This window comes from Streptomyces sp. CA-106110, from assembly GCF_050936285.1.
Lineage (GTDB): Bacteria > Actinomycetota > Actinomycetes > Streptomycetales > Streptomycetaceae > Streptomyces.
In genome coordinates this window covers 115,344-172,857 of sequence record NZ_JBNJNB010000002.1, presented here as the reverse complement: position 1 = coordinate 172,857, position 57,514 = coordinate 115,344, and the positions used below count along the sequence as shown (strand labels likewise).

Sequence of the window (57,514 nt, the reverse complement as noted above, 5' to 3'; positions counted from 1 at the left end):
CCAGGGCGCGAAGGAGGTCTGCCGCCTAGAGAAAGGCCAGGTCACCTGCTGGAACTCCTGGCACCGCCGGAGCGTGGTCGCCCTGGTCGCCTGTGCACTTCCTGGCCGTCGTCGCCCTCGAACGTGCCGTCCGAATCAGCCGGAACGATCACGCCGAGGCCGGCCTCCTTCCCCTCGGCAGCCACGAACCCCTCCGCCGCTGCGCGCCTGATCCTGGGCCACCCCAACGAGACACCTCCCGCCTGCTGTGGTGGTCCGCCTGGCGCCGCCACCATCAACACCGCGCCCGCCTCTGCCGCCGGAATGGGCACACGTGCGCCGACATCACACCATGATCAGATAGCCCGGCAGCAGCTATCTGCAAACTGCCGTAAAGGGAGAGCGGCCGGAACGGCGTAACGTGGTTCACGAAGGGTATGAAGGTCGCTCGATTTCGGTATTGGACGGCATACGACGCCGCTGCTTAACCTCTCGGCAACGTGCTCTGCGTGACGACGCGACTGCTTCCCGAATCGAAGACGACCCGGAGGAAATATGCATTGCGTGATCATCGGCGGCGGAATGGGCGGCCTCTTTGCTGCCCTGGCTCTCCGCGAAGCGGGCGGCGCATTCGATTCGATCGACGTCTACGAGCAGACCCCGACGCCCACCACAGCCGGCGCCGGGCTGAACATCTCTCCGAACGGTGCCCGTTTGTGCCACTGGCTGGGCGTCGACCTCGACGGTGGTGATCCCAAGGGCCCGGATGGCGTGCCGGACGGCGGGCGCGCGGCGGTCTTGGAGGCGTCCCGAGAGATCCTGGCCGACGGATCGATGTCCCGCAAGGCGATCCCGTACAACACGCCGGAACTGCTGAGCCAGGGTGGCGGTTTCCACCACATGCACCGGCAGGACCTGCTGATGTGCCTGCACAAGCGGGTGAGCGAGCTCGGACCCGATTCCGGCGTGAAGTGCCCCATCCGCATCCACATGGGCAAGCGCCTCGTAAAGCTGTGGCAGGACGCGGACTGCGCGACGGCTGTCTTCGAGGACGGAACGACAGTCACCGCCGATGTGCTGGTCGGAGCCGACGGGATCGGCTCGAAGGTGCTGAAGGAGACTTGGCCCGGCAAGGAGAAGTCGCGCTGGACAGACGTTGTGTGCTACCGGGGGTTGATACCTCGCGAGAAGGTCGCGGCCTTGCGAAAGCCGGACGGTAGCCCGCTCGACCACAATCCGATCGACTCGTACACCATGGACACCCGTCGACACGACACCGCCTGGGTGATGACGTACTGGGTCCGGGGCGGGGAACTGCTCAACGTGTGGTACGGCGTGTACACCCCGGACTCGGCCGAGTTCCCCGAGGACTGGGCAGGCTGGAAGCCGATCGACAACTCGGACATCCTCGAGACCACCGAGCGCGCGTTCGCCGGCGACCCTCGCAAGGATGACGTTCTCGCGATGGGCGCGGCGATGGTGCAGCCGACGAAGTGGGGGCTTTATGACCGGGACGCGCTCGAACACTGGCAGGAAGGCCGGATCTGCCTGCTTGGCGACGCGGCGCACCCGATGCTCCCGACGTTCGGTCAGGGTGTCAACCAGACCCTCGAGGACGGCGCGGCGCTGAGCAGCTGCTTCAAGCTGCACGGCGACGACGTCTTCAGCGCGCTGCTGCACTACGAGCGCGTCAGGCATTACCGGGCGAGTCGCTTCCAGTTCGCGTCCAAGTTCAACTTCAAGGTCTTGGAACCCGATGACACGCCCGAGCGCCAAGCGGTGCTTGCAGCGGCCAACGAGCGCGACTTCCCGCTGTTCGCCCACGAGCAGCGTGCCGGCAACGACGACTCGTGGATCTACGACTTCGACGCGCGCAACGTCGGGGACACCCTGCCGAAGAAGAAGCTCGGACCGTGGGACTTCCGCGACCGGGAAGTGATCGCCACCGCGCGCAAGGATGTGATGCGCAATCTGTGGAAGCCGGAGAAGCCGTGGACCGGTGACCGGAAGGTGACCAAGGACGAGCTCGCGCAGCACAACACTTTCGAGGACTGTTGGATCGTCATCGGGGGCAAGGTCTACGACTTCAGCGAATGGAAAGACCACCACCCGGGCGGATCGTTCGTTGCCCGTATGTTCGCCGGGCGGGACGCGACCGCGGAATTCGCGGATTTCCACAGCAAGGCGGCGCTGAAGCACATGCAGTACTTCTGCGTGGGTGACCTGGTCGACTAGTGTCGCGTGATCGCGTCGAAGTCACCTGAGTTGGGCGTCCTCAATGAGCCTGACCGGCAGCTGTGCTCTGACCGCGAATGACACGGACAGGATCACGGACACTGGTGTCCTGCGCCTGAAGTTCGTTGGATGCGTGTTGCCTTGCCCGCACCGCGGGCATGGGACGGCCGGCGGCCGAGGTGGCTTTGACCGACGACGAGCGCGAGACACCGGTGCGCTGGTCGCGGCGGGCGGCCTCGGCTCAGGCTCCGGCTCGGCGGTGCTGGATCGTAGGGGGCTGCGCGGAGGGAGAGTCGGACCGGCACGTGGCCGCCGAACTCGGCATCTGGCCGCAGTCGGTGGGCACGTGGCGCCGCCGTTTCCTGGAGTGGCGCCTGGACGTCTGGCGGAGGAGCCTGGCACGGGTGCCCCGCGCGAATTCTCCGACGAGGCGGTGAAGGCAGTGGTGGTCGGGGCCCCTTGGATCTCACTGCGAAGGACGCCAGGCACTGCTCGCAAGCGTCCATGGCGGCGCAGAGCGGGGTGTCGAGGTCCGCCGTGGGGCGGATCCGGAGGACGTTCGGACTCAAGCCGCACCACGTAGGGCACCGTCAAGCTGTCCAACCACCCGCAGTTCAACGACAAAGTTCGCAACATCGTCGGTCTGCGCTTCGACCCGCCGCAGAAGGCACTGGTCCTGTGCGCCGATGAGTAGTCGCAGATCCAGGCGCTGAACCGCTCGGCTCCGGTGCTGCCGATGATCCCGGGCATGCCCGGGTGGTGGACCCACGACCAGGTCCGGTACGGCATCACCACCGTATGCGCGGCGCTGCACGTGGCCGCCGGCGAGGTGATCGGCACCATCCGTCGCCGCCTGCGAGCCAGTTCAAGTACATAATCGGAAGCAGGGGTTCCGCGATCGGCGGCGGCCCCGCATGGAGGGAAACTCTCATGTCTGAGGAGAACCACGCCACGGTGGCGGTCACCGGGGTGACCGGGGCGCTGGGCAGCCGGATCGCGGCCCGACTCGCCGGCCACGGCGTCCCCCAGCTCCTCGTCGGACGCAACCCCGACCGCATGCCCGAACTGCCAGGTGCCCAGCGACGCGGTCCGGCCGCCTACGCCGACGCCGCGGACATGCGCAAGGCACTCGAGGGCGCGTCGACCCTCATCCTGGTCTCCGCACACCGCACGGGGCGCCGACTGGAGGAACACGCCACCGCGGTCCAGGCCGCGGTCGCGGTCGGCGTGGACCGGGTCCTGTATGTGTCCCTCGTCGGCGCGGCGCCCACCGCCACCTACATCAACGCCCGCGACCAGTGGCTGACCGAACAGTTCCTGGCAGGGGCCGGGATCCGGCACACGGTGCTCCGGGCGGGCTTCTACACGTCCACGCCGGCCGCCCTGGCCAACGAGGACTTCCTCGTGAGCGGCCCCGCGAGCACCGGCCGGGCCGCCTTCGTCACCCACGAGGACATCGCCGACGTGATCACGGCCGTCGCCCTCGACGAAGATCGCCGCTCCGAGCACGACGGCGCGATCCTGGAGATCACCGGGCCCGAGGCCCTGACCCTCGACGAAGCGGTCACCCGGATCGCCCGGGCCACCGGTCGGCCCTACCGCTACGAGCCTGAGAGCGTTGAGGAAGCCTTCGCGCGGCGATGGCGACTGGGCATGAGCGGGGAACAGATCGAGACCTGGATCTCGTGGTACCAGACGATCGAGAGGGGCGAGGTTTCCGTGGTCACCGACGTCGTCCCCCGACTTACCGGCTCACCGGCGACCCCGATCTCAGACGCAGCATGGTGGCCCGCGCCGAACACCGCGCGCGGTGTCCGCTGAGGGGCGCGTTCGCGGACCGGGATCGGCTCCGTTAAGGGCTGCCGGCCTGCCAGGAGATGGCCGCATGGTTCGGGATGGACGCGGTACCGCCTGGATGAGTGAGTCCAAGGGTTCGCCCGCGGACAGGGCAAGAGGGTGTCCGTGGTCGGTGTCATCGACGATGTCGGCGAGCAGTGGCTCGGCGGCTTCCGCGTCGCCGGTGTCGCCCGAGGTCGCGGTGGTGGCGGTGATGATCTCGCCGTCGGGGTCCACGGCGATGTGGCCCCTGGAGCCGTCGAAGCCGCGGGCGGCGGTCTTGTGCCCGTGCCGGGTGGTGGGGTCAACGGTGGAGATCGTCCGGTCCTTGGCGACCTTGCGGGCGATCGGGAAGATGCAGCCCTCGCCTTCCTCGACGTCCTGGCCGGTGATGGTGGTCAGCAGTTCGACCCGCGGCCCGCACCGCATCCTCCGGCTCCCGGCCGTGCAGGTGGGCCGGCACCGGGGTCGCTTTCTCCAGCGCAGCGTGGGCTTCGAGTGTCACGGGTGAGCGCCCGATATCCAGTGGCGCCGCAAGCGCGGAACGAACAAGTGGTACGTCTACACCTTCATCGCCGACCGGCCTCTTCGTTCGGGGAGGCAAGGATCCCTCACCTCCCCCACAGAACGTCGCAGCAGGACCTCGCCGTGGTGCTGATCAATCTCAACGGGGTCACCCGCGGCTGGGCCCACTACATCAGGCATGCCGTCGCCACGCACGTCATCAGCAAGCTGGACGACCTCGTCTGATGGCGGGTCATCCGGCTGCTGAGGAGAGGGCATCACCTGGTTCCTCCGAGGATGCCCTGGCCTTCAGGCTGGGGAGGAATCGGACTCCTGCGGAGCAGGGCAGGCAACGGGGTTTCGCCTCCAGGGCGAAAGACCGTCCACGCGACCGGGTAAGCTGCTCGGTGTGCGGTGCGAGAACCAAGCGAGCACACCATGCTGAGCGAGAGCCAGGCTGGCACAGCAACTCCTTTGCTTGTAGTACCGAACCGGGCAGGTTCCGACCCGGCTGGTGTTGAGGGTGTAAGACCTGTAGGTCCGCTGGGCCCGCAGGCAGCCTGAGTCAGGAATCCCCCTGCTTCAGCGGAGGGAGGGTTCAATGGAGCTGGTCGGACGTCCGCAGACGGCTCACCATCGCCATCGGGCGATGGCTGCCGATCAGTGCGGACGGGATCGAATTGCGGAAGATCAGCGCGATCCCGGTCACCTGGTATCGCTGGTTTGGCACGTTGCCCCGGCCGACGCCGCCTTCATCGCTCCCGACCACCTCACCTGCACCCTGCGGCGAGGGCTCGGCCAGATCCGACACCAGCCCAACGTCATCGACAGATGTTTGACCGACTATGAAACCGGGGCTCGGTTTCATAGAGAGGTTTCATGGCATTCAGTACTCTCGGCAACGTGCTCCCAATCGATCTCCGGCAGTTCGAATGCTTCATCGCCGTCGCTGAGGAGGGGAATATCAGCCGGGCCGCGGCGCGGCTGCACATGACCCAGCCGCCGCTGACCCGGCGGATCGTGCGACTCGAGCGGAATATCGGCGCGCGCCTGTTCATTCGCACCGCTAGCGGCGTCGAGCTGACCGAGGCCGGTGCTGTCTTGCTCGACCGGGCCTATCGAATCGTGCAGCTGACCGAGCACGCCATCGACCGCGCGCGGCTTGCCGATGCGGGGCAGGCCGGCTCGCTGGTGGTCGGTTACTTCGGCTCCCCGATGTTCGACGCAGTGCCGCGCCTGCTGCGCGGGTTTCTCGAGACCCGTCCCGCGGTGAGCCTCCACCTCGAGCGGGCGGCGAAGAACGTGCAGGCCGATGCGATCCGGGACGGGCGAATGCACCTGGGGTTCAGCCGCCGGTACCCGAGCGAGCCGGGGCTTTGCGTGCGGCACGTCGCCAGCGAGCCGCTGTACCTGGCTCTTCCCGAGGCGCACCCGCTGCTGGAGGCGGGCGAGGCCGAGCTGGGGGACCTGCAGGAGCAGCAACTCGTGCTCTTTCCCGCGGCCCCCCGCCCCAGCTTCGCCGACGAGGTCGGCCAGCTGTGTGCCCAAGCCGGGTTCTCGCCACACGTTGCCAGAGAGGCGGAGGATGTGGTCACTGCCCTGGGGTACGTGGCGACGAGCGGCTTCTGCGCCGTGGTCCCCCGGTCCGCGACCGGAATCGCGCTCCCGGGCGTCGGTTTCGTGCCGCTGGCCGGCGTGCCACCCGTGAGGTTGAGCTGCCTGTATCGCGCGGACAACGTGCCCTCGCTCGTCGAGGCATTCCTTGATCACGTGTCCGCCACGTCGCTCGAGGCCGGGTGATCCCGGGGAACAGCCGGCGCGATACCCGCACAGCACGAGCACCTGTTCCGATCCGGTATTGGTCCTCGCCGTGCGGCTGTGCCTAGCGTTGCGGTGAGACCGGATCCGCCGGCCACGCGGACGTTGAATTCGCATTCCCGCGATCTCCACAGGAGAATGAGATGACTGATCAGCGCACCGTCGATTTGTTCGACAAGTTCATGGACCTGGCGAGGGATTTCATCGTTCGTCACGGTCTTCGATACGAGGATTGCGCCGCGGTCATGCAGTACATGATCCGGGTGAGCGACGCCGGCGAGTGGCCGCTGTGGATGGACACCTCTCTTGAAAATGACGTGCGTTGGTTCATGTCTCTGTGGCTCGGGCGACTTCTTCCTGCGGAGAGACGGTGACGTTCATGCCGAGGGCGGCGGGTTGGGCGACCAAGCGGCGGGCTTGGCGTTCCTTGCCAAGCCGATTCTTGAAGGCTCCCCTCCCTGAAGGACTCCGTTGGGAAATCCGCAAACTGGCTTGGCGTTGTCGTAGGCGGCGAGTTCGAGTCGGGTGAGGTGTGAGATACGGGTCTCGCCGAGCGGTGTCCCGGTCAGCCAGGCGTCGAGTCGGATGATGTTGATGGCGGTGGCGGCGAAGATGTGGCCGAGGTGGGTCTTGGGTAGGCCGGTGTAGCGGGTCCGGCGGGTGCTGGTGCGTTGGACGGCCTGGGAGATGGTCCCCTCCACCCCGGCACGGATGTTGTAGCGCTGCTGCCACTCGTCGGTCAGCTGCTCACGACGCCGGGTCTCCAGAGCTTCCTGCTGGTCCTGGGGAAGCAGGGTCAGGGTGCGGTCCCACTTGCCGTTCGCCGCCCTGGTGCACTTCTCGCGAACGGGGCAGCTCCCGCAGTCCTGGGCGGTGAAGTGCACCCGTGAGACGGGGGTGCCGCTGCTCTTGCGCTGGTCGGACCAGCTGGTGCTGGTTTTTCCCTGGGGGCAGGTGGCCTTGCGCGCCTGCCAGTCGATCGTGAAGGCGCTCTGCGCGAAGTGCTCGCCCTCATGGTTCTCGTGGCACGTGTCCAGACGGACCGGCCCCACCAGCTCGATCCCGTACTCGTTCCGGGCGGTGACGATGTGCGCGGCGGTGACGTAGCCGGCATCCACATCGTGCTCGTCGGGCAGTAACTCCCGTTGTGCCAGGCCCTGGTGGACCACCTCGGTCACCTCGGTGTCGGCGACGGTCGCGTCCGTGGTCACCACGTGGGTGATCAGGTGCGGGGCATGGGGTTCGCAGGTCTCGCTCAGGTGGGTCTTGTAGCCGCACCAGCCCGAGCCGCGCTTGAGGCCGTAGCGGGCATCGACGTCGTAGGGAGAGGACAGTCGGCGTCTGGCTGGCGGGAGGTCCTTGCCCTCCCGCCAGCGCACCCCCTTGCCGTCGCGGTGGTACTGCTCCACCCAGGCCCGGCGCAGGACCTGGACGGCGGGGATCTCCCGCAGCCAGCCCGGAGCACCGGGAGCGAAGGCGGCGTGAAGGATCGTGAAGCCGTCCCGGCCCACCTGCTCGGCCCACTCCTGGCGCACGTTGTCGCCCTTGGGGAAGCGGTAGGAGTCGATCCGGGCACCGTAGCGCTTGGCCCAGTCGGCGTTCACCGGCTTTCTCCGAGGATGCCCCGGCCTTCAGGCCGGGGAGGAATCGGACTCCTGCGGAGCAGGGCAGGGACAGCCGGATCGCCGTCAGGGCGATCCGGCGTCCACCCCGCACGGCCGTGATGCCGCCCACAACGGTCAAGAACTCTCAACTGTCAGTCCTCCCAGGTAGGTTCGGATGCATGACGACAGAAGCGACCACGAAGGACACCGGGCATGCCCGGTACACCTTCCGTGTACGCCTGTCGAAGACAGCCCGGCGCGCACTCGAAGCCGAGTGGGATCGCTGCCGCTGGATCTGGAACGAATGCGTGGCCAAGTCCCGGCAGGCCCACGCGCAGAGCAGAGCGGGCGGCGAGAAGTTGACGTGTGGTCCGGCGCAGCTGGACAGGATGCTGACCGACGCCCGCGGGGTGATGCCGTGGCTGGCTGAGGGCGCGAGCGTGCCGCAGCAGCAGGTGATCCGGGAGTTCGCCAGGTCGAGGGCGAAGGCGTTGAAGGACATCAAGGACGGGCTTGCGCAGCACCGCCGGGCGGGGATGCCCCGCTTCAAGCGCAAGCGGGACAGCCGACCGTCGCTGAACTACACCCGGCGCGGTTTCCGCCTCAAGGACGGTCGTCTGCACCTTGCGGGCCAGATCGTGCTGAGCGTGGTGTGGTCGCGGGCTCTTCCGGCCGACCCGTCGAGTGTGCGCGTGTACCAGGACACGCTCGGGCATTGGTACGCCTCCTTCGTCGCCCCGGCCCAGGTCGAGCCGCTTGTGGAGACCGGCCACGTCCTGGGCGTGGACTGGGGTGTGAAGGAGACCGCGACCACCACGGATGACGCCTACGACCTTCCGCATGCCGAACACGGCAAGCGGTCCGCTCAGCGGCTCGCGAAGTACCAGCGGATGATGGCCCGGCGCCGGCGACCGAAAGGACAGCGTGCATCCACCGGCTACCGGAAGGCGCAGGCACAGGCAGCGAGGCTGCACAGGAAGGTCGCGCGGCAGCGTGAGGACACCGGCCGCAAGTGGGCCAAGGCCGTGATGCGTGATCATGACGGGGTTGCGGTGGAGGACTTCCGCCCGAAGTTCCTCGCGAAGACCACCATGGCCCGCAAGGCGGCCGACGCGGCCATCGCGGCGACGAAGCGTGCCCTGATCGAGATGGGCCGCAAGCACGCACGGGACGTCCGTCTGGTGCACCCGGCGCACACCACGATGGACTGCGCAACGTGCGGGGCGAGAACCAAGCACGCACTCCCTCTCTCGATGAGAACGTATGCCTGCACGGTGTGCGCAGCCGTGTCCCCCAGGGACAAGAACTCCGCCCGCGTGATGCTGGTCCGGGCAGGTTGGAACCCGGACGGTGTCGAGGGTGTAAGACCACCTGGTCCGCTGGACCAAGAGGCAGTCTGAGCCGTACATCCCCGCTCAACCCTGGAAGGTGGAGAATCCCCTCCCTTCAGGGAGGGGAGCCTTCAACAGCAGGGACAGCCACTGCGGGGCGGCCGCCGCCAAGGCCTCCAAGGCGGCGCGCAGAGTCTCGCCGACGAACTCCATCCGGTTCAACGTCCGTACCGCCGCGAGGACATGGGTGGAGTCGGTCCGCTGACGGCCGCCCGCGCGCAGCAGCCCGATCCCGCAGACCCGCTCCAGGACCAGGTCCAGGACCTTCTCCTCCAGTCCGTGCTCGATCAGGCGGGCACGGAAGTCGCTCAGGACGGAGAAGTCGAACCCCGGGTCATCCAGCTCCAGGCCGTGAAGTCGGCCCGGAGCGCGGTCCCCGCCTTTCAGCCGGGCCGTTTCTCCGGGCCGCTTCCCGCACCCGCCGTGCGCCTCTCAACGCAACGGGCGCTCCACAAGTCCCGGTGATGTCCTGATGGTTGGCCTCACCTCGTGAGCGGCCATGGGGAGGGGATGACTGATCCGCGGTAGCGATAGCGCGTGGTGTGCACCTTCGCCGGGCTGAACAGTTCCCGTTCCTCGCTGGCCGGCCACCAGCCGCCGCAGAAGCGGCGGCGCAGATTCTTCCAGTTCATTCGGGGGTGCTTGCGCCGAAGCCACCAGATCACCCGGCCCCAGGCATACGAGCTCAGGTACTGGAAAACGGCACTCGACACTCCGGGCCGGAAGTAGGCGCACCAGTCCCGCAGCATCCGGTTGAGACAGATGAGCAGGGTGTCGAATGGCACGTCTGTGCCTGTTCTGCGGCACTGCGTCTTGACCTTGGCCATCACGGCCGCGAGGGCCTTGCGGGACGGGTAGGTGTAGACGTAGTGCTTGCTGGTGCCTCGCTTGCGATGGCGTTGGATGCGCCAGCCAAGGAAATCGAGGCCCTCGTCGATATGGGTGACCAGCGTCTTCTCCGGCGACAGGCGAAGGCCCATCGTGGAGAGGACCTGGGCGGCCTCTTCCTTGAGCGCCTCCGCGTCGGACTGGGTGCCCGACACGACCAGACACCAGTCGTCCGCGTAACGGATCAGCCGATAGTTCGGCAGTCCGCGACGGCGGCGTTTCTGGCGGTCGTTGAAGGTGCTCGCTGGACCTCCCGGGCCCCGGGCGATGTGCTCGTCCAGGACGGAGAGGGCCACGTTGCTCAGCAACGGGGAGAGGATTGATCCTTGCGGGGTTCCGGCGCTGGTCTCCCTGAACGCCCGGTCCTCGCCGAGGATGCCGGACTTCAGGAACGCCTTCACCAGGGTCAGGACGCGTTTGTCCCCGACGCGAGCGCGCACCCGGTCCATCAAAGCGGCATGCGAGATCTCGTCGAACGAAGCCCGGACTTACTACCCGCATCGAGGACCTCGCGGCCGCGTTGCGCGCTGGGGCCGCGGGGTTGTACTGCGCGGTGGCGGCCGTCGAGTTGCTGATTGGCCAGGAACGGTGGCTGCGCCGCGACGACTTCATCGCGGACTTCGTCGAGATCGTCCCTGCTGCGGACGGGACGCCGATGGCGTTCGTCGACTGGTCGCGGGTGGCAGCCTGTCTGAAGCGCGGGCGGCTGGCCTGCTCCACCGGCGAGGGCCAGGTGCTGCGGCTGTGCGCGAGCCTGGTCGAGGGCGTCCCCGTTGACCTGGGCACCGTGTTGACCAGCGTGGACGCACCCACCGTGGTACTGGTGGCCCGCGCCGTGCTGCGCGCCGGCGGCTGTGCGGAGGTCGCTCTGCCCTTGCGAGACGGTGGTGCGCGGTGAGGTCCGTGCAGGTGGTCAGGGACCACCACCCGCTCAAGGGCCGCAGCCTTCAGGTACTCGGCCAGATGCACTGCCGGGGACGGCTGGAGCTGCTGCTGGTCCTGCCGGACGGGAGCAAGTCGCTCATCCCGGCCGCCTGGACTGACTTCCCTCAGGACAGGGAAGAAGCCACCGGCGCCGGAGACGATCGCATCAGGCAACTTGCCTCGTCGGTCAAGCTGTTGGAGGCGCACGGGCTGGTTTCCTCGCTTCTCGCCCGGGCGATCGCTGGGCGGGAGCAGGCTGCACGGCAGTCACCGTGCAAGGAGGACGACCGTGCAGCCTGTCCAACTCAGTCTGCTCCCCGAGCAGGTATCCCCGCCGCAGAACCAAGTGATCGGCCGACTCCCGCAGCCCCAGCTGCAAGAGGCCGTCACCCAGCTGGCCCATCTCATCGCCAAGATGACCGCCGCACGCCGAACGGAGGCTGACGATGAGTGAGCACAGTAAAGTCACCGCGTCCCATCGGCAAAGAGCGGCGATCGTCTACGTGCGCCAGTCCACTCTGCTTCAGTTGGAACGCAACAGGGAGTCCACGGCCCGCCAGTACGATCTGGGCCAGCGTGCGGTGGCGCTCGGGTGGTCCCGTGCGCAGGTCAGCGTCGTCGATGAGGACCAGGGCATCTCCGGCGCCAGTGCCCTGGGGCGGTCCGGGTTCGCCGGGCTGGCCGCCCGGGTCGGCCTGGGCCAGGTCGGGATCATCCTCGCGCTCGAGGTGAGCCGGCTGGCCCGCAATAATGCGGACTGGTACCGGCTGCTCGACCTCGCGGCGATGACCGACACGCTGGTCGCCGACGCGGACGGCGTCTACCACCCGCGCCGGTTCGACGACCGCCTCGTGCTGGGCATGAAGGGGACCATGGCCGAAGCTGAGCTGCACATTCTGCGGGCCCGCCTCGACGGCGGGGTGCGCAACAAGGCCGCCCGCGGGGAACTGCGACGCGGCCTTCCCGTCGGTCTGGTCTGGGGCGAAGCCGATGGCGAGATCCTCTTCCATCCCGACGAGGCCGTGGTCGGCGTGATCCGCGCGGTCTTCGAACACTTCGCCGCCTGCGGCTCAGCGCGCGGGGTGTGGCTGTGGTTGCGCGAGCAGGGCCTGAAGTGGCCGCTGCAGCCGACCGGGTACGTCAACGGCACCGAGATCGTCTGGGTCGAGCCGACCTACCACGCGGTGCACAACACGCTCACCCACCCCGCCTACGCCGGTGCCTACGTCTACGGCCGCACCCGCTTCGAACGCCGCCTCGACACCGACGGCACCGTGCGCACCCACCGCCGCGTCCTGCCCCGCGACCAGTGGCAGGTCCTGATCGAGGACCACCACGAGGGCTTCATCACCTGGGAGGACTACCTGGCCAACCAGGAGAAAATCAGTGCAAACACCCGCCCGCGGCGTCACGAGCCCGGCACCGGCGCGGTCCGTGAGGGGTGCGCGCTGCTGCAGGGCCTGGCCGTCTGCGGCATCTGCGGGCGCAAACTCGCCGTCTTCTACCAGGGCCCTGCCAAGGCCACCCCCGGCTACTACTGCACCGGATCCGGACAGCTGGTCGACGGCCGCGGCACGCGCCACCTGCAGGTCGGCGGGCAGGCCATCGACGCCGCGGTGGCCGCCGCGTTCCTGGCCGCGCTCACCCCCGCCGCCCTGGAAGCCTGCCTCAAGGCTGCCGACCAACTCGAAGCCGACCACGACACGGCGCTTGCCCAATACCGGCGCGAGGTCGAGCGCGCCCGCTACGACGCCTTGCGCGCCGAGCGCCGCTACCGAGCCGTCGACCCGGACAACCGCCTGGTCGCCCGCGGCCTGGAGGCCGACTGGGAGAAGACGCTCACGGCCCTGGCCGCCGCCGAGGCCGAGCTCGCCCGCCGCGATCGCCGCCGGCCCACCGCCCTCACCGCGGCCGAGCGCGCCACGGTGCTCGCCCTCGCCGACGACCTCCACCCGGTCTGGACCGCCGAGACCACCACCGACAAGGACCGCAAGCAGCTGCTGCACACCCTGCTCGAGGACGTCACCCTCACCGTCCACCGCGACGACTCCGACCCGCGCGCCGAGGCAGTCATGCGCTGGAAAGGCGGCGCGATCAGCAAACTGGTGGTGCCGATCCGCCGACCGCAGCCGAAGATCCGCACCGACGAGGACACCGTCGACCTCATCCGCCGCCTGGCGGTGCACTACCCGGACGCCCAGATCGCCGGGATCCTCAACCGCCAAGGTCGGCGCACCGCCCGGGGATTGTCATACACGGCCAGTAGAGTCCAATCACTACGGCACCACTGGGGCATCCCCTGCCACACCAAGAGCGACAAGCCGCAGGAAGGAGAGCTGGTCACCGTGGCCCAGGCCGCCGACCGACTCGGTCTCGCGCCCTCCGCCCTGCATCGCTGGCTGGGCGACGGCTTCATCGCCGGCGAGCAGGACACCCCCGGCGCCCCCTGGCGCATCCGCCTCACCGACGAACTCCGTGCCCTATTCGTCGAGGACGCCCCCGACGGCTGGCTCGCCATGCTCGAGGCCACCCTCGCCTACGGCGTCTCCCGCCAGACCCTGTTGCAGCGTGTCAAGCACGGCGAACTGAAGGCCGTCCACGTCCGCACCGGACGCAGAAAAGGCCTGCGTATCGAGCCCCCGACCCCTCAGAACAGCCTGTTCTGACCCCCACAATCAGCACAAGGAGCAGTGTGACGATGCGTCAAAGCAGGCTTTGATGTCGCCTTCCACGATCCACTCGTAGGAGTGGGAAGTGAAGTGGCGGACCTCGGCCACCGCGTCATGAGCCCGGTGGTTCGGGCGGAACCCGTAAGAACACGGGAGGAAATCCGCCTCGAAAATCGGCTCTAGCACCAGCTTCAGGGACGCCTGCACCACCCGGTCGGTCACGGTCGCGATCCCCAGACGGCGCTTCTTGCCGCCCGCCTTGGGGATCATCCTTTCCCGGACCGGGAGCGGGCAGAAAGTGCGGTCCTTGATTGAGGACCGCAGCCCGTCGAGGAAGTTCTCGACGCCCCGCACGGTTTCCACGTAGTAGGCGGTCTCGCCGTCCACTCCGGCCGTGCGGGCTCCCTTGTTGCCCCGCACTCGAGCCCACGCGACCAGCAGGAACGCGGGGTCGGCAACGAGGTTGAACAGATCACTGAATCTGCGATGAGGGTCCTCGCGGGCCCATCGGTGCAGCTTCGTCTGGATCTCCAGTACCCGGCGTTCCGCCCTGGTCAGGGCGTATTCCAGCTCGTCGGTATTCACCAACGGCCTCCTGGCCTTCCAGTCCTTCGGCTGCTGACTTGCTGTCCTCCTTCGCCATGTACGCGCCTCTCGCGCGCTCGGACTACTGCGAGGACTCCGCCACAGTCCGGTGCCGTCAGCCGACGACGGGCCTGCCCTCCGCCCGGCTGGCTGCCGGGACTTGGGCGGCATCGGACCGCTTCCCACGTTCACCGCTATCCGGTTGTCGAGTGAGCCGCCCAGCTGTACCCCGGCAGCATCGCCATGTCTACGCCGCAGACCTTCAACATGGCCTCCGGACCAGCGCACTTCACCAGCCACGGAGACGCCCCCACCTCCTTCGTGGGAACGAGCACTGCACCCGGCCCAGATCCGCCAGATTCGAGCCGGTGGAAGTGTTACGAGGCTTCAGACACTGGTTCCTCTCGTACAGCTTCTCGTCTCGCTTGCCGGGCCCATACCGTCTGGCAGTTCCGGTACGTCCCGTCGTTGTCAGGGCTGCTTACCACCCTCCCGCGCGACTCCGCGATCAGGCTGCCCTCAGCTTCGCTAGCCTGCTGCGACAGGCCAGCGGCGGAGTCCTTTCACCCCCGCCCGGAAAATAGGTGAGGTCGACCCGGAGCGCGGTACTGGCCTCACGACCAGCCCGTTTCTCCGGGTCGCCTCCCGAACCCGGCGTGCACCGCTAAGCGCACCGGGCTCTCCACAAGTCCCGTGGGTCGGTGTTCACTTCATGCTGTGCTCGGCCACAGTGTGGGATGCGTGTTCCCCGGTAGTAGTAGCGCTTTGCGCTCACTCTTGCCGGATCGAACAATTCCTTCCCGCCCTCGGCGGGCCAGATGCCGTAGCGTCGGCGTAGTACCTTCCAAGGAACGCGCCGATGCTTGCGCTCCTGCCATCTGATGATCTCCTTCCAGAGATAGGCCCTCAGATAGCTGAAAGTCGCGTTCGAGCACCCGTACTTGAAGTACGCGGTCCAGCCCCGCAGCATCCGGTTGAGCTGACGCAGCAGGTCTTCGAGCGACAGGTTCGTGCTCCGCCGGCATATCGTCTTCACCTTGGCCATGACGGCCACCAGGGCCTTCTTGGCTGGATAGACGTAGACGTACTGTTTGCCGGTGCCTCGCTTCTGGTGGCGCTGGATGCGCCAGCCGAGGAAGACGAGGCCCTCGTCGATATGGGTAATCAGGGTCTTCTCCGGCGACAGGCGTAAGCCCATCGTGGACAGGACCCCGGCGATTTCTTCCCGCAGGGCTTCAGCGTGTGCCTTGGTGCCCGACACGAGCAGGCACCAGTCGTCCGCATACCGCACGAGACGGTAGTTGGGCAGACCTTGACGGCGTCGCTTGGCCCTTCCATACGGGCTGGCTCCGGGGCCGCCCGGCCCTTGGGCGATATGCTCGTCCAGGACCGAGAGAGCCACATTGCTCAGCAACGGCGAAAGAATCGACCCTTGCGGAGTCCCAGCGTTGGTATCCACCAGCGTGCCGTCCTCATCGAGGATGCCAGCCTTCAGAAATGCCTTCACCAGATCCAAGACACGTTTGTCTCCGACCCGTTCCCGCACCCGGCCCATAAGAGCGGTGTGCGAGATTTCGTCGAAGCAGGCTTTGATGTCACCTTCAACAATCCACTCATACGAGCGGGATGCGAAATGGTGCACCTCGGCCACTGCGTCGTGAGCCCGGCGATTCGGACGGAATCCGTAGGAACACGGGAGGAAATCCGCCTCGAAAATCGGCTCCAACACCAGTTTCACGGACGCCTGGACTACCCGGTCTCGGATGGTCGCGACCCCCAAGTAGCGGACCTTGCCGCCAGCCTTGGGAATCGCGCGTCGCCGAGCCGGGAGGGGCCGGAAGGTGCGGGCTTTGAGATCATCTCGCAGTTCCGAAAGGAACCCCTCCAGCCCCCGCACGGACTCGATGTAGTAGGCGGTCTCGCCGTCCACTCCCGCCGTGCGCGCGCCCTTGTTATTCCGCACCCGATCCCAGGCCACCAGCAGGAAGCCCGGGTCCGCGGCGAGGTTGTACAGATCATCGAACCTGCGATGAGGGTCATCACTGGCCCAACGGTGCAGCTTGGTCTGGATTTCCAGTACCCGGCGTTCCGCCTTGAGTAAGACGTATTCCAGTTCGTCGGTATTCACCAACGGCCTCCCGGCATTCCAGCATCCTTATTGCCGACTTGCTGGCCCCCTTCGCCATGCGCGGACCTCTCGTCCGCTCGGACTACTACGGGGCCTCCGCCCCATCCCGCGCCTTCGACAGACGACGTATCTATCCCAAGAACCCGGATGGATTCCGGGCCCGGGGAACAACGCGAGATGGTTCCCGTGTTCACGGTGAATCGATCGGTCAGTCCGGCGCCCAGCTTTGCCCCGGCAGCATCGCCACGGTTACGCCGCAGGCTTTCGCCGTGGCCTCCCCACCGACACGCCAAGTCGGCTACGGAGTCAGCCCGCTCAACGAGCGAACTGTGCGCTACAACCCGGCCCATATCCACCAGATTTGAGCCGGTGCCACGCTTACGGAGCTTTACCACTGGTTCCTCTCGTACGCCCTCTGATCTCGCTCGCCGGACCCGGCCCGTCTGGTAGTTCCGAGCAGTCCCGGCTTTGTCAGCGCTGCTTCCCGCCCTCCCCGGCGTCTCCCGGATCGGACTGCGCTCAGCTCCCACCAGGCTGCTGCGACAACCTGGCGAGGAGGTCTCGCACCTCCTTCGATTCACCGCGCCTCACGGCGCACCGGCGCCTCGTGGCGCACGAGGAGGAACTTCCAGTCCATCCGCGCCCGCACCTGGTCAGCGGCCTGCCGGTCGGTGAGCTCCTCGGCGTACTGCAGCACCGAGACCAGCGCAAGCGCTCCGGGCGAGACCGCCGGCCGCCCCCGCGTGCAGAACGCCTCGACGAAGGACTCGTCCTCGAACAGCGGACCAAGCGCTTCCCGGATGCGGACCGCCAGCGTTCCCTTCGGGAACGAAGCCCGCACCACCCGAGCGGTCAACTCCGGCACCCCGCGATCAGCCCGCGACTCCAGTGACACCCAACCCCATCCTCGCTCGACGAACAGGCTGATCATGGCAGTCCGGACAGCCCATCACCGTCGCTTTGCGGACTTCCCAACGGAGTCCTTCAGGGAGGGGAGCCTTCAAGCAGATGGTCGATCACCTGCTCGGCCTCGTCCGGGGACGGTCGATCTCCTGGGCAAAAAACACCGAGGCAGCTTTGAGGATCTCGTTCGCCCGCCTCAACTCCGCTACTTCTTTCCGGAGTTGCTTGAGCTCGTCCTGCTCGGCAGTGGTCAGCCGGTCCTCGCGCTCGCCGCGGTCGGCCTCTGCCTGGTGGACCCAGCCGCGCAGAGCCTCCTTGTGGATGCCGAGGTCTTTCGCGACGTGGGCGATGGGGCGGCCGGTGGCACGGACCTCACGGATCGCGCGCTCACGGAGCTCGTCGGGATATTTACGGGGTGCTGCCATGGTGCTGGTGGTTCTCCTTCGCCAGGACGGTAACCCTGGCATCAGGGACTCCACAAATCCCGGTACAGCTCAGTGGTCACTGCCCTGGGGTACGTGGCGAGGACCGGCTTCTGCTCGGTGGTCCCCCGGTCCGCGACCGGAATCGCGCTCCCGGGCGTCGGTTTCGTGCCGCTGGCCGGCGTGCCACCCGTGAGGCTGGGCTGCCTGTATCGCGCGGACGACGTGCCCTGGCTCGTCGAGGCATTCCTTGATCACGTGTCCGCCACGTCGCTCGAGGCCGGGTGATCCCGGGGAACAGCCGGCCTCGATACCCGCACAGCACGAGCACCTGTTCCGATCCGGTATTGGTCCTCGCCGTGCAGCTGCGCCTAGCGTTGCGGTGAGACCGGATCCGCCGGCTACGCGGACGCTGAATTCGCATTCCCGCGATCTCCCCAGGAGAATTAGATGACTGATCAGCGCACCGTCGATTTGTTCGACAAGTTTATGGACCTGACGAGGGATTTCATCGTTCGTCACGGTCTTCAATACGAGGATTACGCCGCGGTCATGCAGTACATGATCCGGGTGAGCGACGCCGGCGAGTGGCCGCTGTGGATGGACAACTTCCTCGAAGCGACGGTGGACACCACCAGCTACGGCGGCGGGCCGTGGACACCAAGCGCTATCGAGGGGCCTTACTACAAGCCCGGAGCGCCACTGCTGAGCGAGCGGCCGTACACGCTGCCGATGCGGCCCAACGAGGTCGGCGAGAAGTTGCTGTTCAAGGCCACGGTGTGCAGCCCGGGTGGGGAGCCCGTCTCCCAAGCGGTGGTCGATGTGTGGCAGGCGACGAGCGAGGGGCTGTACAGCTTCATCGACGTCGGCATGCCGGACGACTATGTGCTGCGCGCCCGCGTCCCCGTGGACGAGGACGGCGGCGTCGAGTTCCGGAGCATCCGGCCCGCCCCGTACGAGATCCCGAAGAACGGGCCGACGGGACACCTGCTCAACGAGGTCCTCGGGCGGCACACATGGCGCCCCGCGCACCTGCATTTCAGGATCACCGCCGAGGGTTACAAGCCGCTGGTCACCCAGCTCTACTTCGAGGGCGACCCCTTCCTCGACAGCGACTGCGCAGCGGGCGTCAAGCCGGGCTTGATCATCCCGCTGAGCAAGACCGACGTCGACGGCGGCAGCTGGACCTGCGGCGAGTTCGCGTTCGTGCTCCAACCCCAGTAGTTGCGAGAAAGGAATCGGTGCTCTGATGTGCCACGTCCACTCCACCGCCCCGCGTCCGCCCTCGTCGGTTCGCCGGGATCAGCGCCGCACGTCCGGTGCTGATTCGGTTCCGTACCTGGTGTTCGAGCCCGATACCGGCCGTGCGGGAGGTGGCGGCGAGCCGCCACAGGTCGTGATCGCGTCCGACATCTACGGGGTCAACCCGTTCTACCGGTACCTGGCCGGCCGACTCGCTGAGCAGGGTTACCGCGCGATTGTCCCGGACCTGTTCCACCGGGTGGGTGAGGCCAGGGACTCCAGCCGGGAAGCCGCATACGAGCGGCGTGCCCTGCTCGACGACGTGCAGGCTGTCGACGACCTCAGGAAGGTTATCGATGAGATCGGGGGTGGGACTCGGCGCTTTGGGATGCTCGGGTTCTGCCTGGGCGGCACGTACGCGCTGCTGACGGCGGCGAGCCGCCAAAACCAGGCGACCGTGACCTACTACGCGTTCCCGCGGGGCGTGGCGGGGGCGAAGGTCCCGACGGACGAGCCGATCGAGGTCGCCGCCCGGACCATTGGTCCGGTGCTCGGCTTCTGGGGACGGCAGGACTACATCGACCCGAACGAGGTGGACCTGCTTGAGGCGGCACTTGAGCGAGCACCCGGTGAGCACGAGGTCGTCTGGTACGAGGGCGCCGGGCACAGCTTCCTCGCCGGGCTGACCGAGGAGGGGCACAAGTCGGCAAAAGCCGCCGCCGATTCCTGGCACCGCACCCTGGACTTCTTCGGAGGCCACCTCGGCGGCTCGCCGGCGGCGTGACGTGGGTGCAGATGCAGCCAGAGGCGAGGTAGACGGGAGAGGCATGAGCCGGAAAGACACGAGTCGACAGGTGAGGATCGAGGGGAGAAGGCAGGCCGCGGACGACGTCGTCGAGATCCGACTGGTCGATGCTGCGGGCGAGCGGCTGCCGGCGTGGGAGCCGGGCGCGCACATCGTCCTCAGCCTGCCGACCGGCCTGACCCGGCAGTATTCGTTGTGCGGCCCCGACCGGGAGGACGGCAGCTGGACCATCGCCGTCCACAGGTCGCCGACTTCGCGCGGCGGCAGCACGTACGTCCACGACGAGCTCCCTGTCGGGGCCGTCATCTCGGTCGAGGGTCCGTACAACAATTTTCCACTCGTGCACGCGGACAGGTACCTCTTCCTCGCCGGAGGTATCGGGATCACCCCGATCCTCAGCATGCTGCGGCAGCTGCGTGCCACCCATTTCCAGGATTTCGAGTTCGTCTACTGTGGTCGCCGTCGCTCGCTGATGGCCTACCACGACGAGATCGTCTCCTGGGCGGACAGCAGGGTCACTATCTATGCCGATGACGAGCACGAAGGCCTGGTGGACCTCCAGGCGCTCCTTGACCGGCACAAGGGCTCGACCGTGTACTGCTGCGGGCCGGAGGGGATGACCCAGGCTGTCGAGAACCTGGCACCGGATCCGTCGTTGGTGAAAGTCGAACGGTTCCAGTCGTCGCTGCGGGCAGATACCTCGGACAACACCGGCTTCGACGTGATCGTGTCCGATTCGGGGCACAGGGTACGGGTCGGCCCGGACGAATCGATTCTCGAAGCTCTCGAACGCGAAGGCTACGATCTGGACTTCGACTGCCGGGACGGCATCTGCGGCACGTGCGAGACCAGGGTGGTCAAGGGTCTGCCCGAACACCGCGACGACGTGTTGAGCGAATCCGAGCGCGCCGAGAACTCGGTGATGATGATTTGCGTGTCCAGAGCGATGAGCGAGGAGCTCGTCCTGGAACTGCCCGAGTGACGAGATGACTCCTTTCTCGACACGTACGAAACATCGTTCAAGAACGGAAGAGTCGTGAGCACGCTACGGATCGCCAAGCTGCGTACCACGATCGTCGATCTGCCGACGTCCCGGCCGCATCGGTTCGCCAACCACGAGATCAGCCACCAGAGTTACCTGCTGGTGGAGGTCCACACGGACGCCGGTGTCATCGGCATCGGTGAAGGGGTGTCGCCGGGCGGTCCGTGGTGGAGTGGCGAAAGCGTCGAGGGGCAGCAGCAGCTCATCGAGGTCTACCTTGCCCCGGTGCTGGAAGGCATGGACTGCTTGGCGCTCCCGCTGATCCGCTCCGCGATGGACAGGGTGACCCACAGCAACGAGTTCGCCAAGGCCGCCGTTGAGATGGCGATACTCGACGCCACCGGCCTGGTGCTCGGAGTGCCCGTCCATCGCCTGCTCGGTGGTGCGGCGCGCCTGCGGCTGCCCGTACGCTGGGCGCTCAGCGGGAGCGGGGAGGAAGAAGTCGTCGACGAGGCCGTCGAGCGTCTCGGGCAGGGGCACCCGGCGCTGAAACTGAAGCTCGGTGCGCTGCCGCCCGCTGAGGACCTCAAGCGGACGGCCCGTCTCATCGCCAAAATCGGCGCGGGCTGCGACTACCTCGTCGATCCGAACGGCAGCTGGGATTACCGCACTGCCGTGTCCAGCGTGAAAGAGCTGGAAGCGATGGGCGTGAGCGTTGTCGAGCAGCCGGTCGATCGCCGCGACCTCGCCGGGATGGCAGTGCTGGTCGAGCGGTCGACGACCCTGCGCATCATGGCGGACGAAAGTGTCTGCCGCCCCGTCGACGTGATGGCCGCCGTCAACGCGAGAGCGTGTGATTCGGTTTCCGTCAAGATCGGCAAGGCTGGTGGGTTGCACGCGGCAGTGGAGGTTGCGACCATCGCCGCCCACGGCGGCTTGCGTTGCTACGGAGGCACCGCGATCGAGACGTCGATCGGCACTGCGGCCGCGGCGCACGTGTTCGCCTCGCTTCCGGACCTCGAGATGGGGTGTGAGCTCATCGGGCCGCTGCTGCTGCAGGAAGACCTCACCGTGACCTCCGTCCACTACGAGAACGGCCAGCTCGTCGTGCCCGACAGCCCGGGGCTTGGCGTCGAGGTCGACCGGGACCAGGTCGACAGGTACAGGCGGCGACGGTAGCGAGAACATGGTCATGGACATCCACGACGCCGGCGCCGGGGTGGGGTTTGTGATCCGCGACCGGGACGCGTCCTACCCGGCCGCCTTCGACACCGTTGCAGGCCGAGGAAATCGAGGTCCTCCACAGCGGTGTCCGGATGCCGCGCTTGAACGCGGTCATGGAGCGATGGGTGCGGTCCTGTCGAACTGAGCTCCTCGACCGCGCCCTGATCTGGAACCAAGCCCATCTACTCCACGCGCTGTGCGAATACGAGCAGTGCTACAACCAGCACAGGCCCCAGCGCATCTTCGCAAGCGCCGCACCGCTACGTCCTGTCCTGCGCAAACGGGGCCATACCGTCTCGGTCCGGCCGAGGGGCGGACCGCATCGGGCACACCGTCACGTCAAAGGAAAATGTTTATGCATACGATCGATCTCGCCTACGTGGGGCGGGGCCCGCACGAGGAACTGGTCACCTACATCGCCGATCAGGAGGACTTCTACGCCGACGAGGGCGTCCATGTCGCACTGCGCGACGGCTGCACCTGGGACGCACAGCGGCTGCGCCGCGGCGCAGTCATCGGGCTCGGCCGGACAGTACTGTCCCGACTGAGGGACGGCATCCCCTGGGTCGCGCTCAATATCAACACCTACCGCCCGCTGTTCTGGATTCTCGCCCGCCCCGGCATTGCCTCGGTGGCCGACCTGGCCGGCCGGCGGCTGAATGTACACCCTCCCCACACCGGACCCGGGTGCTTCACCCGGATCGTGCTGCGTCAGGCCGGCCTCGACCCGGACCGCGACGTCCAGACCATCGTCCGCTGGCCCGGCGACTTCGGCATGGACCTGCGCCAGCTGGAGGAGGGCAGTATCGACGCCGCCGTGATCGGTGACACCCTGGCACCGGAGGCTGTCGCCGCCGAGCACGGCTGGCAGGTGCTGGCCTTTTTCGGCGACCACTTCCAGATCCCCACCGTGGGCGTGGCCGTCGACCCCACCTACACCGACCCGGACGACCCCGCGGTCCAGGCCGTCGTACGAGCCCACCTGCGCGCCCTGCAGGTGATCCACAACGACCCCGACACCACGGTGCGGCACTTGCAGACGTTCCTCGGCCGACACACCGAGGATGAAGTCCGGGCCCACTACGAGGCGTACATCGCATCGCAGTTCACCACCGATGGCCGAGTCGACCTCGCCATCGGCGTTAACGCGATCACCGCGGTCGCCGCCGAACTCGGCGTCCCCGCCACCTTCACCGCAGCCGAGTTCTACCGCACCGCAACCGCCACACCCTAGACAAGTCTGTCCGAACAGGTTCAGTGACCGTAGGCGGTCAGTGAGCGGTTGACCGCCTGGCCAGTCTGGAAGTTGCGCCACACCGCGGCGGCGAGCGGCAACGGCCCGCCGGGCGACATCACCTCCCGCTCGCGGGACGCTCGCAGTAGCGCTGTGCCCCGCGCGGACAGTGACCGCTCGAAACCCTCGTCGGTGACCAGGAGGAAGCCGGGGCCTTCGCCTGCGATGTCGGCGTCGACCTCCCAAACCGCGGCCAGCATTTCCCGCTCGCCGAGCTCCGGATCGGCCAGGGCCCACAGGATGGGCAGCCCGGCCGGGGCACATCCCAGGCACGGTAGGTCTCCGGCATGCCGGTCACTGCGACCCGCTCGCCACCGAACCGGTCGAAGGTGCAGTCGTAGACCTCCAGGCGGCGGGCGGGCAAAAGCCCATCGCAGACGGTCGCGAAGCCCTGCCTCCCCCGAAGAAACAAGACCCGAAGAAACACGAGAGGAAGAGACCATGAAGGAGTTCCTGGTCGAGCTGACCGCCAGCGTGCCCGAGGGGACCGACCAAGCAGAAGTCGACCGGCGCCGCGCCGCCGAAGCTGTGCGGGCCAAGGAGCTCGCCGCCGAAGGTCACCTGTTCCGGCTGTGGCGCCCGATCGGGGAGTTTCGCATCATCGGCGTGTGGCGCGCAGACGACGAGGCGGAGTTGCGAGAGAAAATCCTCGGAAGTCTGCCCATGTGGCCTTGGGCGACCGCGGTGATCACCACCCTGCAGCCGCACCCCAACGATCCGGGCCCGACCGGCTGAGTCTTCCCGTGCGGCACCTCACTGCCACGGCTCGCCGCGCCGATCACGACGGCCGAGGCGGGAGTCCATGCTCTGAGGTTGCCCTCGTGCTGTGGAGTCCGTAACAGCCCACGAGTATCGATATGCTGCGTGACCGCTCGACTTTCGCACTTTTTGCGATCAGATAACCCTGGAACGCTCCTGCGTGCAAGGCGAATTAGGCGATAGTCGGACAGAAACTCACCGAACTCGGGTGGCGCCATGCTCTGCCGCCCGATTTACCGCGCACCGGATACCCGAGGTCACGGCGGTGGTCGCGATCGGCGCCCCTTCCGACCCGGAACACGTCGTGCACACCTTCGGCGGCAGGCGTCAGGAGATCGAGCGGTACGGGGAAGCCGAGGTGAACCTGCAGGGCCGCGTGTTCCGCATCCGCCGGGTTCCTCGACGACATCGCCGCGCAGCCCCAGGCAGAGCGCATCCACCGGCTGCGCCACGCGCTGCTGGTGTTGCACTCGCCGACCGACGAGACAGTGGGCGTGGAGAATGCCCAGCAGATCCTCAACGCGGCACGGCACCTCAAGTCCTTCATCGCGATCGACGGTGCCGACCATCTGCTCACCGGGCGTGCCGACGCCCGCTACGTCGCGAGCATGCTCGCTGCGTGGGCCGACCGTTACGCCCGCGGTCCGGCCGGAGCTGGCCCCGCGTGAGGCCGCCGGGCGCGGCAGGCAGCGAGGCGGTCCGGCGCTCGGGCTCACGGGCCGCCGGGGGAGCCCGGGACCGTCACTGCCCGGCCTTGGGCCGGGGCTCGGGCGTCTGCCGGCGGCAGCAGCCCTCCAGCCTTCCGCCCTCTGGCGGCCGGCCCGTGACCGGCGGCATGGCCCGGACCTCGGCCCGTTCCGCCCTTCGGGAAATCCGCACACGCCGATCCGACAGAGATTCCGTCCGTCAAATATGCCTAATGTCGCATCAATGCGGCATTGTCTGATATGCCGGGAAGGATATACGTTCCACGCATGATCAGAATTACAGGGATCGCAATCATCGGGGCCCTCGCAATCGCCTTTGGCGCAACGGCGTTGACCGTCTCAGCCTGGTGGTGGCCGGTTGCCGTGGTGTGTGCGGCGATAGCCGGAGTCGGCGCCCATGATCTGCTTCAAAGGCGCCATTCCGTGCTGCGCAACTATCCGGTACTGGGGCATATCCGTTTCATGCTGGAGTCGATCCGACCGGAGCTGCAGCAGTATTTCATCGAGCGTAATTACGACGGCCGTCCCTTCGACCGGGACGTGCGCAGCCTCGTGTACCAGCGCGCCAAGGGAGACGAAGCGGAGCTTCCGTTCGGCACCGAACGGAACGTCTACGCCGAGGGCTACGAATACTTCGAAACGTCGATCAGGCCGCTCCCGGTGGGCGTGGAGGAGCCTCGGGTCCGCATCGGCGGCCCGGACTGCACCAAGCCCTACGACATGTCCTTGCTCAACGTCTCGGCGATGAGCTTCGGTTCGCTGTCCGCCAACGCCATCCTCGCCCTGAACCGGGGAGCCGCCCTCGGCGGCTTCGCCCACGACACCGGCGAGGGCGGAATCTCGGAGTACCACCTGCGCCACGGCGGTGACCTGGTGTGGGAGATCGGCACCGCCTACTTCGGCTGCCGCACCGCGGACGGCGGCTTCGACCGCGCGCGGTTCGCCGCAAAAGCCGCTCACGACAACGTGAAGTGCGTGTCGCTGAAGCTGTCCCAGGGAGCCAAGCCCGGCATCGGAGGCGTCCTGCCCGGGGAGAAGGTCACCGCCGAGATCGCCCGGGTACGCGAGGTGCCCGAAGGCCGGACCGTCATCTCACCCCCCTACCACCAGGTCTTCAGCACCCCCCGGGAACTGATCCGGTTCATCGCCGAGATGCGCGAGCTGTCCGGCGGCAAGCCGGTCGGCTTCAAACTGTGCGTGGGCTCCCGACGGGAGCTCCTCGCGGTGTGCAAAGCGATGATCGAAGAGGGCACCGCGCCCGACTTCATCATCGTGGACGGAGCCGAGGGCGGCACCGGAGCCGCTCCGCTGGAGTTCGCCGACCACCTCGGCAGCCCCCTCACCGAGGGACTCATCACCGCCCACAACGCCCTGGTCGGCACCGGCCTGCGCGACCGGATCAAGATCGGCGCAAGCGGCAAGGTGGCCACCGGAGCCGACATCGTCAAACGCATGGTGCAAGGCGCCGACTTCACCAACTCGGCCCGCGCCATGATGTTCGCCATCGGATGTATCCAGGCGCAGAGCTGTCACACCAACACCTGCCCCGTCGGCGTCGCCACCCAAGACCCGCGCCGCGCACGCGCGTTGAACGTCGACGACAAGTCGGCCCGGGTCCATCGCTTCCAGTCCGCCACCGTCAAGAGCGCACAGCAGATCATCGCCTCGCTCGGCGTGAGCGAACCCGCCGAACTGCGCCCGCACATGCTGCGCCGGCGCGTGGACCCGGTCACCGTGCAGTCCTACGCGGAGCTCTACGAGTGGCTGACCCCCGGCCAGTTGCTGATCGAGCCGCCCGAGACCTGGGCAGCGAACTGGAAGGCCGCCGATCCCGACCGCTTCACCTGATTCTGGCGAGGATGCCCCAGCGTTCACGCCGGGGAGGAATCGCCTCCCGATGCCGCGACGCGGAGCGTCGCCGCATCTGCTTTTCTGCCGGACGCGGAGCGCCCGAACGGCCACCCGGCGGAGCCGGGCCAATGCGGACATCGTTCCACCGGCCGCCGGCTGCGGTGACGGTTGGGTGAACCGTGCTCGTGTGTGCGGTTTTCGTACTACGGTCTGGTTCGGTGAAGTTGGTCCAAATCGACCAGCAGCCTCTCCACGTCTGTCATGAGAGCGCCGTAGACATGCCATGCTCCCGGCTTGGTGAGGGCGCCCCGACCGATCAGATCGGTCATCGTCTCATGCCAGGCCGACGCGCCGTCGATCGCTCGGCGCAGTCGCTCCCGGGAGGGCGCGCCCTCCGCAGGGGCGGATGGACTCGGTTCGATGAATGCTTGGATGGCCAGTCCCGCCAGCTCCAAAGCCTCGGCGTAATGGTCAAGGAACTGCTGACCCAGGTGGTGGTCGGATTGATCGTCGTGCGCGTTGTCAGCCAGGGTGCGGGCAATTCCGCGTACCTGCACTGACACCCTGTACAGAGTCCGGAACGCCTCGCCATATGGCACGTCCTCACGGCGTGCAAGCGCCATATACCGCGTGTTCCAGCGCATGCTCTCCTCCGCCTGCTGCAACTGCCCCCAGGCGTCCATCATGCGTTGCCCGAGTTCGCGTGCTTCGTGCAACCAGGTGGTCGCCTTCTCGGAGTGCTGCCGCTGGGCCAAACCTGCAGCCATCTCCCGCAGCAGGATCCCGATGGCCCGGCTCAGACCGCGCAGTGCCTCACTGGACTCGTCCAGGTAGAGCGGGGGCAGGACCAGAGCATTCACAACGATGCCCACGACCGCGCCGGTGAGTGTCTCAATCGCTGGGGATACGAGGTTGCCTACGGGTGCCGCAGCCGCAGCCGAGAGCGTGACAATCGCAGTCGAGGCTATCTGGAGTCGGTCGTCGGACAGACGACGAGCTCCCGCCACCGCCGCGACCACCATGACGGCGGCGATGCTGCCCGCGGTTGATCCGAACAGCCAAGCGGTCACCAGAGCGAAGCTCAACCCGGCCAGTCGTGCGGTAACGCTTTGCACTGCCTTCGTCACGGACCGGTAAACCGTCGAGGCATTAACCATGAGCAGCGCCGTGGCGACTGCCAGATAGGGCCGCCCCCCGGGGAACCAGGGGGCGGTGATGCCCCAGGTGAGCAGCGCCGCGATCAGGCTCTTAAGACCGTGCACGGCGTGACCGGCCTGCCTGTTACGGCTTGGCTCGGCAGCCCGTATGCGCTGCCGAGCCACCGTCGTCAGGGCGCGCTCCGGCCAGGTCGATGGGCGATACACGGAAGTAGTCTGGCATAATTTATCCGCTTTAATTATGACCCCTCTCACAGTGGCCCAGGCTACGCCCTAGCGACTGAGTCGCAGTTTCTTCGTCGATTTGGGCATGAGTCGTCCGGGCCCAAAGATCCGCCGTTTGCGGTTACTTCATCCCGATGGCAACGCACGAGCGGATGCATTGGCCGGAGGAGACGTTCAGCGTGTACGACGACAGCTCGTGTCGGTCGAACTCGTCTCCGTCGAGGTAAATGTGACGCAGCCCTACGAGATCGGCTGTACTTGAAGGCCTTCGAGCAGCTGTGCGGCATGGCCGTGTATGGGACGAAAGCGCGTGCCCTGATTTTGAAGGCTCCCCTCCCTGAAGGGAGGGGATTCTCCACCCTCCAGGGTTGAGCGGGGATGTACGGCTCAGGCTGCCACCGGAGCCAGCGGCTCAGGTGGTCTTACGCCCTCGGCACCGTCCGGGTTCCAACCTGCCCGGACCAGCATCACGCGGGCGGAGTTCTTGTCCCTGGGGGACACGGCTGCGCACACGGTGCAGGCATACGTTCTCATCGAGAGAGGGAGTGCGTGCTTGGTTCTCGCCCCGCACGTTGCGCAGTCCATCGTGGTGTGCGCCGGGTGCACGAGACGGACGTCCCGTGCGTGCTTGCGGCCCATCTCGATCAGGGCACGCTTCGTCGCCGCGATGGCCGCGTCGGCCGCCTTGCGGGCCATGGTGGTCTTCGCGAGGAACTTCGGGCGGAAGTCCTCCACCGCCACTCCGTCATGATCGCGCATGACGGACTTGGCCCACTTGCGGCCGGTGTCCTCCCGCTGCCGCGCGATCTTCCTGTGCAGCTTCGCTGCCTGTGCCTGCGCCTTCCGGTAGCCGGTGGATGCACGCTGTCCTTTCGGTCGCCGGCGCCGGGCCATCATCCGCTGGTACTTCGCGAGCCGCTGAGCGGACCGCTTGCCGTGTTCGGCATGCGGAAGGTCGTAGGCGTCGTCCGTGGTGGTCGCGGTCTCCTTCACACCCCAGTCCACGCCCAGGACGTGGCCGGTCTGAACAAGCGGCTCGACCTGGGCCGGGGCGACGAAGGAGGCGTACCAGTGTCCGAGCGTGTCCTGGTACACGCGCACGCTCGACGGGTCGGCCGGAAGAGCCCGCGACCACACCACGCTCAGCACGATCTGGCCCGCAAGGTGCAGGCGGCCCTCCTTGAGGCGGAAACCGCGCCGGGTGTAGTTCAGGCTCGGCCTGGCCTCCCGCTTGCGCTTGAGGCGGGGCATCCCCGCCCGGCGGTGCTGCGCAAGCCCGTCCTTGATGTCCTTCAGCGCCTTCGCCCGCGACCTGGCGAAGTCCCGGATCACCTGCTGCTGCGGCACCGAGGCACCCTCGGCCAGCCACGGCATCACCCCGCGGGCGTCGGTCAGCATCCTGTCCAGCTGCGCCGGACCACACGTCAACTTCTCGCCGCCCGCTCTGCTCTGCGCGTGGGCCTGCCGGGACTTGGCCACGCATTCGTTCCAGATCCAGCGGCAGCGATCCCACTCGGCTTCGAGTGCGCGCCGGGCTGTCTTCGACAGGCGTACACGGAAGGTGTACCGGGCATGCCCGGTGTCCTTCGTGGTCGCTTCTGTCGTCATGCATCCGAACCTACCTGGGAGGACTGACAGTTGAGAGTTCTTGACCGTTGTGGGCGGCATCACGGCCGTGCGGGGTGGACGCCGGATCGCCCTGACGGCGATCCGGCTGTCCCTGCCCTGCTCCGCAGGAGTCCGATTCCTCCCCGGCCTGAAGGCCGGGGCATCCTCGGAGAAAGCCGGTGAAGGCCATTGAGGCTCTCCACTAACCCCGGCAAGACGAGGCCCCCAGGACGGTCTGTGACGGCCGCACTGGGGGCTTGGTGGTCCTTGAGGGCACGCTGAACCGCCCGCCCCGGCCACCGCCGCCGACCTCCAGGCCCACCGGATCCGACGACGGCCCGTCCTCGGCGGCCTGATCAATGCGTACCGCCACGCTGCCTGACCGAATGGCATCGCCGCAGCGCACAGCATCGAATCGTATTTTCGAGCGGCACACGCCCAGAACTGGCCCAAAGTATGGGCTGAGCTCGGCGTGGGGACATACAAGCCCGCTCCTGTCCGTCGGGTGACCATCCCCAAGCCGAACGGCGGGGAGCGGATGCTGGGTGTCCCACGGGTGCTGGATCGACTGATAACCCCTCGACCTGGCCGACAAGCTCGTCACCTTCGATGCCCTGCTCACTCAGGAAGACCACGCCCGCTTCCTGGTCGAGGAGAAGAAGGCGCACTACATCGCCCTGACCCTTCAGTTGGAGATCAGTGGCCCCGCTGTAGTTTGAGGACCGGTGGGTGGCGGCCGTGCCGTGGGGTGTTCGGCTTCGCGGGCACGGTTGCGCCGCCTGTGACAGGCGCGGGCGACGGCCTGGTGGCAGCGTCGCCACCAGGACCAGTGCAGGCCGTGGCGGATCCGCTCGGCCGGGGTGGGCTGGGGTGCCATCACCCACAGCAGTCGGGCGATTTCATACGCCGTGAACGCGATAGCGGCGGTGCCGGTAGGGCTGGTGGGATCGGCGAGGTCCCCCTGTGTGGCCGGGAGGCGTGTCCAAGCTGGCGTGCAGGATCTCCGCGACGCGGTCGGGGCCGGGGGCGGGCTCCTCGTCGCGGGTGGCGGCCGCGGCCTGGACAGCCAGGAAGGCCGCGGCCAGCTGGGCCAGGGTGATGTGCCGGTACCAGCCGTGGAAGGAACGCACCTCGTAATCGGCCATCCCGGCGGCCGACTTCGCGAGCTTGATCGCTTCCTCCACTCGCCAGCGGGCCCCGGGTACACAGACCAGCTCTTCCACGGTGGTCTCGGGCGGGCCCCAGGCCAGGTAGTAGTCGCGCCCGGTGGGGGTCTGCGGCCGTCGCCGGGCGATGAACCACCGCGCCCACGCCCCGTCGCCGGTCTCCGCCTCAGGGTCGGGGATAGGGCGTACCCACCACTGCCAGACGCGGGAGTCGAGCTGGGAGGGCCGGCCGGCAGGGTGACCCAGTCGTCCTCGGCGGCGTGCCGCTCCACCAGCCTCGCGGCGTGCCGCCAGCCGGGACGGGGCAGCACCGTGTGGTTGGCCTGCACGTTCACCGCGTAGGGCAGATGGTGCTCCTCCAGGAAGACGCGGAAGGCGCCGTCGCGTCCATAGACCTCATCGGCGGCCACCCACACCCGGTCCTCGGGAAGGTTGGGCAGCGTACGGGCGATCATCTGCTCGGCCAGGCGGGGCTTGGTGGCGAAACCGACGGTGTCGGGGACGTGTGCGGCGCGGCAGCGGGCCCGGTCCTCGGTCCATTCCCGGGGCTGGTAGATCTCCCGGTCGATCAGTGCCTGCCCGCGTCCGGTGGCCCAGGCGGCCATCACCCCGATCTGGCACGGGAAGACCCCGCCGAGCGTGCCGGAGTACTGCCTGGCCACCCCGACCGAGGCCCGGCCCTTCTTGGCGAAGCCGGTCTCGTCGACCACCAAAACCCCCGCTCCGCCGGGCCCAGCTCCCCTCCCGCCGTCGTCCAGGCCATCGATGACGTAGCGTCGGGTGAAGTCCCGCAGCGCATCGACGTCCCAGACCGAGCGGTCCAGCAGATGCTGCTGCCCCCACGGCTCGGCGTCGCCGCCGTACTCGGCAAGCTGCCAGCCATTCTTGCGTGACACCGGGGAGAGCAGGCCGCGGATGCACCGCGCGGCCCGCATCCGCAGATCCGCCCGCGGGAAGATCCCGCCAACCTCCACCAGCAGGTTCTCCAACTGATCGGAGAACTCCTCGGCCCGCTCCCGATCGGTGATCTCCGGCATAATGTCCAGTAACTCCGCCTTCATACAAGGCAGTTACCCCCACACGATGACCGAGGAACTACAGCGGGGCCGCTGATCTCCAACTGAAGGGGCAGTCACGGCAGCTGTAGATAGCTGCCGGCGTGCTGTCTGATCATGGTGTGGTGTCGGCGTACGCGTGCCAGCGGCGGTGGCAGAGGTGGGCGCGGTGTTGGTGGCGGCGGCGCCAGGTGGACCACTTCAGCAGGTGGGGGCGGTCTCGTCGGGTTGGCGGAAGGATCAAGGCCCGTAGCAGGCGGAGGAGTTCGTGGCTGCTGAGGGGGACGAGGTCGGCCTCGGCGGGGTCGTTCCGGGCGGTCTGGGCGGCGGGTTCGAGGGCGGCGGTGACGGCCAGGAAGGCGTAGGCGACCAGGGCGATCACGCTCCAGCGGTGCCAGGAGTTCCAGCAGGTGACCTGGCCTTTGTCGAGGTGGCAGGTCTCCTTGGCGTCCTGGAAGTCGTCTTCCACCCGCCACCTGCGGCATACCAGTGACACCAGTCTTGCCAGCGTCACCGGCCCGGGGGCGAAGCAGCGGTAGTAGGACACGGTGCGGGTATAGCGGTGCCGGCGGACCAGCAATACGGACGTTCCCGCGTCGCGGTCGTGTCCGTCGGGGGTGTCGTCGGCGGTGACCTCGATCATCGCCCAGTCGTAGTCGCGTACGCCTTTTTGTCCCGCGCCGGTTGGCATCCGCTGCCAGGCCCGCTTCGGCAGCCGGGGGCGACCTCGGTCACGCTCAGCTTCGCGGCCGGCGTGGTGACCTGGTGATTGGAGCGCACTCCCACGACGTAGCCCAGGCCCAGCTCGCGGCAGGCGGTACGCAGCTCCCGCCCGTCGTAGACCTCATCACCCAGGAAGAACGAGGCGGATATGCCCTGCCGGCCGACGGCGCGGAGCATGTGGGCCGCGAGTTGCGGCTTGGTCGCAAAACACAGTCCGTCGGGAACACCGGTCAGCTCACGACGCTCCTCGTGGCCGGCCCACTCCTTGGTGAAGTACAGGCGCCGGTCGATCAAGCAGTGCCCGGCGGACGTGGCGAAGGTGAGGTGCACGGCGACCTGGCACAGATCCACGCCGCCGACCGAGCCGGAGTACTGGCGGGCCGCGGCCACCGCGTCGGTCGAGGACATCGCATCCCCCGTCTCGTCCGCGATCAGGATCCCGTCGCCGTCGTCGAGCAGGTCCACGGCTCAGACCGCCGTCCGCTCCAGCACCGCTTGTTCGTCCCACACCGCACGGGGCAGCAGATGGTGCAGGCGGTGCGGGCCCCGCTCACCGAGCGCTTCGGCCAGGCTCAAGCAGTTGGCGTCCTCGAGCTCCATCAGCATGCCCCGGGTCATCCGCGCGAACGTCTCCCTGCTCTCGGAGCGGGCGAAGCAGTCGGACAACGAGGCCAACAAGGCCCAGAACGCCCTGTGGTGGCCCGCGTCGTCTGCTGTGGCCGAAGCGGCCGTCTCGTTCTGATGTTGCGTCACACCACGTCATGATCGAGACGGCCGTCCTCACGCCCGCACCCACCCCCATCACGCCGCTGACCAGCTGCGATGAGCACAGGCGGAGCTATCTACAGCTGCCGTGTCAGTTGCCTGTGAGGATGTGCGCCAGTTGGGCGTCCAGGTTGAAATGGCAGCGCTCGGTGCCCGGCGGCACCACGTTCTCGGTCCGTCGCAGGAACGACGCCATCGCCCGCGCCGGAGCTACGAGCACGGCTTGACCCCTCGTGGATCTGAGAACGATGTGCACCATGTACTGTCCGTGGCTCCATGTGGGCCACAAGCGGACGTCGCCGATGCCGGCGGGTTGGTGCAGGCCCTCCATGAGCACCTCGCGGGCGAGGGACCACTCGACCGGCTTGCGACCGCTGAGATGAAAGGTGGCATGGACGGCGTATGGGTCGGCGGTCTGGTACTGAAGTTGCATACACACAGGTACCGTCAATGCCTCCGACACGACAAGGCATGCGGGCAGCTCCGCGTTGATCACTCTGCTCCCGGATCTCAAGGCCCTTCCCTTCCTTCCCTCTCCAAGCCCCCGTTTTCAGTTGTGCTCACTGCATCTGGTCAACGGCGAATAGGCTCTGTTCCAGTGATTGATCGGATTTCGAGCCGGTGCCTCAGTGGAGTTGCTTCTCGCGGAGCCCGCAGACACACGTGGTCAGGCGCCCGGTCAGCACTCGTTTCGGCAAGAGGGGCTGGGTCCGCTGGTAAGGGTGGTGTGCGTGCCCACCGGCCCGGGGCTGTCCCGGGCACCGGACCGGTGGGCTGTCATCGAGCGGGATATTCGTGGAGTTACCGAGACGGCCGCGGACATGCCCCTCACTCGGGACCCAAACCGCCATCCGTCCGAGAAGTCGCCTCCTGGATCATGAAGTATCCCGACCACCTAGATGAAGACAAAGCGATCAGCCTGCGCAGACCATGTGATCGCGACGCGGACCTGGACCGGCTCACAATCCACGTAAGGGAGTTCGCCGTCATGATGACCGGGTGGAACGGCAATCGCCCTGAGGAGTCCGACATGTCTCCCTCGCGCCGCTGGCATCCTTCGCCCGCAACCTCCGTGGCGACTGCGAGTCCGTAACGGAATGTCCAGATGCCAAGCCATGTGGCGCGGGGCGACGTTGCGCCGGGTCCGCTGACCGGCGCTACGCCACGACGTGTCCGACCTGATGTTGCCGGAGTTCAAGCTTCGTCCCAGAAGGCGTGGCGTGAGTCTCGTGTGTGCTAGCCCTCTGCGATGCGCTGGTGGCCGTGGTCGTCGCGGAGCCCGAAGAGCACCAGTTGGTCGGACACCCAGGGGTAGAAGCGGTCGTCGCCGATGCGGTCGTCGGCGTTCCAGCGCCGACTGCCGTAGCCCGGGGAATACGGGGACTGCCGGTCGTCGTTCCGGCAGCCGTCCCACTCACCGCGCCGGTCACCCCTGCCGTGATCGGACGCGTCGGCCTTGGCCTCAACAGTCACAGCGGCCCGGGCGAGGCTGTGCCCGTCGGCCCGGACGGCAGCCGCCGATGCGGTGCCTCCCGCGGCGAAGAGTGCTCCTCCGGCGACCGCTGCAGAGGCAGCCGCAGCGGCGATATGCCACACGAGGTTCTTCTTCATGACCTTTCCTCCTTGCATCGCGCGCATCAGCGGATTGGTGGCCTCGCCGGGCTCTCCCCCCGCTATCGGTTGTGTGAGGCGCGCTGTCGTCAGGCTCGCGCGGTCTCCTCGGACTTGCCGATGCGCTCAGGCGTGTCGGGGAAGAGGCGCCTGGCGGCTGCTCTTACCCGCATCCCTCATTTCAGCCACCTTCGATATTGAAGGTGCCTTCACCGTAGAAGGTGCCTGCTATGGTGTCAAGGTGAACACGAACACAGACGATGACCTGGGAACCTCACCTGTGGTCGACTTCGGTATGGCCCTTAAGCGTGCGCAGCACCTGCTGTCGCAGCGAATCGACGGGGTCCTGCGTCCGCTGGATCTCAACCTGGGACTGTGGGTGGTGCTGCGGGAGGTATCGAGGCAGCCTGGCGCCTCCGCCTCCGAGCTGGCCAGGGCCTCGTTTCACACGCCGCAGACGCTGAGCGGGCTGTTGCGGCGGCTCCAGGAGCGTGGGCTCGTCGAACGCAGTACGGGACGCGGCCGCATCGTGGAAAACCACCTGACCGCCGACGGTCACCACGCGCTGACCGCGGCAACGGAACGCGCCGAGGAGGTCATGGCCACCGCACTGGCGGTCTTCGGTCCGGCAGATCGTGCGAGCTTCGAACGGTTGACGGCCGACTTTGCCGGGGCGCTCGCGCACGACCAGCCGCCCAGCCGGACACCCTCGGCATGCGACTCGACATCTGCCGGCTTGGCGCGGGCCTGGCTGGGGCGGGCGGCCAGGTGACGGCGGAGCTCGCCGCGCAGGCCGTGTCCGGCGCACTGCGCACCCTGACCGCACAGGACGACAGCCAGAAGATCATCGGGGCCGTCCGCGCCCACGTGGACGGCCTGCTCCACCGCGACCCCCGTGCACTAGCGTCCGCCGTCACCGGCTACCGCAGCACCGGCAGGCCATTGGCCCTGGCAGCGGCCTGTGAGGACCTCGGCGAGCTCAAGGCAGCATCGGCCGATACGACGCCGGCGATCCCGTACTTCGAAGAAGCCGGCCGGCTGGCGTCGGCCGCAGGAGCCGGACGCGATCATGAACGGATCAGGCGGCGCCTTCGGCAGCTCGGCGTGCGTACCGGCGCCCCACGGCACCAGACGACCGGCCCCCCGGAGTGGGGGAACCTGACCGAATCCGAGCGGAAACTGATCCCGCTCGTCGTGGACGGTCTCACCAACCGGGCCATCGCCGACCGGCTCTACGTCTCCGTGCACACCGTCAACACGCACATGAAACACATCTTCACCAAGCTCGGCATCAACTCACGGGTCGAGCTGACCCGGCTGGCGATCGAGCGGGGACATTAGTCCAGCAACCGCATCCGCCTGACGCTCATCGAGGGATACGGCGCGCTGGTGCGCAGCTGCGCCCCTACCCGGTCCAGGGCACGGCGGCAAGAATGAGTGATGCCGGGCTCCGGCACCCCCGTGATGCTGGACGTAACGGCGTGGCCTTCGGCACGGCACCGTCATGCATCCAGAAGTGACCGCCTCATGAACACGATGCGCGCAGTATGCGCTCACCGACACGGAGGCCCCCGACCGCTGGTCCACCGGACCGCACCGCGTCCCGAGCCCGGCGATACCGTCGAGAAGGAGCACCGGCTGGCAAGGCCGTCATCCATGTCGCGGACGGATAGTCAACCGCAGCTCAGGGCGGTCGGATCCGATTCCCCCACCGGCCAGCAGCACGGATACCGGGGCCAACTCCGCGCTGCCGTTGTAGGTGCCAAGAACCACCTCGGTGCTGGTCACGACGCATGTTGGTATTCGTGCAGGATGCCGCCGAGGCGGTCGCGTCGGTGGACTTCGAGGTGGGTGAGCCGGTCGGGATCGGTGATCGGTTCGGGCAGGGGACGTAGCGGTGCGGCGCTTGCGAGAGTGCGGTGGGGCCCGGCGTCGCCGAGGGCTCGGACCTGCTGGTCGTGGACGGTCCGCTGCGCGGCCGCACCCACCTGCCGCGCGCCCTGGGGTTCATCAAGTCCCACCGCACCGCCTACCTGCCCCCAGACCTGCACGCGATGCTCAGCACCCTGGCCACCAACGAACGCACCCCGGTGTTCTTGATGGGCACCTCCTGGGACCGCCACGCCTGGTACCTGCGACTGCCGTGTACGCCTGGCGCCCCGTGGGCCGGCGTAGTGCGGCTGGAATGCGCCGCCGACATCCCTACGGCCGAGGCGGTCGCACTGGCAAACCTCTCGCAGCTGGTGCTGCCGCGGTACGCCAGCTGCGAATACAAGGACACCCGAGCCCCACAGAACCTGGTGCCGGTCGCCGGACTAGAGAGAGAACTACGCCGCCGCCTGGGAAACCCCGTCCTGCTCAGCCGAGCCCTACGCGTAGCAGCGGCGAGCTGAGCCGCAATCCCACGCGTCCCGGCTCACTCCGCGGCTCGGCCCTCGCCCGGAAACCAGCCTCCTCATGTGCAGACAGTGCACCCAGGCTGGAGATGCGTCACCATGGACGCGACCGGGCCCGTCACTTCCCCCGTGGTGACGGGCCCGACCTCCTCCATCGCACGAGGGTCCAGGCAAGCGGAACGTTCGGACAACAGCTGGACTTTCGGCGAGCACGGCCTTCCTCCGCGGGATCGACAGACAGCCGGTAGCGGATCTCGTCGGCGATCCAGTCGGTGACCTACTGGCAGCAGGAACCAGCGTATGGAGGCAGCCATTCGCTGCGGCGAAACCGGGCCGAGAGATCTCAACCACCACCGACCCATCTCCCCGCACCAACCCAGATGGCCCCGGTCGACACCCCTCTCACCACAATGGACCGGAGGTTGGATGCGAATCGGCACAGTGCAGCCATTCGCACGCTGCCGAACCCTCGCTGTAGGCAAGGATGAACGTATGTCGCTGCGCCAGACGCTGAGGACCCCGCACGCTGAGGACCGCGCACGATGACCACCAGCTCCACCGCCTCCTCCGCCCCACGGCTCACGCTGCGCGACGACCAGCAAAAGGGCGTCGCCGCCGTCGTCCGCCCTCTGCGCCACCCACGCACGCGCGGACACGCTGTCTCCGCCTGCGGCACCGGCAAGACCCTCATCGCGCTGCGCGCCGCCGAGGAACTCGGCGTGCGGCACCTGGCCGTGGCGGTGCCCAGCCTGGACCTGATCGCCCAGTGGGCGGCTGCCGCCCGCGCCGACCAGCGCCGTGAACCGATGATCACCGTCTCCTCGCTGCGTGCCGAGTCTCACCCGCTCCTAACCGAAGCGCAGGTCGTTTCCACCAACGCGGGGGAGTACCTGGCCTACTGGCTGGGCCGCCACCGCAAGGCGACGGCGTTCTTCACCTACGACTCCTTGTCCAAGATCGAGGAAGCCCAACACTCGGCCCTTTTCCCCGCCTCGGTCTTCGACCTGCTCGTCGTGGACGAGGCCCACGCCACCGCCGGGACTTGGGAGAAGAACTGGACCGCCCTGCATGACAACGAACGCATCCCTGCCCACCGCCGCCTGTACCTGACGGCCACCCCCTACGTGTGGGAAGCACCGCGCCTAGCCGAGGCACCCACTTCAGCCCACAGCCCAAGCGCACCGCAACCGCCGCACCAGACTGGGATGCCCCCAACCTGCTGGCGACCATGGACCAGCCGAAAATCTTCGGCCCCCCCCTGCACACCTACACCCATGCCGATGCCATCGACGACGGCGTCCTGGCCGACTACCAACTCGTCGTCCCGACCGTCACCGACACCGACCTGCGCACCGCGCTCACCGACCCCGAGACCGGGCCTCCCGGTGCCGTGCAGGATGTCCCGTCCCACCGTCAAGCGGTCGGAGCTGACAGGATGGGCGAACTACGGCTACTGCGCGTCGCATTCGCGGTACTTCTGGGGGCTGCGGCTGTACCTGGTGTGCACCCCGGCCGGGATGCCGGTCCTGTGGGCCCTGGCCGATCCAAAGCTCGGGGAGCGGGAGGTGCTGGCCGCGATGCTCGAGGTTGACGCCCGTCTGGTCCGCGAGCGGCCCGGCCTGCTGCTGATCACTGATAAGGGCTTCGCGTCCAAGCCGTTCGAGCGGTCACTGTCCGCACAGGGCATCACGCTGCTGCGGCCCTCCCGTAATAAGGAGGTTCTGCGTCCGGGCGAGCCGATGCTTAAGCCTCGATCCACCGGTCGGCTTTGAAGGGGTCTTTTGAGGTTTCGAGGGTCGGGCGTTGGGGCTGTGACTGGACGTGGGCAGGGGGTATTTGCTGGTCTGCCCAGCGTTTCCACGGTTCTGCTCCGGTCGGGCCCCTGGCGGGGCGGGATGGTCAGTGACGTCGGGCCGCCTCGGGTGGCGGGTGGACGGTGTCGAACAGTCGTGTCCAGGCGTGCTGCCAGGGCCATCGCTGCGGTAGGTGCAGGGTGAGGCGGCGGGCGGAGCGGGCGATCCTGGCGGGGACGTGGACGAGGTGGGCGCGCAGGGTGGCGGTGGTGGCTTTGGCGTGGAAGGCGGAGGTCAGGGCGCCGGTGGCCCGCAGGAGGTTGTAGGCCATGGCCCACAGGGTGAGCCAGGCGGCGTTGGCGTGGAAGTGCCCGGACGGTAGGTGGGCCAGTGCGGAGTTCTTGCTGTCGGCGATGACCTGCTCGACGACGGCGTGGTGGCGGTGTTCCCGCTCGGCCTGGAGGGTGGGGGCGGGGTTGTCGGTGAAGAACGGGTGGTAGCGCCAGGCGGGGAAGAGTTCGCCCTGCTCGCCGATGGTGTTGGGTTTGGCCAGGTCACGGACCCGGCGCACGATGAGGCGGGCGGTGACCCGATCTGCTTTCTTCCGGCCGGCGAACGCGGTGTAGGCGGGTATCTCGGCGACTTCGGCGTCCGAGATGAGCTCGCCGCTCTCCGGGTCGGGCACGGCGGTGGGGTAGGTGATCTGCTGCCAGGCGGTGTCGTCGATGGCGGCGATGGCCCGTTTGATGGAGGGGTTCATGCCGCAGGTGAGGGAGAAGCGGGCGCCGGCCCGGCGGCAGGCGGCGATGACGCCGGCGTTGTAGAACTGCGAGTCGGCGCGCAGGATGCGCAGGCCTGTGCAGCCGGCCTCACGGGCGGTGGCCAGTGCCTCGCTGACGAGTTTCGGGGCGCCGCGGGAGTCGGCCGCTTTGCCGCGGCGCATCCGCACGGTGGCGATCACCGGCCGGGAGGTGGGGGTGCAGATCGTGGCGAGCAGGGGGTGCAGGGTGCGGATGCCCTTGAACCGGCCGTACTCGCCACCCTGCTTGGTGCGGCCGTAGACGCGTTTGTGAGTGGAGTCGACATCGATGAACGCCTTCTCGCCCGCGCTGGGCAGCAGCGGGGTGTTCGCGGCCAGCGCGGCCAGGAACTGACGGTGCACCGCGTGGAGTTGGAGGGCATGACCGTGGGTGAACGAGCGCAGGAACGTGCCCAGAGTGGACGGGGCACGGATACCTGCGAACAGCAGGGGCATCGCACCGTGCCGCAGCACGTCCAGGTCGTCGATGCTGTCCGCGCCCGCGGCCATGCCGGCCACGATGCTGGTGACCTTGGCGTCCGCCGCGGCACCCGCCCCGTTCTTCGCCCCCCTCAGCTTCACCTTGTCCGCCGTCAGACGGGCAAGCCCGCACCGCTCAGCCAACCGCATCACCGGGACCAGCCCGGCATACGCGACCAGATTCGCCTCATCGAACGCGGCGGACACCGCCGAAGTGGCATGGGAAGATTGCATCTCGCGGATGCACTCCGATTCTGTGGACATGGAACCCTAGGAAGTCCCATCGTCCCAGCTCAGAGGGCATCCGCGTCTTCATGTCCAAGCCCTGGACCGGCTATTGCCCGGTGGATCGAGGTTAAGTGCGTTGTGGCCAACCGAGCGGCGTTCGAGTTGGCCGTCGGGGGTGATGGTTCGGACGCAGGTGCCGCCTGCGGGACAGGCATGAAAGAACGGGCCTCTCGGTAGAGACGCGGGTGATGAAGACCGATCTCGCCGGGAGGCCCGTTGCTGCGCCAGTCCACCATCGTCGAGCTCACCAGGTCCACCCCACTCACTCCGGAGTGTGACTGCTACGTCCATCAGTACGGGGCGATTGCACCTGGCCGCCGCGAGCGCCGGTATCCCAGCGATATGACGGCCGCGGAGTGGGCCGAGGTGAGGGCAGCGATGCCGGTGCCGGCATGGCTGGAGGGCCGGGGCGGCCGTCCGGAAGCCCACTGTCATCGCGAATTGGTTGATGCGGTGCGCTACCTAGTCGACAACGGCGTCAAGTGGGCCGCGTTGCCCGCGGATTATCCCTGGTGGCGGGCGGTCTACGACTTCTTCCGCCGCTGGCGCGCCTACGGCTACGTCCGGGAACTGTACGAACGCCTGCGCCGCGGTGCCCGGCTGAGGCGTGAGCGGAAGGCCGAGCCCAGTGCTGGGATCATCGATTCGCAGTCGGTGGACGCCTCGGAGACCGTGGGCGAGGCCACACGCGGTTTCGATGGCGGCAAGCTGCGCGACGGGCGCAAGCGCCACGTGCTCACTGACAGCCTGGGCCTGCTGCTGGAAGTGAGCGTCACCCCGGCTGACGTGCACGACTCCAAGGCCGCCCCGGACCTGATGGACACGTTCATGGCCGCGCCGGGCCGGCTGCTGAAGCTGGTGTGGGTGGACAGCGCCTACCAAGGCCCGGCGCTGGCCGAGGCGTTCGCCCGCCACGGCGTGCACGTCGAGGTGGTCCGGCGCCCCGACGGGCAGCGCGGCTTCACCGTGTTGGCCCGCCGGTGGGTGGTCGAGCGCACGCTGAGCTGGTTGTCGCGCTCACGCCGCCTAATGGGACTTGCGGGTCGGAGAGACTTGGTGCCGTAGCCGCCAGCAGGTGAGCACTACTGCCGCCGGAACCCTTGGAGTTCTGGGTTGAGACCGTGCCCCTGCTGGTCGGCCGGGAGGCCAGACCGCTCATGGGGTGGCGTGCCCGCCCGATGGGGCGTGAGCACTGAATCCATTAGGCCGCGCGCCGCGCCTTCCGCAGGCTGCAAGGGAAGCGAAGTACCTGACCTGGAGGACGAGTTGCTGCTGATCGGCGATGACTGGGCCGAAGACCAGAGGCTGTTTACTCCTCTGTGTAAGAGGTGATCTTGCTGGGTGCTGGTCGGGACCCGGCTGACACCAGGAATGTGACACACAGTGAGTGACCTGATGAACGAGACCAGCCCGCATGTCGAACCTGTCGAGAACGTGAGGAGGCGGCGCGCAGGCTTGCGGGAGCCTTGTCGCCGGCGGCGATCGACCGGCTGCTGGCCGATGCGGAAGCGGCCGGGGTCGGCATCGACGGCGCGGGCGGGCTGCTGCAGCAGATGATGAAGGCGGTGCTGGAGCGAGCCCTGCAGGTGGAGATGGCCGACCACCTCGGCTACGAGGCCGGCGTTCCCGCCGGACGGGGCTCGGGCAACTCCCGCAACGGCAGCTACTCCAAGACGGTGACCACGGTGGCCGGGCCGGTCACCATGGACGTGCCACGCGATCGCAGGTCCGAGTTCGAGCCGATGATCGTGCCCAAGGGCAAGCGGCGCCTGGCCCAGGTCGACGACATGATCCTGTCGCTGTACGCGCGGGGCATGACCACCCGCGATATCACCGCGCACCTGAAGGAGGTTTACGGCTCGGAGGTGTCCCCGGCCCTGGTGTCGAAGATCACCGATGTGGTGGCCGATGAGATAACTGCCTGGCAGAACCGACCCGTTGACGAGGTCTACCCCATTCTGTACATCGACGCGCTGACCGTGAAAGTCCGCGACGGCGGCATGGTCACCAACAAGTCCGCGCACCTGGTCATCGGCGTCGACGTGGACGGCATCAAGAACGTGCTGGGCATCTGGCTGCAGGATGCCGAGGGCTCGAAGTTCTGGCTGAACGTGCTCACCCAGCTGAAGAACCGCGGCCTGAAGGACGCCCTGATCGTGTGCTGCGACGGACTGACCGGCCTGCCCGAGGCGATCAACACCGTCTGGGAGAAGGCCCTGGTCCAGACGTGTGTGACCCACTTGATCCGCAGCTCACCGCCCAGGCCGAAGGCATCATCGCGGCGGACTTCTTCCACATCGACACCGCGCTCGGCAGGCGGCTCTATGCGCTGGCCTTCCTCGAGCACGGCACCCGGTGCCTGCGCATCACCGGCGTCACCGCCCATCCGACGCGGGAGTGGACGGTGCAGCAGGCGAGGAATCTCGCCGCCGACCTCGGGATACGCATGGAGTCCCTGAGGTTTCTGCTGCGCGATCGAGACGGCAAGTACGGCGAGGCGTTCGACGCGGTCTTCGAGGCAGAGGAACTGGACGTGATCAAGAGTGCACCGCGGGCGCCTCGGATGAACGCCCACTGCGAGCGCGCCATCGGCAGCCTCCGCCGCGAGGTACTCGACCACATCCTCGTCATGGGAGAGGCGCATGCCCGGCAGGTGCTTGCGGCCTAACAGAGGCACCACAACGAGCATCGGCCCCACCAGGCGCGCAACCAGCTACCATCCGATGCCCAGAAACAGCCCACCGCGATAGACAGCGGCGCCCACAAGCTGCTGCGCACCCGGATCCTCGGTGGCCTCATCAACGAGTACAGATACGCCGCGTGACCTGCGGCGACGACTTTTCGAGCGGCACAAGACCCCCGCTCGGGGTGGCTGCTCGGGGGTCTTTCGTGCACATCGATCTAATCCTGTGCGGACCTTGTCGCCGTCCGGCCACGTGGCCCGACGAGGCCGCAGCTCACTCCATCGGTGCGATCGTGTGCGGTCGCCTGAAAGACCGGAGCGTCTCTGATTGGCTTAGCGAGCCTGAGTGTTGCTCAGCCTTGGGAGCCAATCGCCTTCGTGCCCTGGTACTGAACGACAGGAGCCGCCAGTCCGCGTGGCACGTCCCTGCGGACGCTGGTCGACCGGGCCGCAAGACCCGACCGAGGAGGGTGCCTGACGTCGCCTGGGCGCCGGGCGTGCGCGTAGCACTCTGCCACAGGTTCACTACGGTTCGCTAATCCAACTGGTGAGCCTTGGCGTTCGGCTGCGGCTCGCGGCCGCGCCGGTCAGCCGAAGGCGCGTTCGCTGTCCAGGAACCGGGACACGTGGCTCACGAACAGTTCGGGGTACTGGAACAGCGAGCCGTGCCCGGAGTCGGGGTAGATGATCAGCTGTGCACCCGGGATGTGCTGCTGCAGAATGTAGGAGTTGATCGTCGGCACCATGACGTCGTGGCTGCCATTGACGACCAGGGTGGGCTGCTGGATGGTCTTCAACTCGCTCCACCGCTCACCGACCTGCTCGCGCCATTTGCCCATGGCCCCGACTTGGGCCTTGGCGACCTGCATCGAGCTCCGCGGGACGACGTCGACGGTGCGCTGGCGGCGCCGCGCCAGGAAGTTCTTGCCGGCCTGCTGGCTGGTTTCGGTCGGCTCGAAGAACAGGAACAGGTACCCATCGTCGCTGATCTCCGGATCCCGCCCGGCCACCTCATAGATCTTTGGGTCCTGGCCTTCGAATTCTCCTGCCCGCGGTCCTGTGCCGACCAGTACGAGCCGGCGCACGAGGTCGGGGTGGCGCAGTGTCAGGGTCTGGGCGATGTAACCGCCGATGGAGAAGCCGAGTACGTCGGCCTGCGTAATGCCCAGCGCCCGGATGACCGCCGCGCTGTCGTCACCGAAGGCCTCGAACGTTTCCGGCACCTTGCCGCTGGATCCGGCAACCCCGGCGTAGTCGAAGAGGATTACTTCCCGGGTGGCGGCCAACCCGTCGGTGATGGCCGGGTCCCAGTTGTCCATCCCGCCGCGGAAGTGCACCAGGAACACCAGTGGGGTGCCACCCGGCTTGCCGAAGCGGCGGTATGCGTGCCGGGCACCTCCCGCCTCTACGTACTGGGTGGGTGCGGTGACGTGCGTGTACGACATGTTCTGCTCCTTTGCTGCTCATTCCGGTGTTGCCAGGACCCTGTCGTCCATGTCCGGTTCCGTCCCGGAAGCCGATCGGATTCCTCACCCTGTGCCGGATGTAAACCGGTCCGCGGCCTGGTGATCAGGCCTTCGCGGGAGGTGAAGTGCTTGTAGAAGCCGCCGTGGGTCGGACCGGCCTCTTTCATCAGGTCCGCGACTCCCGGGCGGGTGAGGACCTCCCCGCGGACGAGGCGGGCGGCGCCCCGCAGGACCCGCTCACGCGACACGGCCTCGGCTGCCTGGGAGTGCCTCCATGTCGTGCCCGCCCGGTCTGCGGCGACTATTCCAATACAATCTGGATGATATCCATCATACACACTGCACCGTGCCGCGCGGTCTGCCGTGGTGACTCAGTGCGTTCACCGGCTTTCTCCGAGGATGCCCCGGCCTTCAGGCCGGGGAGGAATCGGACTCCTGCGGAGCAGGGCAGGGACAGCCGGATCGCCGTCAGGGCGATCCGGCGTCCACCCCGCACGGCCGTGATGCCGCCCACAACGGTCATGAACTCTCAACTGTCAGTCCTCCCGGGTAGGTTCGGATGCATGACGACAGAAGCGACCACGAAGGACACCGGGCATGCCCGGTACTCCTTCCGTGTACGCCTGTCGGCTACCGCGCGGCGCGCACTTGAAGCGGAGTGGGACCGCTGCCGGTGGCTCTGGAATGAATGCGTGGCCAAGTCGAAGCAGGTCCACCAGCAGAGCAAGGAGTCCGGAGAGAAGCTGACGTGTGGTCCGGCGCAGTTGGACAAGATGCTGACCGAGGCCCGCGGGTTGACGCCGTGGCTGGCCGAGGGTGCCTCGGTGCCTCAGCAGCAGGTGATCCGGGACTTCGCCAGGTCACGGGCGAAGGCGTTGAAGGACATCAAGGACCGGCTTCCGCAGCACCGCCGGGCCGGGATGCCCCGCTGGAAGAAGAAGCGGGAGGCCAGGCCGAGCCTCAACTACACGAAGCGGGGGTTCCGCCTCAAGGACGGTCGTCTGCACCTTGCGGGCCAGATCGTGCTGAGCGTGGTGTGGTCGCGGGCTCTTCCGGCCGAGCCGTCGAGTGTGCGCGTGTACCAGGACACGCTCGGGCACTGGTATGTGTCCTTCGTCGCCCCCGCGCGGACCGAACCGCTTGCCCTCACGGGGCGGGTGCTCGGGGTGGACTGGGGTGTGAAGGAGACCGCTACCACCACGGATGACGCCTACGATCTCCCGCATGCCGAACACGGCAAGCGGTCCGCTCAGCGGCTCGCGAAGTACCAGCGGATGATGGCCCGGCGCCGGCGTCCGAAGGGCCGGCCCGCATCCAAGGGCTACCGGAAGGCGCAGGCACAGGCCGCGAAGCTGCACAAGAAGATCGCGCGGCAGCGGGAGGACACCGGCCGCAAGTGGGCCAAGGCCGTCATGCGCGATCATGACGGAGTGGCGGTGGAGGACTTCCGCCCGAAGTTCCTCGCGAAAACCACCATGGCCCGCAAGGCGGCCGACGCGGCCATCGCGGCGACGAAGCGCGCCCTGATCGAGATGGGCCGCAAGCACGCACGGGACGTCCGTCTCGTGCACCCGGCGCACACCACGATGGACTGCGCGCAGTGCGGAGCGAGAACCAAGCACGCACTCCCTCTCTCGATGAGAACCTATGCCTGCACCGTGTGCGGAGCCGTGTCCCCCAGGGACAAGAACTCCGCCCGCGTGATGCTGGTCCGGGCAGGTTGGAACCCGGACGGTGCCGAGGGCGTAAGACCACCTGAGCCGCCGGCTCCGGTGGCAGCCTGAGCCGTACATCCCCGCTCAACCCTGGAGGGTGGAGAATCCCCTCCCTTCAGGGAGGGGAGCCTTCAATGCAGGGTGAATGCTGCCCCGAGAGGGGGCGGCAGCCCTGGGGGCCGATCATGCAGGCCCAGGGCGGCTGCCTGTCGGTCAGGTTGCGCATGCGCAGCGGTTCATGTCCGGTCGGGGTGGCCTGAGAGCGACGAGAGTCTCGCGCCTGCGGAGGGTCGGCTGCCGGTCGGCGGCGGTCTGGTGTCGGCGTGCCGTCGGGGCTGGATGGGCCCGCTGTCTGCCCTTGACGTCAGTTTCTTGACCTCGGTCCATGGCATCCTTAAATTGGATGACGAAAATCATCCAGATGTGGAACGGTCCCGGGCATCGGCGTCACGGGCCTGGCTGCCACCGGCCTTCGCCGCAGGTCGCGACCGCCTTCCAGCCCGGGATTCGGTCCCGCCGTCCAAGAGCCCGAACGGCCTGCCTGTGCCGGCAACGCAACAGCAAAGGAAAGAACGATGGACATCAAAGGGTCAGTAGCCCTGGTCACGGGGGCCAACCGCGGCATCGGCCGTGCGTTTGCTCGTGCGCTGATCGAGCACGGGGCGAGCAAGGTCTACGCAGGCGTCCGCGAACCCGCGACAGTTGTCGACGGAGACGTCACTGCGCTGCGCCTGGACGTCACCAAGCCCGAGGAGGTCGCCGAGGCCGCCGCCGTCGCGGACGATGTCACCATCGTGATCAACAACGCGGGCATCGGCGGTGCAAGCACCAAGCTCTGGGAGGGCTCATTCGACGGTGCGCGCGAGGCAATGGAGGTCAACTACTTCGGTACCTGGGCTGTTTCCCGCGCATTCGCCCCCATCCTCGCGCGTAACGGCGGGGGCGCACTCGTGAACATGCTGTCGCTGGCCTCCTGGGTCGGGCGGCCCCTGTTCCCCGGCTATGCCGCCGCCAAGGCGGCGCAGTGGTCCTTGACCGACGCCCTGCGGCAGGCCCTACGCGAACAGGGCACCTTGGTGATGGGGGTTCATGCCGGTTTCGTGGACACGGACCTGAGTGCCTGGGTGGACGCCCCGAAGATCAGCGCGGCCGACGTGGCCGAGCAGACCATGCAGGCCCTGGCCCACGATCGCAGCGAAGTCCTTGCAGACGAAGAAACCAGGCAGACCAAGGCCGCCCTGTCGCGGCCGCTCAACCCCGAACCCGGCCCCTGAAACGCCGACCTGCCTTGCCGAGCCGGTCACACGGCGTCCAGCGTGGTCGTTGAGACGGTCACTAAGTGCTGTTCGACGCAGTTGATGTCGACGGCGAGGTGAGAACCGACCGTGTGTTCAGTCGATCACTCACCAGCCCCGACGCCTTGGTATCCGGTCGGGCCCGGACAGAGCCCCAAGATGTGAACGGGTCGGCCCAGATCGGTGATGAACTGGGTGGCCGTGTCCGTGAAGTCCTGCGGCGTCGCCACCTGCGGGGAGCCGTCGCGGCGTGAGGAATGGACTTTCCTGCGAGCCGGTGCGTCGGTTCGCCGGTGCTCCTTCCACGGTTCCGGCAGCGCCGGAAGCGCACAGGACGGTGACCGTCCGGCAGCCTTCTGCGTCTTCAGCGACCTTCTTCACGGGCGCCGCCAGTGGTGCGACGTGCCTCACGATTCTGTGTTCCACCAGCACTAGACAGATCTGTCTAGTACGAGGAAGACGTACTCCGTCTAGTTCTGAGAGTGATCCATGAGCCCCGTATCCACCGCGCCTCACGCCACTCCTACGGGCATCCCCGCCAGGCGATCTCCAGCTCACGCCGCCCAGCGACGCCCGGTCCTGGGGCCAGCCGCCTCCATCGGCGTGCTGGCCTCGATCCTCGTGTCGCTGCTGGCCGCATCCAGCACGCCGACCCCGCTCTATGCGATCTACCAGAGGCACTGGGGCTTCTCACCGATCACCATCACCGTCGTCTTCGGCGTCTACGCCGTGGCCGTACTCATCTCGCTCCTGGTCTTCGGCAAGCTCTCCGACCATGTCGGCCGACGGCCGGTCCTGCTGGTGACTTTGATCGGGCAAGCCGCGGCCATGATCGTGTTCGCCGCCGCCGGCGGGGTGGACGCACTGCTGGCCGCCCGTATCGTCCAAGGCATAAGCACCGGTGCGGCGGTCGGCGCGCTGGGCGCAGGGATGCTCGACATCGACCCGCGCAGGGGCGGCTTCCTGAACTCCTTCGCGCCCACCATGGGGACCGCCAGCGGCGCCTTGGTCTCCGGACTGACCGTGCAGTATCTGCCGGCGCCCACCCATCTTGTCTACGTCCTGCTGCTCGGCGTGTTCGTCCTGCAGGCGCTGGCCGTGCTCGCCCTGCGTGAGACGGCGAGCCGCAAGCCGGGCGCACTGGCCAGCATGGTTCCCGAGATAAAGCTGCCCAGATCCGCCCGCGCCTCGGTGGCGATCGCCGCTCCCGTGCTGTTCGCGATGTGGGCACTGACCGGCCTGTACGGCGCGCTGGGACCAGCCATCACCCAGACCCTGGTGCACTCCACCTCCGTTGTGTGGGGCGGACTGCCGCTGTTCGTGCTCGCCGGTTCCGCGGGCCTGGCCGTCGTAGTGCTGCGCGCAGCCGCGACGCGGAGCGTCATGCTGATCGGAGTAGGCGCCCTGGTCGTGGGCGTGGTGATCACCCTGGTGTCCATCGCCTCGGGTACCGGCGGCGCACCCTCCGTGATGGGGTTCTTCGTGGGCGGTGCGATCTCCGGCTTCGGCTTCGGCAGTGGCTTCCAGGGCGGCATCCGGCTGGTGATGCCGCAGGTCGAGCCTCACGAACGGGCCGGTGTTCTGTCCCTTCTCTATGTTGTGTGCTACCTGGGCCTGGGCGTGCCCGCCGTGATCGGCGGCATCCTGGTCGTGCACGGCGGCGGGCTGGTGCAAACCTCTCGGGAGTACGGCATCGCCGTCATCGTGCTTGCTCTCGTGGCGCTGACTGGGCTGTTGCTCAGCGACCGCGCCGCACCGGTGGCACTGGTCCGGACGCAAACCGGTCTCCATTCCGCGATCGCGCCTGCCGCCGAGGCCTCGCAGACAACGGGCACCGCCCGTCGCGCAGACTAGACAAATCTGTCTGAAGGGGTGATGGTCATGGCGACCAGGACAACCAAGGCGTCTGCGCGTGAGCGTCTGCTCGAGGCCGCCAACGAGCTCTTCTACAGCGAAGGCGTGCAGACTGTCGGCATCGATCGCGTCATCGAGCATGCCGGGGTCGCCAAGGCATCCCTCTACAACACCTTCGGGAGCAAGGAAGGCCTCGTCTGCGCCTACCTGGAGCTCCGCAACGTCCGCATCCGCGACCGGATCACCCGGACCCTGACCCGCTTCCGGACCCCGCGCGAGCAGCTGCTCGGTGTCTTCGACGCGCAGGGCGAGGCGTTCACCGACCCTGAGTACAACGGTTGCGCATTTATGCGGGCCACCGCCGAGACGCCGGAAGACAGTGCCATCAGGCGCGCCGCTGACAGCAACCGGGCCTGGGTGCGTGGCCGTTCACGGAATTGGCCACCGCGTCCGGATATGCCGCCCCCGAGGAGCTGGCCCGCCAACTGCACCTGCTCTACGACGGCGCATCGCAGGCTGCACGGATGGACCGCGATCCCTCCGCTGCCACAACAGCACGCGCCGCTGCGGCCGTCCTGCTCGACGCGGCGTCGCTCACCGAGCCCACGGCCGTTACGGCCGGAACGCCATCCCCTCACCGTGAGGGCGCGATTGCCGCGCAATGAGCTCTCGGCACGTGCTGAGGCCGGTGCCGCCGAAGGGAAGAGGGGCACGCAGGTACACGCGTCCCACGGGGCCGTCTTCCAGCGATGGCATGCGGCTGAGAAGCTGTGTTACACCCTCTTTCCGCAGGTCGCGGCGCTATGAATGCGCGCACGCAGGTCCTCGAGGGATGGTGTTTTTCCAGGTGACTTGACAGGGGGTGCCGCACGGTGGTCGCGAACCGCTGGTTTCCCTCCTTCAAGACGTGTTCCGGGTACGGCGCGGTGGGGAACCGGTCGGGTCGCCCCGTGCGGGCCGGCAGTCGACCGGCCGGCAGCGGACCGATCCGGGCGTGTCCATCAGGGTGCTGCGCGACGCCTCGACCGCCTCTCGCAGCTGCTCGGCGTTCGCCGCCAACTGCGCTTTGAGCCTGCGAAGTTCGGCGATCAGATCATTGGCCGGTGGCTCGCGGACCGTCTCGATCGGTCCGGTCGGACGGATGCGACGCAGCAGTCCCGCTGCCGCGGTGGCCGACAGTTGCACGGGTGCACCGCCGGGCAGTAGGTCGCGCAGGAGCGCGTGCAGCTGGTTGGCCGCGCGCACCTCCGGACTGAGCCAGATTGACCCGCCGTTTGTCGAGCAGGGTCGGCACCGTGGTGTGGTCCTCGGACACGACCGGTCGGGCGTCTGTCTGCTTGCACCGCGTCGATCGCGTCGTTCTTGCGGCCTTTGCCTCGGGACAGTTGCCGGACCCGGGCGGTGTCGGAGGTGCGGATGTCTACGACCGTCTCGTCGCGGGCCACGAGCCATTGGGACAGGTGCCGTCCCAGGCCGCCGGCGCCTTCCACGGCCCACCGCCGCTCAGGCCGCTTTCCTGCCCAGGCCGGCAGCGGTCCCGCGGAAAGACCCACACGCAGGCCTCCTCCGCCTCGCCCGCCACCGCTCAGCGTACTGTTCGCCATGCTCCGCGACGGCACCTCCTACGAACCCAGAACCCACGCCTCGCTTGACGAGAGACAGAGATGCCCCGGGGGAGTGGCCCACCAGACCCAGGGCGCTGGTGAAGCGGGCGGCGGCAGCGAAGAGCTGCTCGGCCAGGGTCAGGTCCAGCTGACCGTCCGAGCTGAAGGCGCGGCCGTCGCGGCCGCCCGCGGTGGCGACGGCGGTGTAGAGCGCGTCCATGTGGCGTCCCTTTCCGGCGCGGTTTCATTTTCATAAAGCGCACAATTAAGTTGTGCATCTGTAGATGAAGTACCAAACGACGTACCGCTGATGGAAGGTTGCGTTCCCCGGCGAGTCGGTGCACTCGGAAATCCTACGCCGTCGGAACCCCGGTCCGCCCTGGGATCCCGGGCTCGGCCGCGTTCCGGGGCAGGTCCCGGGCTGCCGATCGGGCGTTTACTTTGTCACATTTTAAGAGCTCGAGTTTTACTCGTGCGCAAGCTAAATTGGTCGTTGCCGGTCGAGCCCCATGGATGGGCCAGCCGAGAACCTTGAAGGCCTCTCATGCTCGGGGCCGGGCGGGCAGCCGCGTGAGCGCCGCTGCATCGCTGGGTCACTTTCGGCCTTGACTGTCGAAACACCGCCAACCGCTCAGGGCCTAAGGAGCCGTGGGCAACTCAAGGAGGAAAGATCATGAACCACCTCATACGGCGTATCGCGATCACGGGCGTTTCAGCTGCGGTCGTCGGCGGGGCCCTTCTCGCCACCGAAGGTTCCGCCTCGGCCCTCGCGCTTCCGCACAGTGGCCCCCCAAGGGCCACCGTCGCCGTCGCCGACACCCGCTACTCCCCGTGGATCGCCGACCAGTTGGCGCTCTTCGTGGACGGCAACGGCACCTCGAGAGCTACCGGCACCACCACGAGCACCTTCGCCACGACCGCAGCGAGCGCCGTGAGTGGTGATGGCCGCAGCGGTGCCAACGCCGCCGCCCGCCCGGCAGGTGTCCACGTCGCCGGGATTCACCCCCACCCTGTCAAATAGCGTCCATCTTCTCCATCGGGTCGGTCCGGCAGATGAAGTCGCTGTCCCGGAGGGCGGCGCGGGTCAGTGCCGAGAAGACGGGCTCGACCTGGTTGAGCCAGGAGGCGTGAGGCGGGGTGGCGGCCGCATGCCTGGAGCTTCGCGCTCTACCTCGCCAGCCGAGACGGCTACGCCGACAACGTGCCGCCCAGCGGCCTAGTTCAACATCCAGAAGTCATAGCGAGTACGCGACTCAATTCATCAATGCAAATACATGTGTATGATGATTGACATCTAGTTGCCAGGCGCGCAGGCGCCGCTTCTCGAAGGGAAGGCTGGAGATGGGCCACTCACAGGCGGAGAAGGCGGCATCCCGCGAGCGTGTGCTGCACATCGCGGCCCGCAAGGTCCGTGCGGAGGGCGTGACCCGTCCCGGCATTGCGGACCTGATGAAGGAGGCGGGACTCACGCACGGCGGCTTCTACAAGCACTTCACCTCCCGCGACGACCTGATCACCCAGGCCGCAACCCTGGCCCTGGCGGACGGCTCGGCGAAGATGGAGCAGGCCGCGCGGAAGAACACGCAGGAACCGCTGGCCGGGCTCATCGACGCCTACCTCGCCAAGCAGCACCGTGATGCGCCCGCCACAGGATGCGCCCTGGTCACCCTCGGCGCCGCCACCGGGCGCGGCAGCGACCAAGACCTCAAAGCCGCCTATGAAAAGCACGTCCGCATATTCCGGGACCTGATCGCCGGCCTGGGCGACGACGAGGAGGAGGCACAGGCTGAGGCGATGCTTACCCTCAGCGCCCTGGTCGGCGCCATGCTCATCTCCAGGGCCGTAGCCGACCCGGAATTCTCCGACGAAATTCTGGAGACAGTCGCCGAACAGCTGAAGCGGCACGGGCAGGGAGCCGCGCGGCCTGCTGCCTGATCCCGAATCCACCGGATTGACTCGTGAGTGATCTCGGGTGCTGTCGGCTGATGCCTGCGTGAGAGGCCGTTGCCTTTCCGATCGTGAACGGTTTCCGTCGAACGGGAGTCCCGACCGGGTGATGGCGGCTGGGGCCAATGCCCCGTCACCGAAGCTGCCGCGACAGCCGGCGACGTGCAGCACGTCATCCACCTCACCGCCTCGATGCAGGATGTGGGTGTTCGGTTCGCTCTCTGGTGGGCGGCGTCTGCCCGCCCCGCTGGACCGTCCACGAGCCCACGGAGGGCGACGCTGACAGCGGCTGCGTCGAGGCACCGGTCCCTCGAAGCCCTGTACAACGATGTGGAACCGCACCTGGCGCAACAGTGTCGCCAGACTCGGCCGCCCGTCGCCGGCCTCGATGGCCCAGCCCTTCACCCGGGCCGCCTGGCCCACGGTGCCCAGCACCAGGAGGACCTGGCCATCTTGTACATCGTGTGTGAGGAGGACCTGGCTATCGTGTTGCCGCTCCACCAGGCCGTGACCGAGCGCGCCCCGGCGGACCCGGCGGCTGCGCTTGGCGCACTCGTCGTTCCTGTTGCGGCCGGTGGAGTCGGCCCGCATGCTCCGGGAGGAACTCGCCGGCCGCCTGCGGGATTTGTGGTCCTCTCCCGCGTGAGGGCTTGACGCGAACCCGCGTCGCTTCGCATGGACCGCCGCACGGCCCGGGCCGCGTCTGACGGCTTTCGGGATCCCGAGGGTAATCTGCGAACTTTGGCCGTGACCGATCTTTGTTCCGACGTGGCGGCGGCCTGGTTTCGAGGGGTGGCCCAGCCGTGGTCGCCGGCTCCTGTCAGGACAGGTGCCGCACCGTAGCCCTTGAACACGCAAACCTCGTCAAGCTGATAGGAGAATGTCGGTGAGCAGTGGTGACTCCCGCGGGCAGACCGCGACAGACACCCTGATCGGCCGCAGCAGAGACCTGAAGCGGATCCATGACCTGCTGGGTCTTGGGGCCGAAGGCGGAGCGCTGCTGCTGTCGGGCCAGGCGGGGGTCGGGAAGTCGGCAGTCCTGGACGCGGTCGCCGAGGCCGCCTCGGCGACCGGGGCCCGGGTGCTGCGCGCCACCGGAACACAGTTCGAGGCGGATTGCAGCTACTCGGGCCTCAACCAGGTCGTCCTCCCGCTTCAGGAGGCAATGGACTGCCTCGAGGACACCTACCGCGACGCCCTCCGTGTTGCGCTGGGTTTCGAAAGCGGACCACCGCCGCAGAGGCTGGTCGTCTCCAACGCCACGCTGGTCCTGCTGCAGAAGGCCGCCGCCGACCAGCCTCTGCTGGTGGTCATCGACGACCTTCCCTGGATCGACCGGCCAAGTGCCGCCGTACTGGACTTTGTGGCGCGGAGAATGACCGGCAGCAAGGTGAGTCTGCTCGCCGCGGCGCGCTCGGAATCACCGGCCCTGCATGAGAGCGGCGGACTGCAGGAGTACAGGCTGGCGCCTTTGGACAAGGAGGCGGCGGACCACCTGCTGACCACCCGGTTCCCGAGCCTCGCCGGCAGGGTGCGCCAGCGTCTGATGACCGCCGCACAAGGCAACCCCCTGGCGCTGCTGGAGCTGCCCACCGCGCTGCGCGCGGCGCAGCTTGCCGCGCTGGAGGAGCTGCCCGCCGTACTGCCGCTCCCTCGACGCCTGGGAGAACTCTTCGGCTCCCGGATCGCCGGCCTGCCCGAGGGGGCGCAGCGACTGCTGCTGCTGGCAGCGCTGGAGGGGACCGGCGATCTCGGCGTCCTGCAAGCGGCCGCGCGCCAGGCCGGCCCCGGGGACGCCCTGGACGATCTCGCGCCTGCCGAACGGGCTCGCCTGGTGCACATCGACCTGGGTAGCAGGCGACTGACCTTCCGCCACCCGCTGGTTCGCTCCGCCGCCGTGGAGACCGCGGCGAGCGGCGCGCGGCACGCGGCACACCGCGCGCTCGCCCACACACTGGCGGAGCAGCCCGAGCGCCAGGCCTGGCATCTGGGCGAGGCGACACTGGAACCGGACGAGCACGTGGCCGCGCTCCTGGAACACACCGCGCGCCTGACCCTGCAACGCGGTGACGCCGTGGGGAGCGTGCGGACGCTGACGAGGTCCGCGACCCTGACCCCGCACGGCCCCGACCGCGGCCGACGGCTGGCCGAAGCCGCCTACATCGGCGCCGAGTCCACCCTCTCGCTGCACAGTGCACAGGCGCTCCTCGACGATGCCCGGCAGGCCGACCCGGCTGTGCAGGTCTCCCTGCACTCCGCCGCCGCAGCGGCCGTCCTGCTTCTCAACGGCGGCAGCGACCTCGACACGGCACACCGGCTGCTGGTCGGCGCCATCGAGGACACCCCCCACAGGTACGACGCGCAGGACACGGCACTCGTCGACGCCCTCCATCTTCTTCTGCTGATCTGCTTCTACGGCGGGCGGCAGGAACTGTGGCCTCCCTTCTACGCCGCACTGGAGCAGCTCAGGCCCAAGTGTCCGCCGACCCTGTCCGCGGCGGCCAAGACGTTCTCCGACCCGGCGCGCACGGGCGCCGCGGCACGCGAGGAGCTCGACCGGCTCCTCGCACAACTGCCGCAGCAGACCGATCCCGTCGAGATCGCGAGGACCGGTACGGCCGCTGTCTACCTCGATCGGCTCGGTGACGTTCGCGAAGCCGCCTGGCGAGTGGTGCAGCAGGGCCGCGCCGGCGGTTCGGCCCGCCGGCATCTGGCCGGACTGATGCACCTGTGCCTGGACGACTACCACGTGGGCATGTGGGACGAGGCGCAGCAACTGGCGGACGAGGGCAGCCGGCTGTGCGACGACTACGGATACACCTTCTTCTCCTGGTACTACCAAGCCATCCGGGCGATGGTCGCCGCGGCCCGCGGCGACCAGGAGACCTGCCAAACGGCGGTCGACCGGATCACACGCTGGGCGACACCCCGGAAAGTGCACGGCGCCCTGCACTACGCCCAGCACGCGGCAACCGTCGCTGCCCTGGGAAGCGGTGACTTCTCCAGCGCCTACCAGCATGCGACCGCCATCAGTCCGGCGGGCCAGCTCGCCTCGCACGCGCCGCACGCCCTGTGGGTGATGATGGACCTGGTCGAGGCGGCCATCCGCACCGGCCGCCAGGAAGAGGCGGTGCGCCATGTGCGGGCGATGCAGGACGCCGACGTCGCAGCGCTCTCTCCACGGCTTGCTCTGGCCACGCAGGCCTCCGCCGCGTTGTGCACACCCGAGGACGCCGAGGCTGTGCGATTGTTCGAGAAGGCGTTGGACATCCCCGGAGCGGATCGGTGGCCCTTCGACCTCGCCCGCGTACAGCTGTCCCTCGGCGAGCGATTGAGGCGTATGAGGGCGACGGAGAAGTCCAGAAAGCCGCTGGGCGTCGCCCTGGCCACCTTCGAACGGCTGGGAGCCCGGCCGTGGGCGGACCGCGCCGGGAAGGAACTCCGCGCCGCCGGCGCAAACACGCGGCATGCGAGACAAGAGCGCACGCATACGCTCACACCGCAGGAGATGGAGATCGCCCGGCTGGCGGCATCCGGCCTGACCAACAAGCAGATAGCCGAACGCCTCTTCCTCTCCCACCGGACCATCGGAGCCCACCTCTACCAGATCTTCCCGAAACTCGGCATCACCTCGCGCGCCATGCTGCGAGACGCCCTGGATTCCGCTGCGGCCCCGGACGCCCGATCACCCTGATTTTGCCCGGCCCGGACCTCGGGGCCGAGCACGAGCGCCGCCGGGGCCACAGATGCGTTTCCCAGACCAAGCAGCCGTCTTTGCCGCCGCAGGACGTGGGGCCGCTGCGCTGAACGTTTCCGTCCGGCCAGTGCCTGTTCATGGTGGGGTCCGGGCCGCCGCCTCGTCATCCGCCACATGACCTAAGAGCTATCACGTAATGCGGGCTGGGGCGTGCTTTTTCGCGAGTGGTGCTTCGTTTACTGGATGTCGAGCTTGAGGTTGTGGAGTGCGGCGACGCCGGCGACGGCGTGGTTGATCGTCTCGCCGCGGCGCCTGCATTGGCGGAGGATCTGATGGTCTTTGAGCCGGGCGATGGTGTGTTCTGCGACGGCCCGTCGTTTGCGGAACCGGCGGTCGGTGCGGTCTGTGATGATACGACCGTCGGGGCCTCGTCGCGG

The 57,514-nt window shown here is 67.8% G+C and carries 46 protein-coding genes and 11 pseudogenes (1 of these 57 running past the window's edge); 36 read left to right on the top strand and 21 right to left on the bottom strand.

Annotated elements, in window-relative coordinates; translation table 11 throughout:
- Positions 1-534: 534 nt before the first annotated feature.
- Together ACQEXA_RS58445 and ACQEXA_RS58440 are read left to right on the top strand one after the other, a co-directional pair.
- Positions 535-2,214, top strand: coding sequence for a cytochrome b5 domain-containing protein (locus ACQEXA_RS58445; protein ID WP_432940702.1), 1,680 nt, complete (start codon positions 535-537; stop codon positions 2,212-2,214).
- 930 nt (positions 2,215-3,144) lie between these two features.
- Positions 3,145-4,035, top strand: coding sequence for an NAD(P)H-binding protein (locus ACQEXA_RS58440; protein ID WP_432940704.1), 891 nt, complete (start codon positions 3,145-3,147; stop codon positions 4,033-4,035).
- On the opposite strand, the gene ACQEXA_RS58435 is transcribed toward ACQEXA_RS58440, so the two are convergent.
- Positions 3,985-4,479, bottom strand: coding sequence for a transposase (locus ACQEXA_RS58435; protein WP_432940706.1), 495 nt, complete (start codon positions 4,477-4,479; stop codon positions 3,985-3,987). The two genes, ACQEXA_RS58440 and ACQEXA_RS58435, sit on opposite strands and share 51 nt — an antisense overlap.
- 219 nt (positions 4,480-4,698) lie before the next feature.
- Between ACQEXA_RS58435 and ACQEXA_RS58430 the strand changes: the two genes are divergently transcribed.
- A complete protein-coding gene (locus ACQEXA_RS58430; protein WP_432940708.1) occupies positions 4,699-4,800 on the top strand; it encodes a group II intron maturase-specific domain-containing protein in 102 nt (33 codons plus the stop codon).
- 352 nt (positions 4,801-5,152) lie between these two features.
- On the opposite strand, the gene ACQEXA_RS58425 is transcribed toward ACQEXA_RS58430, so the two are convergent.
- Entirely contained in the window at positions 5,153-5,365 is a 213-nt protein-coding gene (locus ACQEXA_RS58425; protein WP_432940711.1) for a hypothetical protein, read from the bottom strand.
- Positions 5,366-5,433: 68 nt separating this feature from the next.
- Between ACQEXA_RS58425 and ACQEXA_RS58420 the strand changes: the two genes are divergently transcribed.
- Together ACQEXA_RS58420 and ACQEXA_RS58415 are read left to right on the top strand one after the other, a co-directional pair.
- A complete protein-coding gene (locus ACQEXA_RS58420) occupies positions 5,434-6,354 on the top strand; it encodes a LysR family transcriptional regulator (RefSeq protein WP_432940714.1) in 921 nt (306 codons plus the stop codon).
- A 161-nt stretch (positions 6,355-6,515) separates the two neighbouring features.
- Positions 6,516-6,746 carry a hypothetical protein gene (locus ACQEXA_RS58415; protein WP_433134921.1) on the top strand — a complete coding sequence of 77 codons (231 nt, stop codon included), beginning with the start codon at positions 6,516-6,518 and terminating at the stop codon, positions 6,744-6,746.
- Between the two features lie 3 nt (positions 6,747-6,749).
- Here the strand turns inward: ACQEXA_RS58415 and ACQEXA_RS58410 are convergent, their stop codons facing one another.
- Positions 6,750-7,976, bottom strand: coding sequence for a transposase (locus tag ACQEXA_RS58410; protein ID WP_432940718.1), 1,227 nt, complete (start codon positions 7,974-7,976; stop codon positions 6,750-6,752).
- Positions 7,977-8,155: 179 nt separating this feature from the next.
- On the opposite strand from ACQEXA_RS58410, the gene ACQEXA_RS58405 reads away from it, so the two are divergent.
- Complete coding sequence (locus ACQEXA_RS58405) at positions 8,156-9,376, top strand: RNA-guided endonuclease InsQ/TnpB family protein (protein ID WP_433134920.1); 1,221 nt, start codon at positions 8,156-8,158, stop codon at positions 9,374-9,376.
- A 72-nt stretch (positions 9,377-9,448) separates the two neighbouring features.
- Here ACQEXA_RS58405 and ACQEXA_RS58400 read toward each other — a convergent pair.
- Positions 9,449-9,715, bottom strand: a pseudogene (locus ACQEXA_RS58400) (IS1182 family transposase); the annotation flags it as partial.
- A gap of 134 nt (positions 9,716-9,849) precedes the next feature.
- Complete coding sequence (locus ACQEXA_RS58395) at positions 9,850-10,704, bottom strand: reverse transcriptase domain-containing protein (protein ID WP_433133296.1); 855 nt, start codon at positions 10,702-10,704, stop codon at positions 9,850-9,852.
- A gap of 71 nt (positions 10,705-10,775) precedes the next feature.
- Here ACQEXA_RS58395 and ACQEXA_RS58390 point away from each other — a divergent pair, with 71 nt between their 5' ends.
- The 4 genes and pseudogenes from ACQEXA_RS58390 to ACQEXA_RS58375 all read left to right on the top strand — a co-directional run bounded on the left by ACQEXA_RS58390 (position 10,776) and on the right by ACQEXA_RS58375 (position 13,845).
- Positions 10,776-11,153 carry a hypothetical protein gene (locus tag ACQEXA_RS58390; protein ID WP_359412606.1) on the top strand — a complete coding sequence of 126 codons (378 nt, stop codon included), beginning with the start codon at positions 10,776-10,778 and terminating at the stop codon, positions 11,151-11,153.
- Positions 11,150-11,305, top strand: a pseudogene (locus ACQEXA_RS58385) (DUF5372 family protein); the annotation flags it as partial. The gene ACQEXA_RS58390 and the pseudogene ACQEXA_RS58385, both read left to right, overlap by 4 nt.
- Before the next feature lie 163 nt (positions 11,306-11,468).
- Positions 11,469-11,633 carry a hypothetical protein gene (locus tag ACQEXA_RS58380; protein ID WP_359412609.1) on the top strand — a complete coding sequence of 55 codons (165 nt, stop codon included), beginning with the start codon at positions 11,469-11,471 and terminating at the stop codon, positions 11,631-11,633.
- Positions 11,626-13,845 (top strand): recombinase family protein, encoded by a 2,220-nt coding sequence (locus tag ACQEXA_RS58375; protein ID WP_433134919.1) that lies wholly within the window; start codon positions 11,626-11,628, stop codon positions 13,843-13,845. Before ACQEXA_RS58380 ends, ACQEXA_RS58375 begins: the two co-directional genes overlap by 8 nt.
- Before the next feature lie 9 nt (positions 13,846-13,854).
- Here the strand turns inward: ACQEXA_RS58375 and ACQEXA_RS58370 are convergent, their stop codons facing one another.
- From ACQEXA_RS58370 to ACQEXA_RS58355, 4 genes and pseudogenes are all read right to left on the bottom strand, one after another.
- A complete protein-coding gene (locus tag ACQEXA_RS58370) occupies positions 13,855-14,433 on the bottom strand; it encodes a reverse transcriptase domain-containing protein (protein WP_433132685.1) in 579 nt (192 codons plus the stop codon).
- A 664-nt stretch (positions 14,434-15,097) separates the two neighbouring features.
- The gene (gene ltrA, locus ACQEXA_RS58365) at positions 15,098-16,561 is read right to left on the bottom strand and encodes a group II intron reverse transcriptase/maturase (protein WP_433134918.1); all 1,464 of its coding nucleotides are present in this window, start codon (positions 16,559-16,561) and stop codon (positions 15,098-15,100) included.
- A 616-nt stretch (positions 16,562-17,177) separates the two neighbouring features.
- Positions 17,178-17,456, bottom strand: a pseudogene (locus ACQEXA_RS58360) (transposase); the annotation flags it as partial.
- Between the two features lie 121 nt (positions 17,457-17,577).
- Positions 17,578-17,889, bottom strand: coding sequence for a transposase (locus tag ACQEXA_RS58355; protein ID WP_432940680.1), 312 nt, complete (start codon positions 17,887-17,889; stop codon positions 17,578-17,580).
- Positions 17,890-17,982: 93 nt separating this feature from the next.
- Between ACQEXA_RS58355 and ACQEXA_RS58350 the strand changes: the two genes are divergently transcribed.
- From ACQEXA_RS58350 to ACQEXA_RS58320, 7 genes and pseudogenes are all read left to right on the top strand, one after another.
- A complete protein-coding gene (locus ACQEXA_RS58350) occupies positions 17,983-18,174 on the top strand; it encodes a hypothetical protein (RefSeq protein WP_433134916.1) in 192 nt (63 codons plus the stop codon).
- 264 nt (positions 18,175-18,438) lie between these two features.
- Positions 18,439-19,110, top strand: coding sequence for a catechol 1,2-dioxygenase (locus ACQEXA_RS58345; protein ID WP_433134915.1), 672 nt, complete (start codon positions 18,439-18,441; stop codon positions 19,108-19,110).
- 118 nt (positions 19,111-19,228) lie between these two features.
- Positions 19,229-19,912 (top strand): dienelactone hydrolase family protein, encoded by a 684-nt coding sequence (locus ACQEXA_RS58340; RefSeq protein ID WP_432940673.1) that lies wholly within the window; start codon positions 19,229-19,231, stop codon positions 19,910-19,912.
- A 43-nt stretch (positions 19,913-19,955) separates the two neighbouring features.
- Positions 19,956-20,915 (top strand): PDR/VanB family oxidoreductase, encoded by a 960-nt coding sequence (locus ACQEXA_RS58335; protein WP_433134914.1) that lies wholly within the window; start codon positions 19,956-19,958, stop codon positions 20,913-20,915.
- A gap of 54 nt (positions 20,916-20,969) precedes the next feature.
- Complete coding sequence (locus tag ACQEXA_RS58330) at positions 20,970-22,094, top strand: muconate/chloromuconate family cycloisomerase (protein WP_432940667.1); 1,125 nt, start codon at positions 20,970-20,972, stop codon at positions 22,092-22,094.
- Between the two features lie 137 nt (positions 22,095-22,231).
- Positions 22,232-22,315: pseudogene (locus tag ACQEXA_RS58325) on the top strand (integrase core domain-containing protein); the annotation flags it as partial.
- A 179-nt stretch (positions 22,316-22,494) separates the two neighbouring features.
- Positions 22,495-23,373 (top strand): ABC transporter substrate-binding protein, encoded by an 879-nt coding sequence (locus ACQEXA_RS58320; RefSeq protein ID WP_433134912.1) that lies wholly within the window; start codon positions 22,495-22,497, stop codon positions 23,371-23,373.
- Positions 23,374-23,393: 20 nt separating this feature from the next.
- Here the strand turns inward: ACQEXA_RS58320 and ACQEXA_RS58315 are convergent.
- Positions 23,394-23,702: pseudogene (locus ACQEXA_RS58315) on the bottom strand (IS982 family transposase); the annotation flags it as partial.
- 172 nt (positions 23,703-23,874) lie between these two features.
- On the opposite strand from ACQEXA_RS58315, the gene ACQEXA_RS58310 reads away from it, so the two are divergent.
- The 3 genes from ACQEXA_RS58310 to ACQEXA_RS58300 all read left to right on the top strand — a co-directional run bounded on the left by ACQEXA_RS58310 (position 23,875) and on the right by ACQEXA_RS58300 (position 26,747).
- Positions 23,875-24,168, top strand: a complete 294-nt coding sequence (locus ACQEXA_RS58310) for a muconolactone Delta-isomerase family protein (RefSeq protein ID WP_432940664.1) — start codon at positions 23,875-23,877, stop codon at positions 24,166-24,168.
- A 485-nt stretch (positions 24,169-24,653) separates the two neighbouring features.
- Positions 24,654-24,860, top strand: coding sequence for a hypothetical protein (locus tag ACQEXA_RS58305; RefSeq protein ID WP_433134911.1), 207 nt, complete (start codon positions 24,654-24,656; stop codon positions 24,858-24,860).
- Between the two features lie 306 nt (positions 24,861-25,166).
- Complete coding sequence (locus ACQEXA_RS58300) at positions 25,167-26,747, top strand: FMN-binding glutamate synthase family protein (protein WP_433134910.1); 1,581 nt, start codon at positions 25,167-25,169, stop codon at positions 26,745-26,747.
- Between the two features lie 206 nt (positions 26,748-26,953).
- On the opposite strand, the gene ACQEXA_RS58295 is transcribed toward ACQEXA_RS58300, so the two are convergent.
- Positions 26,954-28,012: an FUSC family protein gene (locus ACQEXA_RS58295; RefSeq protein ID WP_433134908.1), complete on the bottom strand. Its 1,059-nt coding sequence runs from the start codon at positions 28,010-28,012 to the stop codon at positions 26,954-26,956.
- A 248-nt stretch (positions 28,013-28,260) separates the two neighbouring features.
- On the opposite strand from ACQEXA_RS58295, the pseudogene ACQEXA_RS58290 reads away from it, so the two are divergent.
- A pseudogene (locus ACQEXA_RS58290) lies at positions 28,261-28,504 on the top strand (hypothetical protein); the annotation flags it as partial.
- A gap of 15 nt (positions 28,505-28,519) precedes the next feature.
- On the opposite strand, the gene ACQEXA_RS58285 reads toward ACQEXA_RS58290, so the two are convergent.
- The 5 genes and pseudogenes from ACQEXA_RS58285 to ACQEXA_RS58265 all read right to left on the bottom strand — a co-directional run bounded on the left by ACQEXA_RS58285 (position 28,520) and on the right by ACQEXA_RS58265 (position 35,060).
- A complete protein-coding gene (locus ACQEXA_RS58285; RefSeq protein WP_433134907.1) occupies positions 28,520-29,740 on the bottom strand; it encodes an RNA-guided endonuclease InsQ/TnpB family protein in 1,221 nt (406 codons plus the stop codon).
- Between the two features lie 685 nt (positions 29,741-30,425).
- Complete coding sequence (locus tag ACQEXA_RS58280; RefSeq protein WP_433134906.1) at positions 30,426-31,967, bottom strand: IS701 family transposase; 1,542 nt, start codon at positions 31,965-31,967, stop codon at positions 30,426-30,428.
- Between the two features lie 109 nt (positions 31,968-32,076).
- Positions 32,077-33,437, bottom strand: a pseudogene (locus ACQEXA_RS58275) (IS701 family transposase).
- A gap of 103 nt (positions 33,438-33,540) precedes the next feature.
- Positions 33,541-33,945 (bottom strand): SsgA family sporulation/cell division regulator, encoded by a 405-nt coding sequence (locus ACQEXA_RS58270; RefSeq protein ID WP_432942379.1) that lies wholly within the window; start codon positions 33,943-33,945, stop codon positions 33,541-33,543.
- A gap of 740 nt (positions 33,946-34,685) precedes the next feature.
- On the bottom strand, positions 34,686-35,060 hold the full coding sequence (locus ACQEXA_RS58265) for a hypothetical protein (RefSeq protein ID WP_432940635.1): 375 nt from the start codon (positions 35,058-35,060) through the stop codon (positions 34,686-34,688).
- 241 nt (positions 35,061-35,301) lie between these two features.
- Here ACQEXA_RS58265 and ACQEXA_RS58260 point away from each other — a divergent pair, with 241 nt between their 5' ends.
- The 5 genes and pseudogenes from ACQEXA_RS58260 to ACQEXA_RS58240 form a co-directional block, all read left to right on the top strand.
- Positions 35,302-35,832 carry a MarR family winged helix-turn-helix transcriptional regulator gene (locus ACQEXA_RS58260; protein ID WP_432940633.1) on the top strand — a complete coding sequence of 177 codons (531 nt, stop codon included), beginning with the start codon at positions 35,302-35,304 and terminating at the stop codon, positions 35,830-35,832.
- A complete protein-coding gene (locus ACQEXA_RS58255) occupies positions 35,775-36,401 on the top strand; it encodes a response regulator transcription factor (RefSeq protein ID WP_432940630.1) in 627 nt (208 codons plus the stop codon). The genes ACQEXA_RS58260 and ACQEXA_RS58255 overlap by 58 nt, the downstream gene beginning before the upstream one ends.
- Positions 36,402-36,979: 578 nt before the next feature.
- A complete protein-coding gene (locus tag ACQEXA_RS58250) occupies positions 36,980-37,453 on the top strand; it encodes a hypothetical protein (RefSeq protein ID WP_433134905.1) in 474 nt (157 codons plus the stop codon).
- A 545-nt stretch (positions 37,454-37,998) separates the two neighbouring features.
- Positions 37,999-38,517 (top strand): annotated as a pseudogene (locus ACQEXA_RS58245) (DEAD/DEAH box helicase family protein); the annotation flags it as partial.
- A 321-nt stretch (positions 38,518-38,838) separates the two neighbouring features.
- A pseudogene (locus ACQEXA_RS58240) lies at positions 38,839-39,204 on the top strand (IS982 family transposase); the annotation flags it as partial.
- Between the two features lie 151 nt (positions 39,205-39,355).
- Here the strand turns inward: ACQEXA_RS58240 and ACQEXA_RS58235 are convergent.
- The gene (locus ACQEXA_RS58235; RefSeq protein ID WP_433134903.1) at positions 39,356-40,762 is read right to left on the bottom strand and encodes an IS1380 family transposase; all 1,407 of its coding nucleotides are present in this window, start codon (positions 40,760-40,762) and stop codon (positions 39,356-39,358) included.
- A gap of 270 nt (positions 40,763-41,032) precedes the next feature.
- Between ACQEXA_RS58235 and ACQEXA_RS58230 the strand changes: the two genes are divergently transcribed.
- The 3 genes and pseudogenes from ACQEXA_RS58230 to ACQEXA_RS58220 form a co-directional block, all read left to right on the top strand.
- Positions 41,033-41,881, top strand: coding sequence for an IS5 family transposase (locus tag ACQEXA_RS58230; protein ID WP_433134901.1), 849 nt, complete (start codon positions 41,033-41,035; stop codon positions 41,879-41,881).
- Positions 41,882-42,282: 401 nt separating this feature from the next.
- A pseudogene (locus ACQEXA_RS58225) lies at positions 42,283-43,116 on the top strand (IS256 family transposase); the annotation flags it as partial.
- Positions 43,068-43,640 (top strand): annotated as a pseudogene (locus ACQEXA_RS58220) (integrase core domain-containing protein); the annotation flags it as partial. The pseudogenes ACQEXA_RS58225 and ACQEXA_RS58220, both read left to right, overlap by 49 nt.
- A gap of 446 nt (positions 43,641-44,086) precedes the next feature.
- Here the strand turns inward: ACQEXA_RS58220 and ACQEXA_RS58215 are convergent.
- Complete coding sequence (locus ACQEXA_RS58215) at positions 44,087-44,944, bottom strand: alpha/beta fold hydrolase (RefSeq protein WP_432940622.1); 858 nt, start codon at positions 44,942-44,944, stop codon at positions 44,087-44,089.
- Between the two features lie 584 nt (positions 44,945-45,528).
- Here ACQEXA_RS58215 and ACQEXA_RS58210 point away from each other — a divergent pair.
- The 4 genes from ACQEXA_RS58210 (at position 45,529) to ACQEXA_RS58195 (ending at position 50,636) form a co-directional block, all read left to right on the top strand.
- The gene (locus ACQEXA_RS58210; RefSeq protein ID WP_433134900.1) at positions 45,529-46,749 is read left to right on the top strand and encodes an RNA-guided endonuclease InsQ/TnpB family protein; all 1,221 of its coding nucleotides are present in this window, start codon (positions 45,529-45,531) and stop codon (positions 46,747-46,749) included.
- 506 nt (positions 46,750-47,255) lie between these two features.
- Entirely contained in the window at positions 47,256-47,954 is a 699-nt protein-coding gene (locus ACQEXA_RS58205) for an SDR family oxidoreductase (protein WP_432940616.1), read from the top strand.
- A gap of 624 nt (positions 47,955-48,578) precedes the next feature.
- Positions 48,579-49,829 (top strand): MFS transporter, encoded by a 1,251-nt coding sequence (locus tag ACQEXA_RS58200; RefSeq protein ID WP_432940613.1) that lies wholly within the window; start codon positions 48,579-48,581, stop codon positions 49,827-49,829.
- A gap of 27 nt (positions 49,830-49,856) precedes the next feature.
- A complete protein-coding gene (locus ACQEXA_RS58195; RefSeq protein WP_433134899.1) occupies positions 49,857-50,636 on the top strand; it encodes a TetR/AcrR family transcriptional regulator in 780 nt (259 codons plus the stop codon).
- 93 nt (positions 50,637-50,729) lie between these two features.
- Here ACQEXA_RS58195 and ACQEXA_RS58190 read toward each other — a convergent pair whose 3' ends face one another.
- Positions 50,730-51,074, bottom strand: a complete 345-nt coding sequence (locus tag ACQEXA_RS58190) for a hypothetical protein (protein WP_432940608.1) — start codon at positions 51,072-51,074, stop codon at positions 50,730-50,732.
- Between the two features lie 258 nt (positions 51,075-51,332).
- Positions 51,333-51,653 (bottom strand): hypothetical protein, encoded by a 321-nt coding sequence (locus ACQEXA_RS58185; protein WP_432940606.1) that lies wholly within the window; start codon positions 51,651-51,653, stop codon positions 51,333-51,335.
- A 453-nt stretch (positions 51,654-52,106) separates the two neighbouring features.
- On the opposite strand from ACQEXA_RS58185, the gene ACQEXA_RS58180 reads away from it, so the two are divergent.
- From ACQEXA_RS58180 to ACQEXA_RS58170, 3 genes are all read left to right on the top strand, one after another.
- Complete coding sequence (locus ACQEXA_RS58180) at positions 52,107-52,454, top strand: hypothetical protein (protein WP_432940603.1); 348 nt, start codon at positions 52,107-52,109, stop codon at positions 52,452-52,454.
- Positions 52,455-52,774: 320 nt separating this feature from the next.
- Positions 52,775-53,368, top strand: coding sequence for a TetR/AcrR family transcriptional regulator (locus ACQEXA_RS58175; protein ID WP_432940601.1), 594 nt, complete (start codon positions 52,775-52,777; stop codon positions 53,366-53,368).
- A gap of 892 nt (positions 53,369-54,260) precedes the next feature.
- Entirely contained in the window at positions 54,261-57,074 is a 2,814-nt protein-coding gene (locus tag ACQEXA_RS58170) for an AAA family ATPase (protein WP_433134898.1), read from the top strand.
- Between the two features lie 239 nt (positions 57,075-57,313).
- On the opposite strand, the gene ACQEXA_RS58165 is transcribed toward ACQEXA_RS58170, so the two are convergent.
- Positions 57,314-57,514, bottom strand: the 3' end of a protein-coding gene (locus ACQEXA_RS58165) for a transposase (RefSeq protein ID WP_432940595.1). Its footprint extends 258 nt past the window's final position; the window shows 201 of its 459 coding nt (coding positions 259-459); the start codon falls outside the window, past its right edge — the gene reads right to left on this strand; it ends in the stop codon at positions 57,314-57,316.

Excerpts from the sequence above, each read along its gene's own strand:
- ACQEXA_RS58445 (WP_432940702.1), top strand. The coding sequence starts at position 535 with ATGCATTGCGTGATCATCGGCGGCGGAATGGGCGGCCTCTTTGCTGCC.
- ACQEXA_RS58440 (WP_432940704.1), top strand. The coding sequence starts at position 3,145 with ATGTCTGAGGAGAACCACGCCACGGTGGCGGTCACCGGGGTGACCGGG.
- ACQEXA_RS58435 (WP_432940706.1), bottom strand. The coding sequence starts at position 4,479 with ATGCGGTGCGGGCCGCGGGTCGAACTGCTGACCACCATCACCGGCCAG.
- ACQEXA_RS58420 (WP_432940714.1), top strand. The coding sequence starts at position 5,434 with ATGGCATTCAGTACTCTCGGCAACGTGCTCCCAATCGATCTCCGGCAG.
- ACQEXA_RS58415 (WP_433134921.1), top strand. The coding sequence starts at position 6,516 with ATGACTGATCAGCGCACCGTCGATTTGTTCGACAAGTTCATGGACCTG.
- ACQEXA_RS58405 (WP_433134920.1), top strand. The coding sequence starts at position 8,156 with ATGACGACAGAAGCGACCACGAAGGACACCGGGCATGCCCGGTACACC.
- ACQEXA_RS58395 (WP_433133296.1), bottom strand. The coding sequence starts at position 10,704 with ATGGACCGGGTGCGCGCTCGCGTCGGGGACAAACGCGTCCTGACCCTG.
- ACQEXA_RS58375 (WP_433134919.1), top strand. The coding sequence starts at position 11,626 with ATGAGTGAGCACAGTAAAGTCACCGCGTCCCATCGGCAAAGAGCGGCG.
- ACQEXA_RS58355 (WP_432940680.1), bottom strand. The coding sequence starts at position 17,889 with ATGGCAGCACCCCGTAAATATCCCGACGAGCTCCGTGAGCGCGCGATC.
- ACQEXA_RS58345 (WP_433134915.1), top strand. The coding sequence starts at position 18,439 with ATGCAGTACATGATCCGGGTGAGCGACGCCGGCGAGTGGCCGCTGTGG.
- ACQEXA_RS58335 (WP_433134914.1), top strand. The coding sequence starts at position 19,956 with ATGAGCCGGAAAGACACGAGTCGACAGGTGAGGATCGAGGGGAGAAGG.
- ACQEXA_RS58320 (WP_433134912.1), top strand. The coding sequence starts at position 22,495 with ATGCATACGATCGATCTCGCCTACGTGGGGCGGGGCCCGCACGAGGAA.
- ACQEXA_RS58310 (WP_432940664.1), top strand. The coding sequence starts at position 23,875 with ATGAAGGAGTTCCTGGTCGAGCTGACCGCCAGCGTGCCCGAGGGGACC.
- ACQEXA_RS58300 (WP_433134910.1), top strand. The coding sequence starts at position 25,167 with ATGATCAGAATTACAGGGATCGCAATCATCGGGGCCCTCGCAATCGCC.
- ACQEXA_RS58285 (WP_433134907.1), bottom strand. The coding sequence starts at position 29,740 with ATGACGACAGAAGCGACCACGAAGGACACCGGGCATGCCCGGTACACC.
- ACQEXA_RS58280 (WP_433134906.1), bottom strand. The coding sequence starts at position 31,967 with ATGAAGGCGGAGTTACTGGACATTATGCCGGAGATCACCGATCGGGAG.
- ACQEXA_RS58265 (WP_432940635.1), bottom strand. The coding sequence starts at position 35,060 with ATGAAGAAGAACCTCGTGTGGCATATCGCCGCTGCGGCTGCCTCTGCA.
- ACQEXA_RS58255 (WP_432940630.1), top strand. The coding sequence starts at position 35,775 with ATGCGACTCGACATCTGCCGGCTTGGCGCGGGCCTGGCTGGGGCGGGC.
- ACQEXA_RS58235 (WP_433134903.1), bottom strand. The coding sequence starts at position 40,762 with ATGCAATCTTCCCATGCCACTTCGGCGGTGTCCGCCGCGTTCGATGAG.
- ACQEXA_RS58215 (WP_432940622.1), bottom strand. The coding sequence starts at position 44,944 with ATGTCGTACACGCACGTCACCGCACCCACCCAGTACGTAGAGGCGGGA.
- ACQEXA_RS58210 (WP_433134900.1), top strand. The coding sequence starts at position 45,529 with ATGACGACAGAAGCGACCACGAAGGACACCGGGCATGCCCGGTACTCC.
- ACQEXA_RS58205 (WP_432940616.1), top strand. The coding sequence starts at position 47,256 with ATGGACATCAAAGGGTCAGTAGCCCTGGTCACGGGGGCCAACCGCGGC.
- ACQEXA_RS58195 (WP_433134899.1), top strand. The coding sequence starts at position 49,857 with ATGGCGACCAGGACAACCAAGGCGTCTGCGCGTGAGCGTCTGCTCGAG.
- ACQEXA_RS58185 (WP_432940606.1), bottom strand. The coding sequence starts at position 51,653 with ATGGACGCGCTCTACACCGCCGTCGCCACCGCGGGCGGCCGCGACGGC.
- ACQEXA_RS58180 (WP_432940603.1), top strand. The coding sequence starts at position 52,107 with ATGAACCACCTCATACGGCGTATCGCGATCACGGGCGTTTCAGCTGCG.
- ACQEXA_RS58175 (WP_432940601.1), top strand. The coding sequence starts at position 52,775 with ATGGGCCACTCACAGGCGGAGAAGGCGGCATCCCGCGAGCGTGTGCTG.
- ACQEXA_RS58170 (WP_433134898.1), top strand. The coding sequence starts at position 54,261 with ATGTCGGTGAGCAGTGGTGACTCCCGCGGGCAGACCGCGACAGACACC.